This window comes from Streptomyces sp. ISL-87 (assembly GCF_018614095.1).
In the GTDB taxonomy this organism is placed as follows: domain Bacteria; phylum Actinomycetota; class Actinomycetes; order Streptomycetales; family Streptomycetaceae; genus Streptomyces.
Genome location: NZ_JAGGOY010000088.1, coordinates 1 through 54,430, shown reverse-complemented (window position 1 = coordinate 54,430; position 54,430 = coordinate 1). Strand labels below are relative to the sequence as shown.

General features: G+C 71.1%; 51 protein-coding genes, 2 pseudogenes and 2 riboswitches. Of the genes and pseudogenes, 38 read left to right on the top strand and 15 right to left on the bottom strand.

Annotated features, from left to right (window positions below):
* Positions 1 to 187 precede the first annotated feature (187 nt).
* Positions 188 to 1,579, bottom strand: coding sequence for a cysteine desulfurase/sulfurtransferase TusA family protein (locus tag J7I97_RS29720; protein ID WP_214940906.1), 1,392 nt, complete (start codon positions 1,577 to 1,579; stop codon positions 188 to 190).
* A gap of 283 nt (positions 1,580 to 1,862) precedes the next feature.
* On the opposite strand from J7I97_RS29720, the gene coxB reads away from it, so the two are divergent.
* The 4 genes from coxB (at position 1,863) to J7I97_RS29700 (ending at position 6,314) form a co-directional block, all read left to right on the top strand.
* Positions 1,863 to 2,837 (top strand): cytochrome c oxidase subunit II, encoded by a 975-nt coding sequence (gene coxB, locus J7I97_RS29715; RefSeq protein ID WP_214940903.1) that lies wholly within the window; start codon positions 1,863 to 1,865, stop codon positions 2,835 to 2,837.
* Positions 2,834 to 4,570, top strand: coding sequence for a cytochrome c oxidase subunit I (ctaD, locus tag J7I97_RS29710; protein WP_214940901.1), 1,737 nt, complete (start codon positions 2,834 to 2,836; stop codon positions 4,568 to 4,570). Before coxB ends, ctaD begins: the two co-directional genes overlap by 4 nt.
* Entirely contained in the window at positions 4,567 to 4,965 is a 399-nt protein-coding gene (locus J7I97_RS29705; protein WP_214940899.1) for a cytochrome c oxidase subunit 4, read from the top strand. Before ctaD ends, J7I97_RS29705 begins: the two co-directional genes overlap by 4 nt.
* 104 nt (positions 4,966 to 5,069) lie before the next feature.
* Positions 5,070 to 6,314, top strand: coding sequence for an Ig-like domain-containing protein (locus J7I97_RS29700; protein ID WP_214940897.1), 1,245 nt, complete (start codon positions 5,070 to 5,072; stop codon positions 6,312 to 6,314).
* Positions 6,315 to 6,450: 136 nt separating this feature from the next.
* Here the strand turns inward: J7I97_RS29700 and J7I97_RS29695 are convergent, their stop codons facing one another.
* Positions 6,451 to 6,852, bottom strand: a complete 402-nt coding sequence (locus tag J7I97_RS29695) for a hypothetical protein (RefSeq protein WP_214940895.1) — start codon at positions 6,850 to 6,852, stop codon at positions 6,451 to 6,453.
* Positions 6,853 to 7,050: 198 nt separating this feature from the next.
* Between J7I97_RS29695 and J7I97_RS29690 the strand changes: the two genes are divergently transcribed.
* From J7I97_RS29690 to J7I97_RS29645, 10 genes are all read left to right on the top strand, one after another.
* Positions 7,051 to 7,671, top strand: a complete 621-nt coding sequence (locus tag J7I97_RS29690) for a heme-copper oxidase subunit III (protein ID WP_190182179.1) — start codon at positions 7,051 to 7,053, stop codon at positions 7,669 to 7,671.
* Positions 7,672 to 7,747: 76 nt separating this feature from the next.
* Positions 7,748 to 8,557 carry a c-type cytochrome gene (locus tag J7I97_RS29685; protein WP_214940893.1) on the top strand — a complete coding sequence of 270 codons (810 nt, stop codon included), beginning with the start codon at positions 7,748 to 7,750 and terminating at the stop codon, positions 8,555 to 8,557.
* Entirely contained in the window at positions 8,554 to 9,612 is a 1,059-nt protein-coding gene (locus J7I97_RS29680) for a ubiquinol-cytochrome c reductase iron-sulfur subunit (protein WP_214940891.1), read from the top strand. Before J7I97_RS29685 ends, J7I97_RS29680 begins: the two co-directional genes overlap by 4 nt.
* Positions 9,609 to 11,240, top strand: coding sequence for a cytochrome bc complex cytochrome b subunit (locus J7I97_RS29675; protein ID WP_214940889.1), 1,632 nt, complete (start codon positions 9,609 to 9,611; stop codon positions 11,238 to 11,240). The genes J7I97_RS29680 and J7I97_RS29675 overlap by 4 nt, the downstream gene beginning before the upstream one ends.
* A gap of 223 nt (positions 11,241 to 11,463) precedes the next feature.
* Positions 11,464 to 12,513 carry a polyprenyl synthetase family protein gene (locus J7I97_RS29670; RefSeq protein ID WP_214940886.1) on the top strand — a complete coding sequence of 350 codons (1,050 nt, stop codon included), beginning with the start codon at positions 11,464 to 11,466 and terminating at the stop codon, positions 12,511 to 12,513.
* Entirely contained in the window at positions 12,510 to 13,397 is an 888-nt protein-coding gene (locus J7I97_RS29665) for a hypothetical protein (protein WP_214940883.1), read from the top strand. The genes J7I97_RS29670 and J7I97_RS29665 overlap by 4 nt, the downstream gene beginning before the upstream one ends.
* Complete coding sequence (locus J7I97_RS29660) at positions 13,394 to 14,830, top strand: cytochrome P450 (RefSeq protein ID WP_308369299.1); 1,437 nt, start codon at positions 13,394 to 13,396, stop codon at positions 14,828 to 14,830. The genes J7I97_RS29665 and J7I97_RS29660 overlap by 4 nt, the downstream gene beginning before the upstream one ends.
* A complete protein-coding gene (locus J7I97_RS29655) occupies positions 14,827 to 16,188 on the top strand; it encodes a cytochrome P450 (protein ID WP_214940881.1) in 1,362 nt (453 codons plus the stop codon). The genes J7I97_RS29660 and J7I97_RS29655 overlap by 4 nt, the downstream gene beginning before the upstream one ends.
* Positions 16,189 to 16,386: 198 nt before the next feature.
* On the top strand, positions 16,387 to 17,451 hold the full coding sequence (gene trpD, locus J7I97_RS29650) for an anthranilate phosphoribosyltransferase (protein WP_214940879.1): 1,065 nt from the start codon (positions 16,387 to 16,389) through the stop codon (positions 17,449 to 17,451).
* An 86-nt stretch (positions 17,452 to 17,537) separates the two neighbouring features.
* Positions 17,538 to 17,654: riboswitch (SAM riboswitch) on the top strand.
* A gap of 247 nt (positions 17,655 to 17,901) precedes the next feature.
* Positions 17,902 to 19,323 (top strand): aminotransferase class V-fold PLP-dependent enzyme, encoded by a 1,422-nt coding sequence (locus tag J7I97_RS29645; protein ID WP_214940877.1) that lies wholly within the window; start codon positions 17,902 to 17,904, stop codon positions 19,321 to 19,323.
* A 79-nt stretch (positions 19,324 to 19,402) separates the two neighbouring features.
* On the opposite strand, the gene J7I97_RS29640 is transcribed toward J7I97_RS29645, so the two are convergent.
* Positions 19,403 to 19,684: an Lrp/AsnC family transcriptional regulator gene (locus J7I97_RS29640; protein WP_214940875.1), complete on the bottom strand. Its 282-nt coding sequence runs from the start codon at positions 19,682 to 19,684 to the stop codon at positions 19,403 to 19,405.
* Positions 19,681 to 20,403, bottom strand: a complete 723-nt coding sequence (locus J7I97_RS29635) for a rhomboid family intramembrane serine protease (RefSeq protein WP_251059280.1) — start codon at positions 20,401 to 20,403, stop codon at positions 19,681 to 19,683. Before J7I97_RS29635 ends, J7I97_RS29640 begins: the two co-directional genes overlap by 4 nt.
* 144 nt (positions 20,404 to 20,547) lie before the next feature.
* Here J7I97_RS29635 and J7I97_RS29630 point away from each other — a divergent pair, with 144 nt between their 5' ends.
* The 7 genes and pseudogenes from J7I97_RS29630 to J7I97_RS29600 all read left to right on the top strand — a co-directional run.
* A complete protein-coding gene (locus J7I97_RS29630) occupies positions 20,548 to 20,787 on the top strand; it encodes a hypothetical protein (RefSeq protein WP_030291802.1) in 240 nt (79 codons plus the stop codon).
* Between the two features lie 40 nt (positions 20,788 to 20,827).
* The gene (locus J7I97_RS29625; protein WP_214940924.1) at positions 20,828 to 22,192 is read left to right on the top strand and encodes an NYN domain-containing protein; all 1,365 of its coding nucleotides are present in this window, start codon (positions 20,828 to 20,830) and stop codon (positions 22,190 to 22,192) included.
* A 254-nt stretch (positions 22,193 to 22,446) separates the two neighbouring features.
* Positions 22,447 to 23,478 carry a C40 family peptidase gene (locus J7I97_RS29620; RefSeq protein WP_214940871.1) on the top strand — a complete coding sequence of 344 codons (1,032 nt, stop codon included), beginning with the start codon at positions 22,447 to 22,449 and terminating at the stop codon, positions 23,476 to 23,478.
* Between the two features lie 315 nt (positions 23,479 to 23,793).
* Positions 23,794 to 24,864, top strand: coding sequence for an NlpC/P60 family protein (locus J7I97_RS29615; RefSeq protein ID WP_214940869.1), 1,071 nt, complete (start codon positions 23,794 to 23,796; stop codon positions 24,862 to 24,864).
* A 57-nt stretch (positions 24,865 to 24,921) separates the two neighbouring features.
* Positions 24,922 to 26,070: a hypothetical protein gene (locus J7I97_RS29610; protein ID WP_214940865.1), complete on the top strand. Its 1,149-nt coding sequence runs from the start codon at positions 24,922 to 24,924 to the stop codon at positions 26,068 to 26,070.
* Positions 26,071 to 26,094: 24 nt separating this feature from the next.
* Positions 26,095 to 27,237, top strand: coding sequence for a glycosyltransferase family 4 protein (locus tag J7I97_RS29605; protein WP_214940862.1), 1,143 nt, complete (start codon positions 26,095 to 26,097; stop codon positions 27,235 to 27,237).
* Between the two features lie 60 nt (positions 27,238 to 27,297).
* A pseudogene (locus J7I97_RS29600) lies at positions 27,298 to 27,831 on the top strand (GMC oxidoreductase); the annotation flags it as partial.
* Between the two features lie 30 nt (positions 27,832 to 27,861).
* Here J7I97_RS29600 and J7I97_RS29595 read toward each other — a convergent pair.
* Positions 27,862 to 29,658, bottom strand: a complete 1,797-nt coding sequence (locus J7I97_RS29595; RefSeq protein ID WP_214940861.1) for a long-chain fatty acid--CoA ligase — start codon at positions 29,656 to 29,658, stop codon at positions 27,862 to 27,864.
* Between the two features lie 230 nt (positions 29,659 to 29,888).
* Between J7I97_RS29595 and J7I97_RS29590 the strand changes: the two genes are divergently transcribed.
* From J7I97_RS29590 to J7I97_RS29565, 6 genes are all read left to right on the top strand, one after another.
* A complete protein-coding gene (locus tag J7I97_RS29590) occupies positions 29,889 to 30,680 on the top strand; it encodes a metallophosphoesterase (protein ID WP_214940859.1) in 792 nt (263 codons plus the stop codon).
* Positions 30,681 to 30,874: 194 nt separating this feature from the next.
* The gene (locus tag J7I97_RS29585) at positions 30,875 to 31,315 is read left to right on the top strand and encodes an SRPBCC family protein (protein WP_214940857.1); all 441 of its coding nucleotides are present in this window, start codon (positions 30,875 to 30,877) and stop codon (positions 31,313 to 31,315) included.
* A 294-nt stretch (positions 31,316 to 31,609) separates the two neighbouring features.
* Positions 31,610 to 32,830, top strand: coding sequence for an ArsA family ATPase (locus J7I97_RS29580; protein WP_214940855.1), 1,221 nt, complete (start codon positions 31,610 to 31,612; stop codon positions 32,828 to 32,830).
* A 99-nt stretch (positions 32,831 to 32,929) separates the two neighbouring features.
* Positions 32,930 to 33,406 (top strand): DUF5304 domain-containing protein, encoded by a 477-nt coding sequence (locus J7I97_RS29575; RefSeq protein WP_214940853.1) that lies wholly within the window; start codon positions 32,930 to 32,932, stop codon positions 33,404 to 33,406.
* 61 nt (positions 33,407 to 33,467) lie between these two features.
* A complete protein-coding gene (locus tag J7I97_RS29570; protein ID WP_214940851.1) occupies positions 33,468 to 34,409 on the top strand; it encodes an ROK family glucokinase in 942 nt (313 codons plus the stop codon).
* 71 nt (positions 34,410 to 34,480) lie between these two features.
* Positions 34,481 to 35,278: an endonuclease/exonuclease/phosphatase family protein gene (locus J7I97_RS29565; RefSeq protein WP_214940848.1), complete on the top strand. Its 798-nt coding sequence runs from the start codon at positions 34,481 to 34,483 to the stop codon at positions 35,276 to 35,278.
* A 91-nt stretch (positions 35,279 to 35,369) separates the two neighbouring features.
* Here J7I97_RS29565 and J7I97_RS29560 read toward each other — a convergent pair whose 3' ends face one another.
* On the bottom strand, positions 35,370 to 35,951 hold the full coding sequence (locus J7I97_RS29560) for a hypothetical protein (protein WP_214940846.1): 582 nt from the start codon (positions 35,949 to 35,951) through the stop codon (positions 35,370 to 35,372).
* Positions 35,944 to 36,723 carry a carboxylesterase gene (locus J7I97_RS29555; RefSeq protein ID WP_214940844.1) on the bottom strand — a complete coding sequence of 260 codons (780 nt, stop codon included), beginning with the start codon at positions 36,721 to 36,723 and terminating at the stop codon, positions 35,944 to 35,946. Before J7I97_RS29555 ends, J7I97_RS29560 begins: the two co-directional genes overlap by 8 nt.
* Positions 36,724 to 36,882: 159 nt before the next feature.
* Here J7I97_RS29555 and J7I97_RS29550 point away from each other — a divergent pair, with 159 nt between their 5' ends.
* The 7 genes and pseudogenes from J7I97_RS29550 (at position 36,883) to J7I97_RS29525 (ending at position 41,651) form a co-directional block, all read left to right on the top strand.
* The gene (locus J7I97_RS29550; RefSeq protein ID WP_214940921.1) at positions 36,883 to 37,590 is read left to right on the top strand and encodes a 1-acyl-sn-glycerol-3-phosphate acyltransferase; all 708 of its coding nucleotides are present in this window, start codon (positions 36,883 to 36,885) and stop codon (positions 37,588 to 37,590) included.
* A 59-nt stretch (positions 37,591 to 37,649) separates the two neighbouring features.
* A complete protein-coding gene (macS, locus tag J7I97_RS29545; protein ID WP_214940842.1) occupies positions 37,650 to 38,864 on the top strand; it encodes a MacS family sensor histidine kinase in 1,215 nt (404 codons plus the stop codon).
* Positions 38,865 to 38,914: 50 nt separating this feature from the next.
* Positions 38,915 to 39,559 (top strand): response regulator transcription factor, encoded by a 645-nt coding sequence (locus J7I97_RS29540; RefSeq protein WP_214940918.1) that lies wholly within the window; start codon positions 38,915 to 38,917, stop codon positions 39,557 to 39,559.
* 185 nt (positions 39,560 to 39,744) lie between these two features.
* A complete protein-coding gene (locus J7I97_RS29535) occupies positions 39,745 to 40,773 on the top strand; it encodes a 6-phosphofructokinase (protein ID WP_214940840.1) in 1,029 nt (342 codons plus the stop codon).
* Between the two features lie 131 nt (positions 40,774 to 40,904).
* Positions 40,905 to 41,135, top strand: a pseudogene (locus tag J7I97_RS29530) (2-hydroxyacid dehydrogenase); the annotation flags it as partial.
* A 17-nt stretch (positions 41,136 to 41,152) separates the two neighbouring features.
* Positions 41,153 to 41,284: a hypothetical protein gene (locus J7I97_RS39690; protein ID WP_285441124.1), complete on the top strand. Its 132-nt coding sequence runs from the start codon at positions 41,153 to 41,155 to the stop codon at positions 41,282 to 41,284.
* An 85-nt stretch (positions 41,285 to 41,369) separates the two neighbouring features.
* Positions 41,370 to 41,651 (top strand): hypothetical protein, encoded by a 282-nt coding sequence (locus J7I97_RS29525; protein ID WP_214940837.1) that lies wholly within the window; start codon positions 41,370 to 41,372, stop codon positions 41,649 to 41,651.
* A gap of 93 nt (positions 41,652 to 41,744) precedes the next feature.
* Here J7I97_RS29525 and J7I97_RS29520 read toward each other — a convergent pair whose 3' ends face one another.
* Positions 41,745 to 43,625, bottom strand: coding sequence for an anthranilate synthase family protein (locus tag J7I97_RS29520; RefSeq protein ID WP_214940833.1), 1,881 nt, complete (start codon positions 43,623 to 43,625; stop codon positions 41,745 to 41,747).
* Between the two features lie 374 nt (positions 43,626 to 43,999).
* Here J7I97_RS29520 and J7I97_RS29515 point away from each other — a divergent pair, with 374 nt between their 5' ends.
* Both J7I97_RS29515 and J7I97_RS29510 read left to right on the top strand, forming a co-directional pair.
* Entirely contained in the window at positions 44,000 to 45,364 is a 1,365-nt protein-coding gene (locus J7I97_RS29515) for a class II 3-deoxy-7-phosphoheptulonate synthase (RefSeq protein WP_374103543.1), read from the top strand.
* A 157-nt stretch (positions 45,365 to 45,521) separates the two neighbouring features.
* Positions 45,522 to 45,782, top strand: coding sequence for a bacterioferritin-associated ferredoxin (locus J7I97_RS29510; protein WP_214940829.1), 261 nt, complete (start codon positions 45,522 to 45,524; stop codon positions 45,780 to 45,782).
* Positions 45,783 to 45,797: 15 nt separating this feature from the next.
* On the opposite strand, the gene bfr is transcribed toward J7I97_RS29510, so the two are convergent.
* On the bottom strand, positions 45,798 to 46,277 hold the full coding sequence (gene bfr, locus J7I97_RS29505) for a bacterioferritin (protein WP_053676038.1): 480 nt from the start codon (positions 46,275 to 46,277) through the stop codon (positions 45,798 to 45,800).
* A 172-nt stretch (positions 46,278 to 46,449) separates the two neighbouring features.
* On the opposite strand from bfr, the gene J7I97_RS29500 reads away from it, so the two are divergent.
* On the top strand, positions 46,450 to 47,082 hold the full coding sequence (locus J7I97_RS29500; RefSeq protein ID WP_214940826.1) for a sulfite oxidase-like oxidoreductase: 633 nt from the start codon (positions 46,450 to 46,452) through the stop codon (positions 47,080 to 47,082).
* A 13-nt stretch (positions 47,083 to 47,095) separates the two neighbouring features.
* Here J7I97_RS29500 and J7I97_RS29495 read toward each other — a convergent pair whose 3' ends face one another.
* From J7I97_RS29495 to thiO, 6 genes are all read right to left on the bottom strand, one after another.
* Positions 47,096 to 47,650 (bottom strand): DUF4396 domain-containing protein, encoded by a 555-nt coding sequence (locus J7I97_RS29495; protein WP_214940824.1) that lies wholly within the window; start codon positions 47,648 to 47,650, stop codon positions 47,096 to 47,098.
* Positions 47,651 to 47,729: 79 nt separating this feature from the next.
* The gene (locus J7I97_RS29490; RefSeq protein ID WP_214940822.1) at positions 47,730 to 48,599 is read right to left on the bottom strand and encodes a deoxyribonuclease IV; all 870 of its coding nucleotides are present in this window, start codon (positions 48,597 to 48,599) and stop codon (positions 47,730 to 47,732) included.
* 6 nt (positions 48,600 to 48,605) lie between these two features.
* Positions 48,606 to 50,513: a Stk1 family PASTA domain-containing Ser/Thr kinase gene (gene pknB, locus J7I97_RS29485; RefSeq protein ID WP_214940820.1), complete on the bottom strand. Its 1,908-nt coding sequence runs from the start codon at positions 50,511 to 50,513 to the stop codon at positions 48,606 to 48,608.
* A 193-nt stretch (positions 50,514 to 50,706) separates the two neighbouring features.
* Positions 50,707 to 51,501, bottom strand: a complete 795-nt coding sequence (locus J7I97_RS29480; RefSeq protein WP_214940818.1) for a thiazole synthase — start codon at positions 51,499 to 51,501, stop codon at positions 50,707 to 50,709.
* 3 nt (positions 51,502 to 51,504) lie between these two features.
* On the bottom strand, positions 51,505 to 51,705 hold the full coding sequence (gene thiS, locus J7I97_RS29475; RefSeq protein WP_214940816.1) for a sulfur carrier protein ThiS: 201 nt from the start codon (positions 51,703 to 51,705) through the stop codon (positions 51,505 to 51,507).
* Entirely contained in the window at positions 51,702 to 52,874 is a 1,173-nt protein-coding gene (gene thiO, locus J7I97_RS29470) for a glycine oxidase ThiO (protein WP_214940814.1), read from the bottom strand. The genes thiS and thiO overlap by 4 nt, the downstream gene beginning before the upstream one ends.
* Positions 52,872 to 52,984, bottom strand: a riboswitch (TPP riboswitch). It overlaps the preceding gene by 3 nt.
* 115 nt (positions 52,985 to 53,099) lie before the next feature.
* Here thiO and J7I97_RS29465 point away from each other — a divergent pair.
* Positions 53,100 to 54,326, top strand: a complete 1,227-nt coding sequence (locus J7I97_RS29465; RefSeq protein WP_308363320.1) for an FAD-dependent oxidoreductase — start codon at positions 53,100 to 53,102, stop codon at positions 54,324 to 54,326.
* Positions 54,327 to 54,430: the final 104 nt, after the last annotated feature.

Genomic DNA, 54,430 nt, shown 5'->3' with positions numbered 1-54,430 from the left:
CAACGCGGCGAGGTGCCGTGCGGGGCGTCGCGACCCGGTGAACCTTGCCGGTCACGGCACTAGCCGCGGGCCGCGGATTGGTGCGGGGTGCGGGGTGCGGGGTGCCGCTACGGGGAGCCTTCTCCCCGCCCCGCCCTTTCACCGTTTCCGCCTCAAACGCCGGCGGGGCTGAAATCAGGCGCGGCGCTCAGAGCTGGCGGCGGACCGTGTAGGCGACGCCCTCCGGGCGAGGGGATTCGCCCAGGTAGGCGTGGCCCCGCATCGCGCACCACGCCGGGATGTCCAGCCGCGCCACCTCGTCGTCCGACAGGACCGTCACCGTCCCGCCCACCGCGACCCGCCCGATGACCCGCGCCAGCTCGATCACCGGCTGCGGGCACCGCAACCCGAGGGCGTCGACCTCCAGGGAGTCCGGCCCCGGCCCCGACGGCTCCGGCTCAGGCTCCGCCTCCGAAACGCCGAGCTCGGCGCGGACGCCCGCCACCGCCCCCGGTAGCACCTCCAGGAAGCCGTTGACCTCCTCCGCGGTCGTCCCCGCCGGCAGTGACACCCGTACGTTTCCCTCCGACAGCACCCCCATCGCCCGCAGGACATGGGACGGCGTCAGCGTCGAGCTGGTGCAGGACGAGCCGGAGGACACCGAGTACCCCGCCCGGTCCAACTCGTGCAGCAGGGTCTCCCCGTCCACGTACAGGCACGAGAAGGTGACCAGGTGCGGCAGCCTCCGCTCCGGGTCCCCGACCACCTCCACATCAGGCACCAGCCGGGCCACCCGCCGCCGGAGACGGTCCACCAGCACCCGCAGCCGGGCCGCCTCCGCGTCCGCCTCCGCCCGTACGGCCCGCAGCGAGGCCGCCGCCGCGATGATGGCCGGGAGGTTCGCGAAGCCGGGGGAGCGGCCCGACTCCCTTTCGTCCGTGGGGCCTTGGGGCGAGAATCGGACACCCTTGCGCACCGCGAGCAGGCCAACCCCGGGCGGGCCGCCCCATTTGTGCGCGCTGCCCGTCAGGATCGACCAGTCGCCCTCCACCGGGCCCCAGGCCAGCGACTGCGCCGCGTCCACCAGCAGCGGCACCCCGGCCGCCCGGCAGACCTCGGCCACCTCGGCCACCGGCTGTACGGTGCCCACCTCGTGGTTGGCGGACTGGAGACACGCCAGAGCCGTGGTCGAGTCCAGCGCGGCCGCGTACCCGGAGGGCGCGACCGCACCCGTCCGGTCCACCGGGACCTCGGTGACCGACCCTCCGGCCGCCGCGTGCACCTCCGCCGCGTGCAGTACGGAACTGTGTTCAACCGCCGATACGACCAGATGCCCGCCGACCCGCCGCCGCCCCGCCAGTGCCCCCGCGATGCCCGCGTGAACCGCGTGCGTCCCCGAAGGAGTGAACACGAGCTCGTCGGGGCGACAGCCCACCGACTCGGCGGCCGCCTCCCGCGCGGCGTCCAGCAGCAGCCTGGCGCGCCGCCCCTCCCGGTACAGCCGGGCGGGGTCGGCCCAGCCCTCGTCCAGGGCGGCCTGCAACGCCTGGCGGGCCACGGGGTGCAGGGGGGCGGCGGACGCGGTGTCGAAGTACGGCATCCGGTCACGCTAACCGGCGGCCGGGTCCACCCGAGGTCAGGGGCCGTCAGATGTCTTCCGGAGTCGTCCATTCAGGGCTGGTTCGACCGTCCCCCGTACGGCGGATCCATCCCTTCGGGGGCAGTAGCGGCGCGTTGGGCACCCTCCCCGCGCGACCCCAAATAGCGTCCAGTAGGGTTTGGTCCGCATAAACATCCAAACCCCTGCCTGCGTCAGGGCCGGCGACCGACCCGAACACGGCCGCGGCCGGCCGCGCGGGCCGAGACTCTCGGGAAGGCGCTACGTGAGTCCCTACGGCTCCGACCGCTCGCCGCGGCGCCCGATGCGGCGGAAGCTGCTGCAGGCGCTGACTGCGGGCGTGGTCCTGGCGACCGCCACTGGTTGCTCGTACACATGGAAAGACTTCCCCCGCCTCGGAATGCCCACCCCGGTCACGGAGGAGGCGCCTCGCATCCTCTCCCTGTGGCAGGGGTCCTGGGCTGCGGCTCTCATCACGGGCATCCTGGTCTGGGGCCTGATCATGTGGAGCGTCATCTTCCACCGGCGCAGCCGGACGAAGGTGGAGGTCCCCCCGCAGACCCGGTACAACATGCCCATCGAGGCGCTGTACACCGTGGTCCCGCTCATCATCGTCTCGGTGCTCTTCTACTTCACCGCGCGTGACGAGTCCAAGCTTCTGTCCCTCTCCGCCAAGCCGGCGCACACGGTCAACGTGATCGGCTACCAGTGGAGCTGGGGCTTCAACTACGTCGAGAACGTCGACGGCGACGCGGCGACCCCGAAGGCGGGCGAGGTTCCGAAGGAGCTCGCCTCCATCCCGGACCGCTTCGCGAAGGACTTCCCCGCGGGCGCCGAGGGCGTCTACACGCAGGGTGTCCCCGGTGAGCGGAACCCGGACACGAACAACCCGGGTCCGACCCTCTACCTGCCCAAGGGTGAGAAGGTCCGCTTCATCCTGTCGTCGAACGACGTCATCCACTCCTTCTGGGTGGTCCCCTTCCTGTTCAAGCAGGACGTCATCCCGGGTCACACCAACGTCTTCGAGGTCACGCCCACGCAAGAGGGCACCTTCGTCGGCAAGTGCGCCGAGCTCTGCGGCGTGGACCACTCCCGGATGCTCTTCAACGTGAAGGTCGTCTCGCCGGAGGAGTACCGGGCGCACCTCAAGGAACTGGCCGAGAAGGGGCAGACCGGCTTCCTCCCGGCCGGCATCAAGCTGACTGACCCGGCCCGGAATGCGGAGACGAACAAACTGTGAGCATCCTCAACGAATCTCAGGGTGCCGCCGCAGCTGACTCGTACGAGAACGAGCTGCCGGTACGGCGCAAGCAGCCGGGCAATGTCGTCGTGAAGTGGATGACCACCACCGACCACAAGACCATCGGCACGATGTACCTGGTCACCTCGTTCATCTTCTTCATCATCGGCGGCGTCATGGCGCTGTTCATGCGCGCCGAGCTGGCCCGTCCGGGCTCGCAGATCATGTCGAACGAGCAGTTCAACCAGGCGTTCACGATGCACGGCACGATCATGCTGCTGATGTTCGCGACGCCGCTGTTCGCCGGGTTCGCGAACTGGATCATGCCGCTGCAGATCGGCGCGCCCGACGTGGCGTTCCCGCGGCTGAACATGTTCGCGTACTGGCTGTACCTCTTCGGCTCGACCATCGCGGTGGCCGGCTTCGTCACCCCCTCGGGTGCCGCCGACTTCGGCTGGTTCGCCTACTCCCCGCTCACCGACGCGGTCCGTTCGCCGGGCATCGGCGGCGACATGTGGATCATGGGTCTGGCCTTCTCCGGCTTCGGCACGATCCTCGGCTCGGTCAACTTCATCACCACGATCATCTGCATGCGCGCTCCCGGCATGACGATGTTCCGCATGCCGATCTTCACCTGGAACGTGCTGCTGACCGGTGTTCTGGTCCTGCTCGCCTTCCCGGTGCTGGCCGCCGCGCTGTTCGCGCTGGAGGCCGACCGCAAGTTCGGTGCGCACGTGTTCGACGCGGCCAACGGCGGCGCATTGCTGTGGCAACACCTCTTCTGGTTCTTCGGACACCCAGAGGTGTACATCATCGCGCTGCCGTTCTTCGGAATCGTCTCGGAAGTCATCCCGGTCTTCTCCCGCAAGCCGATGTTCGGTTACATCGGTCTGATCGCCGCGACGATCGCGATCGCCGGCCTCTCGGTGACCGTGTGGGCCCACCACATGTACGTCACCGGCGGTGTGCTGCTGCCGTTCTTCTCCTTCATGACCTTCCTGATCGCGGTACCGACCGGTGTGAAGTTCTTCAACTGGATCGGCACCATGTGGAAGGGCTCGCTGTCCTTCGAGACCCCGATGCTGTGGACGATCGGCTTCCTGGTCACCTTCACCTTCGGTGGTCTGACCGGCGTCATCCTGGCCTCGCCCCCGATGGACTTCCACGTCTCGGACTCGTACTTCGTGGTGGCGCACTTCCACTACGTGGTGTTCGGCACCGTCGTCTTCGCGATGTTCGCGGGCTTCCACTTCTGGTGGCCCAAGTTCACCGGCAAGATGCTCGACGAGCGTCTGGGCAAGATCACCTTCTGGACCCTGTTCATCGGCTTCCACGGCACGTTCCTCGTGCAGCACTGGCTGGGTGCCGAGGGCATGCCGCGTCGTTACGCGGACTACCTCGCGGCCGATGGCTTCACCCTGCTGAACACGATCTCCACGATCAGCTCGTTCCTGCTCGGCCTGTCGATGCTTCCCTTCATGTACAACGTGTGGAAGACCGCCAAGTACGGCAAGAAGATCGAGGTCGACGATCCGTGGGGCTACGGCCGTTCGCTGGAGTGGGCGACGTCCTGCCCGCCGCCGCGGCACAACTTCCTCACCCTGCCGCGGATCCGTTCCGAATCCCCGGCGTTCGACCTGCACCACCCGGAGATCGCGGCCCTCGACCACCTCGAGGACCACATGGCCGGCGGGACCCAGGCCCTGACCGGCGACAAGGAGGCCGGCAAGTGAAGATCCAGGGCAAGCTGTTCCTCTGGCTCTCCTTCTTCATCCTGATTATGGCCGTCGTGTACGGCGTGTGGTCGAAGGAGCCCGTCGGCACCACCGCGCTCTTCCTGGCCTTCGGCCTGAGCGTCATGATCGGCTACTACCTGGCCTTCACGGCCAAGCGCGTGGACGAGATGGCCCAGGACAACCTGGAGGCCGACGTCGCCGACGAGGCGGGCGAGCTGGGGTTCTTCTCCCCGCACAGCTGGCAGCCGCTCTCGCTGGCCATCGGCGGTGCGCTCGCCTTCATGGGCGTCATCTTCGGATGGTGGCTCATGTACTTCTCGGCCCCGATCATCGTGATCGGCCTGTGGGGCTGGGTGTACGAGTACTACCGCGGCGAGAACGCCAACCAGTAATCGCATGAACCTGGGGCCCGGACACCTCGAACAGAGGAGTCCGGGCCCCTCGTTTGCAGTCATCCCGCGCGCCGTAATTGTCATATCTTCATAGCGTTGCTTCCATGAAGCACTCACCGCGTCTTTGGACCGTACTCAGCTGCTCGATGCTGGTCGCGTCCCTCGGAGCCGGCGTCACCGCATGCGGGTCCGGCGACAACCCGCTGTCCGCCCGCCCGTACGACGCGGGCGATCAGGTCGCCTTCAACCAGGCCGCCGGCAGCCGTCCCGTAGACCCCAACCGGCCCCTCGAAGTCACCGCCAAGGGCGGCGACGGCCGGATCACCGACGTGACCGCCGTCGACACCCACGGCCGCCGCCTGGCGGGCGAGCTGTCCGCCGCGGGCGACCGCTGGCACAGCACCGTCCCGATGGCCGCAGGCGTCCGCTACACCGTCATCGTGAGCACGGAGGACGAACGCGGCGCTCCAGGGCAGCGCACGCTGTCTTTCGACACCACCCCGGCCAAGGGCGTCCTCAAGGTCGAATTCGGCCCGGACGCGGGCAAATACGGCGTCGGACAGCCCATCACCGCCGAGCTCAGCGAACCCGTCAAGGACAAGGCCGCCCGTGCCATCGTCGAACGGGGGCTGGTGGTCGACACTCCGCCCGGGGTCGAGGGCGCCTGGTACTGGGTCGACGACAAGAAACTCCACTACCGGCCCAAGGAGTACTGGCCCGCCAACACGGTCGTCTCCGCACGGAGCAATCTTGAGGGCATCAAAATCACCGACGAGCTCTACGGCACCGCGGCCAAGCCGCTGAAGCTGGAGATCGGCGACCGCGTCGAGGTCACCACCGACGCCTCCTCGCACTACCTCACGTTCAAGCGCAACGGAGAAGTGATCAACACCATTCCGGTGACCACCGGAAAGCCCGGCTTCTCCACCCGCAACGGGGTCAAGGTGGTACTCGGCAAGCAGTACTTCGTCCAGATGCGCGGCGACACCGTCGGCATCGGCGGCGACGAGTACTACAACCTGCCCGTCTACTACGCCACTCGCGTCACCTGGAGTGGTGAATACGTTCACGCCGCGCCGTGGTCCGTGGGCTCCCAGGGCTACGAGAACGTCAGCCACGGGTGCACCGGCATGAGCACCGGCAACGCCGCCTGGTTCTACGAGAACATCACCGAGGGCGACATCGTCCGGGTGATCAACAGCATCGGCGACGACATGGACAACTTCGGCAACGGCTACGGCGACTGGAACCTGGACTGGAAGGACTGGCGCCAGGGAAGCGCCCTGCTCAAGGGCACCCAGGAAGGCCGCAATCCCATCGACCAGGCGCGCCTGCGCCCGCAGGTCTGAGCCTCAACAGCCCCTGCACCGGCCTGCACCGGCCTGCACCGGCCTGCACCGGCCTGCACCGGCCCGCGGGGGCCCGTACAGCCCCAAAACGGTGCACGGGGCCCACAGGGGCCTCCGTGCACCGCGTTGACCTGCTCTAGGCCGCCGGCGACAGCCGGGCCCGCAGAAGGCCCGCCAGGGCCCCCGCGAACTCCACCGGGTCCACCGGAAGGGTCACCGCGGCGTCCGCGCGGCTCCAGGTGGCCAGCCAGGCGTCCTGCGGGCGCCCCATGAGCAGCAGCACCGGCGGACAGCGGAAGATCTCGTCCTTGATCTGCCGGCACACCCCCATGCCCCCGGCCGGAACCGCCTCGCCGTCCAGCACGCAGACGTCGATGCCGCCCTCGTCCAACTGCTTCAGGACCGCCGGAAGCGTGGCGCACTCGACGAACTCCACCGGCGGCAGGTCCGCGGCCGGCCTGCGCCCGGCCGCCAGCAGCACCTGCTCCCGGGTGCCCGCGTCGTCGCTGTAGACCAGAACCCGCGCAGTCGCCCGCATTTCGTTCCTCCACGTGGACGTGAATCACGTTGATGTTGCGCGGGATGCTACTCCGTCCGACCCCGGCTCAACATCGGTTCGCACAGGCTCGCGCGGACACACCGCGGGCCGATCTGATGGGCCGTTCGGGCCTTGCACACGCCCCGGACACTCCGAACGGCACCCCCCGGGGTGAGGGCGGGATAAGCGACCGACATAATGTCGGTCGTGGCGACAGCAACGACAGTAGATACCGGGCACGCGCACCCGACGGTCAACCGGCCGAACCTCGTCAGCGTCGGAACCATCATCTGGTTGAGTTCCGAGCTGATGTTCTTCGCGGCCCTCTTCGCGATGTACTTCACCCTGCGATCCGTGACAGGCGCCGAGTACTGGACAGAGCAGGCTTCGGCCTTGAATCTGCCCTTCTCGGCGACGAACACAACGATCCTGGTGCTCTCCTCGCTCACCTGCCAGCTCGGCGTATTCGCCGCCGAGCGCGGTGATGTGAAGAAGCTCCGGACGTGGTTCATCATCACGTTCGTCATGGGTGCGATCTTCATTGGCGGCCAGGTGTTCGAGTACACCGAGCTGGTCAAGCACGAGGGCATGTCCCTCAAGTCCGGACCGTACGGCTCGGTGTTCTACCTGACCACCGGCTTCCACGGTCTGCACGTGACGGGCGGTCTCATCGCCTTCCTGCTGGTCCTCGGCCGGACGTACGCGGCCAAGAGGTTCACCCACGAACAGGCCACGTCGGCCATCGTCGTGTCCTACTACTGGCACTTCGTCGATGTCGTCTGGATCGGCCTCTTCGCGACGATCTACCTGATCAAGTAGCGAATACGTCACCGGGTCCGACCCGGCACTCCATCCAGAAACACCGACGCAGAAGATCCTGACACCGGGGTAATCCGTGAAAAAGCTCTCCGCACGACGACGCCATCCGCTGGCGGCGGTCGTCGTTCTACTCCTCGCGCTGGCGGCCACTGGGGGGCTGTACGCCGCCTTCGCGCCGGCAGGCAAGGCGCAGGCCGAAGAAACCGCCCAGTCCCTCGCCATCGAGGAGGGCAAGAAGCTCTACGCCGTGGGTTGCGCAAGCTGCCACGGAACCGGCGGTCAGGGTTCCTCTGACGGCCCGAGCCTGGTCGGCGTCGGCTCCGCGGCCGTCGACTTCCAGGTGAGCACGGGCCGCATGCCCGCCCAGCAGCCCGGCGCCCAGGTGCCGAAGAAGCCCGTCATCTACACGCAGGCCCAGACGGACCAGCTGGCCGCGTACATCGCCTCCCTCGGCGCGGGCCCCATCGTGCCGACCGAGAAGCAGTACGACCCGGCGGGCGCCGACCCGGCCAAGGGTGGCGAGCTGTTCCGCAACAACTGCGCGCAGTGCCACAACTTCACCGGTGAGGGCGGCGCGCTGACGAACGGCAAGTACGCCCCCAACCTCGAGGGTGTCGAGCCGAAGCACATCTACGAGGCCATGCTCACCGGCCCGCAGAACATGCCCTCCTTCCCCGACAGCACCATGCCGGAGAAGCAGAAGAAGGACATCATCGCGTACCTCCAGAAGGTGAACGGCGAGCAGTCGACCAGCCCCGGTGGCCTCAAGCTCGGTGGCCTCGGCCCCGTGTCCGAGGGCCTGTTCGGCTGGATCTTCGCCCTGGGTGCGCTGATCGCTGTCGCCGTCTGGGTCGCGGCCCACACCGCTAAGGCCAAGAAGTCATGAGTAGCCAAGACATTCCCGAAGAGAAGCACCTGCCGAGCGAGCAGGGCGACGCCCACCACGGCGGTGTAGCGGTCGCGGACGACCCGTTCGCCGACCCGGGCCTGCCGGCCCACAGGCCGCGCATCCAGGACATCGACGAGCGGGCCGCCAAGCGGTCCGAGCGCACGGTCGCGATGCTGTTCACGCTGTCGATGCTGGCCACGATCGGCTTCATCGCCGCCTTCGTGACCATCCCGATCGACAAGATCGTGTACATCTTCCCCATCGGGAAGGTGAGCGCCCTGAACTTCACCCTGGGTCTGACCCTGGGCGCGGCCCTGTTCTGCATCGGCGCGGGCGCGGTCCACTGGGCCCGCACCCTGATGTCCGACGTGGAGATCGCCGACGAGCGCCACGAGATGGCCGCTTCGCCGGAGGTCAAGGCCAAGGTCATGGAGGACTGGGCCGCCGGTGCCGGCGAGTCCGGCATCGGCCGCCGTCCGCTGATCCGCAACACGATGTTCGGCGCGCTGGCCCTGCTGCCGCTGTCGGCCGTCGTGATCCTGCGCGACCTGGGCCCGCTGCCCGAGGACTCCCTGCGCAAGACGCTGTGGGCCAAGGGCAAGCTGCTCATCAACCAGAACACGATGGAGCCGCTGCGTCCCGAGGACGTCCAGGTCGGTTCGCTGACCTTCGCCATGCCGGAAGGCCTGGAGGAGGAGCAGCACGACTTCCAAGTCCAGATCGCCAAGGCCGCCCTGATGATCGTCCGCATTCAGCCGGAGGACATCAAGGACAAGCAGGAGCTGGAGTGGTCCCACGACGGCATCGTGGCCTACTCCAAGATCTGCACCCACGTCGGCTGTCCGATCAGCCTGTACGAGCAGCAGACGCACCACGTGCTCTGCCCGTGCCACCAGTCCACCTTCGACCTTTCCGACGGCGCCCGTGTCATCTTCGGCCCGGCTGGTCACGCGCTTCCGCAGCTGCGGATCGGCGTGAATGACGAAGGCTTCCTCGAGGCGCTCGGCGACTTCGAAGAGCCCGTCGGCCCTGCATTCTGGGAGCGCGGATGAGCACTGCCACTTCTTCCGACAGTCAGCGCAAAGCGCCCGCCGGTGAGCGGGTGGCGGACTGGGCCGACGGCCGTCTGGGCATCTACAGCATGGCCAAGTCGAGCATGCGCAAGATCTTCCCGGACCACTGGTCCTTCATGCTGGGTGAGATCTGCCTCTACAGCTTCATCGTCATCATCCTCACCGGTTGTTACCTGACGATGTTCTTCCACCCGAGCATGAACGAGGTCGTCTACGACGGCTCGTACGTGCCGTTGCAGGGCGTCACGATGTCCGAGGCCTACGCCTCGACGGTGGACATCAGCTTCGAGGTCCGCGGTGGTCTGCTGATCCGCCAGATCCACCACTGGGCGGCGCTGATCTTCGTCGCGGCCATGGTCGTGCACATGATGCGCGTCTTCTTCACCGGTGCGTTCCGCAAGCCGCGTGAGGTCAACTGGCTCTTCGGCTTCACCCTGCTGGTCTGCGGCATGTTCACCGGCTTCACCGGTTACTCGCTGCCGGACGACCTGCTCTCGGGTACCGGTATCCGCTTCCTCGAGGGTGCGATCCTGTCCGTGCCGATCGTCGGCACGTACCTGTCGTTCTTCATCTACGGCGGCGAGTTCCCGGGCGGCGACTTCGTCTCGCGCTTCTACTCGGTCCACATCCTGCTGCTTCCGGGCATCATGATCGGCCTGGTCGTCGCTCACCTGACGCTGGTCTGGGTCCACAAGCACACCCAGTTCGCGGGCCCCGGCAAGACGAACAACAACGTCGTCGGCACGCCGCTGCTCCCGGTCTACACGGCCAAGGCCGGCGGGTTCTTCTTCCTGGTCTTCGGTGTCATCGCGGCCATCGCCGCGGTCGCCTCGATCAACCCGATCTGGGCGCTCGGCCCGTACCGCCCGGACCACGTGTCCACCGGTGCGCAGCCCGACTGGTACATGGGTATGCCCGAGGGCCTGATCCGTGCCATGCCCGGCTGGGAGATCAACCTGTGGGGCCACACGCTCGTCCTGGGCGTGTTCATCCCGCTGATGATCTTCCCGGTGGTGCTGGGCGCGATCGCCGTCTGGCCCTTCATCGAGTCCTGGGTCACCGGGGACAAGCGCGAGCACCACATCCTGGACCGCCCGCGCAACGTCCCGACCCGCACGGGCATCGGTGTCGCCTGGATCGCGGAGTACATCGTGCTCCTGATCGGCGGTGGAAACGACATGTTCGCGCAGTACTTCCACCTCTCGATCAACGCGATCACCTGGTTCGTCCGGATCGGCTTCTTCGTCGTCCCGGTCCTCGCCTTCATCGTCACCAAGCGGATCTGCCTCGGCCTCCAGCGCCGGGACCGGGACAAGGTGCTGCACGGTCGCGAGACCGGCATCATCAAGCGCCTGCCGCACGGTGAGTTCGTCGAGGTCCACGAGCCGCTCGCGCAGGGCCAGTTGCACACGCTCACCTCGCACGAGCAGTACAAGCCGATCGAACTCGGCCCGACGGTCGACGAGAACGGTGTCGAGCGCAAGGTCAAGCGCACGGAGAAGTGGCGCGCGTCCCTGAGCAAGGGCCTCTACTCCGACGACAACCAGATTCCGAAGCCCACGGTGGAGGAATACAAGGAGATCCAGAGCGGCCACGGCCACCACTGATCCCTCACTGTCGCCACAGACACGCCCGTGCCCCGCTGGTCACCCAGCGGGGCACGGGCGTTTTCGCGTCGTCGTTCCCCCGCCCCTCACAAGTGAGTCTCAACCAGGGCCCGACCCCATCAGGTTGAGATCAATTGTCCTTTTCGAATCAATCACAGTCGTGATTGGCCTGAAATTGAGAGGGGGCAGTCCCATCACTGCACCGACAGCGATCGACACGCCCATGACCGCGGGCGCGGTCCGCTCGGCAGTGGACTCCGTACTCGACGACTTCCTGACGGCCAAAGACATCGCCACGAACCGGACGGAGCTGAGCGGACTCACCGAGCTGCTCCGGGATTTCATGTCCGAGGGCAAGCGCCTGCGCCCGCTGTTCTGCGCGATCGGCTGGCAGGCCGTCGGAGGCGGAGACGACACGGACTCGCTGTTCCGCGTCGCCGCCTGTCTGGAGATGTTCCACGCCTTCGCCCTGATCCACGACGACGTGATGGACCAGAGCGACACCCGCAGAGGCCGCCCCACCATCCACCGCGCCCTCGCCTCCCGCCACGCGTCCGGCCGGGACCGCACCCGGCGCGACCGGCTCGGCGAGAACGCGGCGATCCTGCTCGGCGACCTCGCGCTGATCTGGTCCGACGAGCTGCTGCTCACCGGGGCTCTGACCGCTGACCAGCTCCTGGCCGCGCTGCCGATCGTCGCCGAGATGCGCACCGAGGTGATGCTGGGCCAGTACCTCGATCTCCAGGCCACCGGTGAACTGAGCGACGACGTCGACGCGACGCTGCTGGTCAACCGCTTCAAGACGGCCAAGTACACCATCGAGCGCCCCCTGCACATCGGCGCCGCCCTGGCCGGCGCGGACGCGGGCGCCATGGACGCCTTCACGCGCTACGCCCTGCCGCTCGGCGAGGCGTTCCAGCTCCGCGACGACCTCCTCGGCGTGTACGGCGATCCGAGCGTGACCGGAAAGTCCCGGCTCGACGATCTCCGCGAGGCCAAGCGCACGACCCTCGTCGCCCTGGCGCTGCGCGCCGCCGACGACGAGCAGGCGGCCCGGCTGCGCGAGCTCATCGGCAACCCGCTGCTCGACGAGCGGGACGCGGCGGCGATCCGCGAGGTGTTCGCCGCGACCGGTGCCCGCGATGCCGTGGAGCGGATGATCGACGACCGCCGCGAACAGGCGGTCAGAGCCCTTGAAGAGTCCCCGTTCACCCAGCAGGCGATCCGCACCCTGACGGACATCGCCGTTACGGCCACCGCGAGGAAGTCATGACGACCGCCAGCATGATGCAGTACTGGGAAGAGAGCACCCGGCGCTTCCGCGAGCTCTTCACCCGCGAGTTCCCCCACGAGCCCACCATGTGCGAGCTCGACGACGGCGAGCTGCGCGAGGTCATCGACGCCTGCAACCGTGCGGTGGAGCCGCTCGGGAAGAGCATCTCGGACGAGCGCTGGATCTCGTACATGGACGTGGTCCGCTGGGGCCAGAGCGCACGCCACTTGAAGGACATCGAGGCCTTCAAGGCGGTCTGCATCCTCAACTGCGTGACCTTCGTGTGGGACGACATGGACCCGGCACTGCACGACTTCGACGCGTTCCTGCCGCAGATCCGGGCGGTCTGCGAGAAGTACTACGAGCCGGAGGACGCCGCCTTCGCCTACGAGGCGGCCCGCGCCTTCGTCGTGAGCGACCACATGTTCCGGGACTCGGACATCAAGAGGGCGCTCTGCACGACGTCGCCGGAGCAGTACTTCCGGTACAGGGTGACCGACGTCGGCGTGGACTTCTGGATGAAGATGTCCTACCAGATCTACATACACCCGGAGTTCACGGAGCACGCCAAGAGCGGACTCGCGGCGCGGATGACCACACGCGGACTGGCCATAGTCAACGACTTCTACTCGTACGACCGGGAGATCGCGCTCGGGCAGATCACCAACTGCTTCCGGCTCTGCGACGTGTCCGACGAGCGGGAGTTCAGGCGATTCTTCGACGCGCGGCTCGCGGACATCGAGGAAGACGCCCGCGTCATCAAGGCGTTCGACCCGCTGTCGCGGGACGTCATGCTGGACCTCATCTACGGGAACTTCATCTGGACGACCAGCAACAAGAGGTACAAGGCGGCCGTCAACAACGTCAACTCCTTCATCCAGTGAAGGGCGCGGAGACGGCGACCTCGGCCCCCGCGCCCGAAGCGCCCGAAGCGCCCGAAGCACCCGAAGTGCCCGCGCACACCTGGACCGTGGGCCGGGCGCCGGGAGGCGTGCCCCTGCTCGGGCACACCCTCGCGCTCTGGAAGAACCCGCTGGCCTTCCTCGCGTCCCTGCCGGCCCACGGAGATCTGGTGGAACTGCGGCTCGGGCCGAAGCGGGCCTACCTCGCCTGCCATCCGGACCTGGTCCGCCACGTCCTGCTCAACCCGCGCAGGTTCGACAAGGGCGGTGTGTTCGACAAGGCGAAGCAGCTGCTGGGGAACAGCCTCTCGGTCTCCCGGGGCGAGGAACACCGCCGGCAGCGCCGGCTGATCCAGCCGGCGTTCCACCAGACGAGGATCGCCGCATACACCAGCGCGGTGGCGGCGGACACCGCCCGGGTCCTCGGCTCTTGGCGGTCCGGACAGGTGCTGGACGTCTCCGACGCGATGCACGTCCTGCTCATGCGGGTCGCCGCCCGGACCCTGTTCTCCGCGGGGCTGGACGACCGCACCGCCGACGAGGCCCGGGAGTGCCTGCGCACGGTGTCCCAGGGCATCTACAAGCGCACGGTCGCGCCCGTGGGCATCATGGAGAAGCTCCCCACGCCCGGAAACCGTCGCTACGACGAGTCCAACCGCAGGCTCCGGGAGATCGTCGAACAGATGATCGACGAGCGGCGCGGGCAAGGCGCCGACGGCGACACGGACCTGCTCTCCATCCTGCTGAGCGTCGAGCACCCGCAGACCGGAGTGCGCCTGAGCGCCGGAGAGATCCTCGACCAGGTGGTGACCTTCCTCGTCGCGGGCAGCGAGACGACCGCCTCCACGCTCGCCTTCGTCTTCCACCTGCTGGGCCGCCACCCCGAAGCCGAGCGGCGGATGCACGCCGAGATCGACGAGGTGCTCGCAGGCCGCCCGGCCGCCTTCGAGGACCTGCCGCGCCTGGCGTACACCCGGGGTGTCATCAGCGAGGCCCTGCGGCTGTATCCGCCGTCCTGGCTGTCTATGCGCGTCGCCGCGGAGGACACCGAGATCGGCGGCACGCGGATCGCCGCCGGAACGATGATCATGTACAGCCCCTACGCGCTGCACCACCATGCGTGGCTGTTCCCCGACCCGGAGCGCTTCGACCCGGAGCGCTGGCTCCCGCCCCGGGCGGCGGAGGTCCCGCGGGGGGCCCTCCTGCCGTTCGGCGCGGGCGCCCACAAGTGCATCGGGGACGTCCTGGCCCTGGCCGAGACCGCCCTGATCGTCAGCACGATCGCGAGCCGCTGGCGGCTGCGGCCCGTACCCGGAACGGAGCTGCGCCCGCAGCCCAAGGCCACGCTGGAACCCGGACCACTGCCCATGGTGTGCGAATCACGCCAGCCGATACGTAAGGAAACCGACGGATGAGCACTGTGGCGGACACACGGGCGACCCGGGAGTGGCGGGTGGCCCAGGCGCCCGGCGCGCTCCCGCTGCTGGGCCATGCCCTGAACATGGGCAGGAACCCCCTTCGCTTCCTGTCGTCGCTGTCGCGGCACGCGGACCTGGTCGAACTGCGGATCGGCCGCAACCGGGCCTTCCTGCCCTGCCATCCCGAGCTCGTCCAGCAGGTGCTGGTCAACGCCCGCGTCTTCGACACGGGCGGGCCGGTGAAGGAGAAGGCCCGGCCCATCCTGGGCAACGGCCTGATCACCTCGGACTGGGCCGACCACCGGCGCCAGCGCCGGCTGGTCCAGCCCGCCTTCCACCCGGCCCGGATCGCCACGTACGCCCAGGTGATGCACGAGGAGGTGGAGGCGCAGGCCGCCCGGTGGAGCGCCGGGCAGGTCGTCGACGTCAGCGAGGTGACCCAGGCACTGACCGCCCGGATCACCGCACGGGCCCTGTTCTCCCTCGACATCGCCCCGCACGCGGTCGCGGTGATCCAGCACAGCCTGCCCGTCATCGTCCGCGGGGCCTACCGCAACGCGGTCGACCCGACGGGCCTGCTGGCGAAGCTGCCGACCGCGGCCAACCGGGAGTTCACCCAGGCACTGGCCCGGCTGCACGAGGTGATCGACGGGATCGTCGAGGACTACCGCGTGTCCGAGGGCGACCGGGGCGACCTCCTCTCGGCCCTTCTCGCGGCCGAGGACCCGGAAAGCGGTGAGAGGCTCTCCGACCAGGAGATCCACGACCAGGTCATGACCCTGCTCCTCGCGGGCATCGAGACCACGGCCAGCGCACTGACGTGGGCGTTCCACCTGCTCGCGAGGAATCCGGAGGCGGAGTCGCGGCTGCACGAGGAGGTGGACCGGGTCCTGGGGTCGCGTTCCCCGGTGTACGCGGACCTGCCCGAGCTGGCCTACACGCAGCGGGTGTTCACCGAGACGCTGCGGCTCTTCCCGCCCGCCTGGCTCTACACCCGGACCACCACCGCGGCGACCGAGCTCGGGGGCCGCCGGCTCCAGCCCGGTGACGACATCCTCATCAGCCCGTACGTGATCCACCGGATCCCCGAGCTGTTCGCCCGCCCGGAGCACTTCGACCCGGACCGCTGGCTCCCCGCCCGGGCCAAGGAGGTGACCCGCGGGTCCTACCTGCCCTTCGGCGGGGGCAGCCGCAAGTGCATCGGCGATGTCTTCGGCATGACCGAGGCGACCCTCGCCCTGGCCGCCATCGCCTCCCGGTGGCGGCTGCGCCCCGTACCCGGCACCCGGATCACCCCGCGGCCGCAGATGAGCCTGACCGCCGGACCGCTGCCCATGACGGTCCAGCCGCGCTGAACGGGACGTGGCCCGGGGGAACGGCTGCGGTGAACGGCCCGGCCGCTCCCCGGACCCCGTCCGGCCTACCGTCCGTGGCCGCCCTCTGACCTGGTGTGTCCGGTCCTCGGGACGGGTCTCTCCACCTCCCGGCGGGCTGGATAGGCTGAGGGCCTTCCCATTCGACGTGGAATCCCCCACTAGCAGCAGGAGCGGACCATGAACGTTGTGACCCCGGCGGGCGGCGACAGCGTGGCGGCCCGCAGCTGGCCGGGAGTCCTCGAGGCGCTGCTGACCGGCCAGGACCTGCACGCCGACGACACGGCCTGGGCCATGGACCGCATCATGCGCGGGGAGGCCAGCGACGCCCAGATCGCCGGCTTCATGGTCGCGCTGCGGGCCAAGGGTGAGACCGTCGCGGAGATCGACGGCCTTGTGCGCACCATGTACGAGCACGCCAACCTGATCGAGGTACCGGGCCGGACGGTGGACATCGTCGGCACGGGCGGCGACGGGGCCAAGACGGTGAACATCTCGACGATGTCGTCGATCGTGGTGGCCGGTGCGGGCGCCAAGGTGGTCAAGCACGGCAACCGGGCGGCGTCCTCCGCGAGCGGTTCCTCGGACGTGCTGGAGAAGCTCGGCGTCAACCTGGACCTCACCCCGGCGCGGGTGGTCGAGGTCGCGGAGGAGGCCGGCATCACCTTCTGCTTCGCGGTGAAGTTCCACCCGGCGCTGCGGCACGTGGCCGCGGCCCGCAAGGAGCTGGGCATCAGGACCACCTTCAACTTCCTCGGCCCGCTGACCAACCCGGCGCGGGTACGGGCGCAGGCCACGGGCGTGGCGGATCCCCGGGTGGCCCCCATCGTGGCGGGCGTCCTGGCGGCGCGCGGCTCCTCGGCGCTGGTGTTCCGCGGCGACGACGGCCTGGACGAGCTGACGACCACCGCCACCTCCCGGGTGTGGTGGGTGCGCGACGGCGCGGTGGAGGAGCGGGCGTTCGACCCGCGCGACGTCGGCATCGCGCTGGTCGACGTCTCTGAGCTGCGCGGCGCGGACGCCTCGTACAACGCGGACGTCGCGCGCCGCCTGCTGGCCGGCGAGACGGGCCCGGTGCGGGACGCGGTGCTGCTGAACTCGGCGGCCGCGCTGGTGGCCCTGGACCCGGGCACCGGCTCGCTGGAGGAGCAGATCGCCGCCGGGATCGCCCGGGCGGCCGAAGCCATCGACTCGGGTTCGGCTCGGGCCGCGCTGGAGCGGTGGGTGGCAGCAAGCAACGCGTAGCGGGCGTGGTGTGATGATAGAGACCCCGGTCCACCATGCGGACCGGGGTCTTGCGCGTGAGAGATCTTGTGGCAGGATGCAGACCAGGTCACGAGTGACAGCGTTTAGGCCCCGGCTTGCTGTCCGGCAACCCTCCTTCCGTGGCGGGGTGCCCCGGGTGATGACCAGGTCGTAGGCAGCGAGGTCTACGGCAAGCGCGGATCCCTCGACACCAGGGGTCCTGGTTTCTCGAGGAGCGTTTTCCGTGAGCAAGCGAATGCGATAGGGCGGCTCCGCCCCTTCTTCAACCCTCGGATCAGGGTCACTTCGGCGTACCTGCGTCTAACCGTGGCCCCGCGTACGCAACCCCCGTACTCCGAGGCTTTTCCCGTACCCCGGACGGCCGCCGAGCCGAGACCGCGTACGGGCGACTCAGAAGCCATTCAGCCCTGCCTGCCGGGAGATACCGCCATGTCCGCATCCCTGAACGCCGCCACCGCCGCCGCCGCCACCGCCGCCGCCACCGCAGTCGCCACCGACGGCCCGGCCTGCGCCGAGCCGCTGCCGGTCCTCGGCCGGGACGTCACCGTCCCGCTCGTCACCGGCGGCGAGGTCACCTACGCGGCCCTCGACTACGCGGCCAGCGCCCCCGCGCTCCAACGGGTCTGGGACGACGTGGCCGCGTACGCCCCGTACTACGGCAGCGTGCACCGCGGCGCCGGCTACCTCTCCCAGCTCTCCACCGACCTCTTCGAGCAGAGCCGGGCCACGGTCGCCGAGTTCCTGGACTGCCGCCCCGCCGACCAGGTCGTCTTCACCCGGTCCACCACCGACTCCCTGAACCTGCTCGCCGCCGTACTCCCGGCCGACTGCCAGGTGTTCGTGTTCGAGACCGAGCACCACGCCTCGCTGCTGCCGTGGGTGAACGCGCGGGTCACCTACCTCAACGCGCCGCGGACCCCGGCCCAGGCCGTCGAGACGCTGGAGCGGGCGCTGGCCGACCGCACTGCACCGATTGAAGGGGGCTACGGCCCGGCGCTGGTCTGCGTCACCGGGGCGTCCAATGTCACCGGTGAGCTGTGGCCGGTGAAGGAGCTCGCCGCCGCCGCCCACGCCCACGGCGCGCGGATCGTGCTGGACGCCGCCCAGCTGGCGCCGCACCATCCGGTCTCGGTGCGGGAGCTGGACGTGGACTGGGTCGCCTTCTCGGGGCACAAGCTGTACGCGCCGTTCGGCTCGGGCGTGCTGGCCGGCCGGGCGGACTGGCTCCAGGCGGCGCAGCCGTACCTGGCGGGCGGCGGCGCCTCCCGCAAGGTGGCCCGGCGCGAGGACGGCGGCGTGGACGTCGACTGGCACACCACGGCCGCCCGTCACGAGGCCGGCTCCCCGAACGTGATCGGCGTCTACTCCATCGCGTCGGCCTGCCGGGCGCTGGCGGATGCGGGCTTCGAGAACCTGGTGGCCCGTGAGCGGCGGCTCATCGCGAAGGTCCGCGAGGGTCTGGCCTCGGTGCCGGAGGTCCGCGTCCTGTCCCTCTTCGGCGACGACGCGCCGCGGGTCGGGGTCATCTCGTTCGTGGTGGACGGCTGGAACAGCTCCCACTTCGCGGCGGCGCTGTCGGCGGAGTACGGCATCGGGGTCCGGGACGGCCTGTTCTGCGCGCACCCGCTGGTCCGCACCCTGCTGGGCAGCGAGCCGCAGGAGCCGGGCGAGTGCGGGGCGCCCGAGGCCGTGCCGGGGGAGCGCTCGCTGAACGCGATCCGCGTCAGCTTCGGGGCCGGTACCCCTGACGAGCACGTCGAGCGCTTCGTACGGGCGGTGCGGGAGCTGGTCGCGGACGGCGCCAAGTGGCAGTACCGCACGGAGGAAGGCCGCTGCGTCCCCGCCGTGTAGCGTCCGGCGGGACCCTCAGCGCCTCGAACGCCGGCGCGGCTGGATCGTGCCCGGCCGGCCCGCCGGCCGGCCCGAGCGGCTACGCGTCGAGGCCGATGGCGAAGGCGGCTTCCAGGTCGTGCTGGGAGTAGGTACGGAACGCGACGTGCGTGTCCGTCGCCTCGACGCCGGGGATCTTGCTGATGCGGCCCGGGATGATGTCCGCCAGGTTCTCGTGGCGGGCCACGCGGACCAGGGCGATCAGGTCGTACGTCCCCGTGACGGAGTAGACCTCACTGACACTTTCCAGCGCGGCGATGGACTCGGCGATCTCGGGGATGCGGTCCACGCTGGTCTTGATGAGCACGATCGCGGTGATCACGGTTGGCTGTCTCCCTCGCTGGCCGTCGCTGGTCGCCTCACTCTAGTCGCACGGCGATACCGCACCCAGGCGTAGAGGAAGCCGAGCGAGAACCCCACCAGGTGGGCGAGGTACGCCACCCCGGGGCCGCTTTCCGCGCGGTGCGCCGCCAGCCACTGGAGGGCGAACCAGAACAGCAGCACGATCCACGCCGGGAACCGCAGCGGCAGGAAGAACAGGAACGGGAACAGGCTCGTCACCCGCGCCCGCGGGAACAGGCACAGGAACGCCCCCAGGACCGCCGAGATCGCCCCCGAGGCACCGACCAGGGTCTGGGCGGAGGTGGCGTGGGCCGAGGCGTACGCCGCCAGCGCCAGGTAGCCCGTACAGACGTAGAAGCACAGGAACTCCAGCCGGCCCATCCGCTCCTCCGCCATCGCGCCGAAGACGTAGAGGAAGAGCATGTTGCCCAGCAGGTGCAGCCAGCTGCCGTGGACGAACAGCGCCGTCAGCGGGGTGAGGAGGGCGCGTGCGGATCCCGAGAAGAGGACGTCCGGGACCACGCCCCAGCGCCGGAAGTACGCCGTCCCGGAGGTCAGCAGCTGCTCGCCCGTCCCGTAGGACGGGTTCATGCCCGAAGCCGGGCCGAGCAGGAACACCACGCAGCAGCCGGCGATCAGCGCATGGGTGACCACCGGGCCCCGGGCGGCCTCGCGTACGGCCCGCCACCTTACGATCATGCGACCGAGCATGACGCAAGCCGCCCCACCGGCGGCGGTGGCAGGCCGTAGGGTTACGTGCCTGCGTCCGTGGAGGCTGCGGAAGGCGTGCGCGGACGGCTTTAATTGAATGAGCTACGAAGGTACGAAGGAGAGAGCGGCCTGATGACGGTTCCCCTGCCGACCGACACGACCCGGTGGCGCTGCACCCTGTGCGGCAACCTCACGCGGTTCGACGTCACCCGTTCGTCGAAGGTCGTGGAGTACGTCCACCTGGACCTCGCCGGGGAGCCCAAGGTCGAGGAGCGCGAGGTGGTCAATGAGACCATCGAGTCGGTCCGCTGCCGCTGGTGCAACGCGGTGGACCAGATCGAGCTGGTGGACAGGCCGGGCACGGACTCCTGACGGAGCCGTGCCCATTCGGAGATCACGGTAGGGGTGACGGATTGTGGAGCCAGCAAGCGGCGCTGAGCCGGCCGACGTGGCCGGCGACGCCGCCGAGGTGCTCGACCGCCCGCTGCCCGAAGGCGTGCGGCGCCGGGTCGTCGCGCTCGTCTCGGACGCCTTCGGCGGACTGACGGTCGCGGACCTCCCGGGGCAGCTGCGCCAGTACGCCCGGTTCACCCCGACCCGGCGCGCCAAGTTCGCGGGCAACGCCATGGCCTCGGCCGTGGAGAGTGACGCCGTCTTCCGGGGCCGGGTCGCCGAGAAGCTCCGCGAGGCGCAGGCAGAACTGGCCGCGGCGCTGGAATCCGGTGCCCCGCCCGCCGCCGCCGATCCGCTGGACGTGGCGGCCGCCGCGTACATCCTGCGGCCGGCCGGCTGGGTCAAGCTCGTGGCCGCGGCCGGCGAGGAGGCGCAGCGCGCCGACGCCGAACGGGTCGGCGAGGAGACCCGGCGCGAGCTGGACCGGCTCCGCGAGGAACTGGCCCACGTACGGGAACTCCAGCGCACCGGTGGCGAGCAGGTGCGGGGCGAGCTGGAGGCGGCGCGCAAGGAAGCGGAATCGCTTCAGCGCAAGCTGCGCAGCGCCCTCAGCGACGTGAAGAGGGGCGAGGCCGCCTTCCGCAAGCTCAACGCCGAGGTCGACGGGATCCGCGGCGAGGCGGCCGCGCAGGTGACCGCCGCCGAGAGCGAGAACCGGCGGCTCAAGTCCCGGCTGGCGGAGGTGGAGTCGGCGCTGGAGACCTCCCGCCGGGCCACCCGTGAGGGGCGCAGCATCGAGGACATGCGGCTCCGGCTGCTGCTGGACACCGTGCTGGACGCGGCCCAGGGGCTGCGCCGCGAGCTGGCGCTGCCGCCGGTCTCGACCCGCCCGGCGGACACGGTGGACGCGGTGGAGCCGGGCCGGATGACGCCGAAGGACATCGCGGCGCGGGCGCTGTCGGAGACCGATCCGGCGCTGCTGGACCAGCTGTTGGCGCTGCCTCAGGCGCATCTGGTGGTCGACGGCTACAACGTGACGAAGACCGGCTATCCGACGATGCCGCTGGAGAAGCAGCGGCTGCGGCTGCTGGGCGGGCTGTCGATGCTGGCCGCGCAGACGGGGGCGGAGATGACCTGTGTCTTCGACGGGGCGGAGCTGGCGGCCCCGGTGCTGCTCGCGCCGCCGCGCGGGGTGCGGGTGCTGTTCTCCAAGGCCGGGGTGACGGCGGACGAGCTGATCCGCCAGCTGGTGCGCGCCGAGCCGCCCGGCAGGCCCGTGGTCGTGGTCTCCACGGACCGCGAGGTGGCCGACGGGGTGGCCAAGGCCGGGGCCCGGCCCGTGACGTCCGCTTTGCTACTGAAGCGGCTTTCGCGCGTTTCGTAACTACCAGGCCGAATGCCGGAATTGGGCATGGCCGCAGGGAACGTACCGTCAAGTGCTCGGCACAGAGCGTGCGCTGTAGGTAAAGAAGCTGGTAGGGCAAGCGGTTTTTTTCCGCCAGGATTTGAACTGATCACAGGAGGGTCACTAGGGTCTGCTCAAACCTTCGTGCGGTAGGTCACTCATTCGGGGTGACGGGCGGGGGTGCTGCCGAGTGTGCGCTCTTCGGCGGCTCTAGGAAGAAGGAGCTCGCCTTCGTGGCGTCCCACCGTCGACCCAAGCAGCCGAACCGTGCTCGTGTGACCGTGCTCACCGCCACCGCGGCCGCAGCCGTCGTCCTCTCCGCCCACGGCGCCTCCGCCGCTCCGGCGAAGCCGAGCAAGGACGAGGTCAAGACCAAGGTCGACGCTCTCTACGAAGAGGCGGAGCAGGCCACCGAGAAGTTCAACGGGGCCAAGGAACGCCAGGAGAAGCTCGAAAAGGAGATCGGGCAGCTCCAGGACCAGGTCGCCCGCGGCCAGGACGAGCTCAACGAGCTGCGCAACGCGCTCGGTTCGATGGCCAGCGCCCAGTACCGCAACGGCGGCGTCGACCAGTCCCTCGCCCTCTTCCTCTCCGCCGACCCGGACGACTACCTCGACAAGGCCTCCACGCTGGAGCAGTTGAGCGGCAAGCAGGTCGAAGCGGTTTCCAAGATCCAGGCCAAGCAGCGCAGCCTCGCGCAGCAGCGCCAGGAGGCCTCCGGCAAGCTCGCCGACCTCGACGCCACCCGCAAGGAGCTCGGCGAGAAGAAGAAGGCCTCGCAGGAGAAGCTCGCCGAGGCCCAGGCCCTCCTCAACTCCCTGACGGCGCAGGAGCGCGCGCAGATCAAGGACGAGGACAGCCGCGCCAGCCGCAGCGAGACCGACCGCGCCGACCTCGGCAACGTCAAGCCCTCCGGCCGCGCCGGCGCCGCCCTCGAGGCCGCCAAGACCAAGCTCGGCATGGCCTACGTGTCCGGTGCCACGGGTCCGAGCGCCTTCGACTGCTCGGGGCTGACCCAGTGGGCCTACAAGCAGGCCGGCGTCAGCATCACGCGCACCACGTACACCCAGGCCAACGACGGCACGCGGATCGGCAAGAGCCAGCTCCAGCCGGGCGACCTGGTGCTGTTCTACAGCGACCTCCACCACGTCGGCCTGTACGCGGGCAACGGCATGGTGCTGCACGCCTCCAACCCGCGCGGCGGCGTCAAGTACGAGTCGATCAACAACATGCCGTTCCAGTTCGGCGTCCGCGTCGGAAGCTAGGGCCGCCCCGAGGCGCCCCTGGCGCCGCGAAGTTGAGGGACGCCTCTGGCGCCGCCGAGGACGGGATGCCCCTGGCGCCGCGGAGTTGACGGGACTCGCCGTACACCGCCCATCCGGGGGAATTCCGAGCCCCCGCTGTGACCGCACGCCCCGCCGGTGACCTGCGTCTCCGGCGGGGCGTCGCTGTGTGCGCCCTCCGGCGGTCGTTGGCCGGTGCCCGCCGCCGCGGTTACTGTCTGCCAGCGCGGAACCCGGCACACGGCCGTCCACGGGGGGCGGACCCGGGCCCCGCGCAGCGGAAGGGAGCGGTTTCACGTGGCGTCCCATCGCCGGCCCGGCCCCACCGGGCTCACCGGCCTCACGGGCTTCGCCGGCCTCGACCGGAACACGAAGGTCACCGTCCTCACCGCAGCCGCGGCCACCGCCGCGGTCGCCATGACCGGCGCACCCGCGACCGCGGCCCCCGGGCTGCCGCACGATCCCCCGGCCGGTACCCGGGCCCAGGTCGACCGGCTCTTCGAGGAGGCCGAGCAGGCCACCGAGCGCTTCAACGAGGCGGACGACCGGGCCGGGAAGCTCCGCGGCGAGGTCGACCGGGCCCAGGACGCGGTGGCCCGCGGCCAGGACCGGATCAACACCATGCGGGGCGTCCTCGGCACCTTCGCCGGGGCCCAGTACCGGTCCGGCGGAATCGACCCCTCCGTCGAGCTGATGCTGTCCGAGGACCCGGACGACTACCTCGAGAAGGCCGCCGCGCTGGACCGGCTGACCGGCAGTCAGGCCCGGCAGCTCGACGACCTGCGCGAGGAGCAGCGCCGGCTCGGCCAGCAGCGCCACGAGGCCTCCCGCAAACTCGCCGAACTCGACGCCCTCCGCTCCGACGTGGCCCGGCACAAGAGGTCCGTCACGGCCAAGCTCGCCCTCGCCCGCCGGCTGCTCAACACGATGTCCTCGCAGGAGCGCGCCGACTTCGAGCGTGCCTCGCGCTCCGGCGGGCGGCCCGAGGGGCTGCCCGACCTGCCCTCCCTCGGCCCCTCCTCGGGGCGCGCCGCGGCCGCGGTGATGGCCGCCCGGGCCGCCGTCGGGCGCCCCTACGTGTGGGGCTCCACCGGCCCCTCCGGCTTCGACTGCTCCGGGCTGATGGTGTGGTCGTACCGTCAGGCGGGCGTCTCCCTGCCGCGCACCTCGCAGGCCCAGCGGCACGCGGGCCGGCAGGTTCCGCTCTCGCAGGCGCAGCCGGGGGACCTGGTGACGTACCGCTCGGACGCCAGCCATGTCGGCATGTACGTCGGCAACGGCCAGGTGGTGCACGCCCCGTACCCGGGGGCGCGGGTGCGGTACGACCCGGTCGGGATGATGCCGGTGTCGTCGGTGACCCGCCCCTGAGATGCCCCTGAGATGCCGCTGAGATGCCGCTGAGCCGGTGGTGCGTACGATCGGCTGATGTCCCCGGGTCGCCGTGCCGTTCTCCGCACACTGCTTCTGCCGCTGCTCCTGATGTGCCTCCTGCCGGCCACCGGGTGCGCGGCGCGGCCGGCCGATACCGCCCGACAGGACATCCGGCGGGCGGTGGCCGAGTGGTCCGCCGCGCCGCCCGGGCGGCTCGCCGGGATCCCGCTGGAGGGCTGGGCCTACGAGGTCACCTCGGTCCGGCGGGACGGCGTACGGGCGGCCTCCGCCCGGGCGGAGCTGCGCTACCGGCTCGCCGGCTACGACACCGCCGCGGCGGTGTCGGCGCGCGAGGTGGAGCTGACGCGGGACGGCGAGGGTGCCGGCGGGGCCTGGCGGGTCACCGGGGACCGGCCCGCGCCGGGTGCGCCGCCGCAGCTGTGGGACCAGGGCCCGGTGGCGGTGGTCCGGGGGGAGCGCTCTCTGGTGCTGGGCGTCGGGCAGAGCCCCGGGACCCTGTCCCGGATCGCGGCCGAGGCCGACCGGGCGGTGCCCGCGGTGAACGCGGCCTGGCCGCGGCCGTGGGCGCGGCGGGCGGTCGTGCTGGTCCCCGGCACGCTGGACGCCATGGCAGCGCTGCTCGGCCGGCCGGCCTCCGCGTACCGGGGCATGGCCGCCGTCACGACCGGCACGGCCGGGGCCGGGCCCGCGCCGGCCGACCGGGTGGTGATCAACCCGGAGGGGTACCGGGAGCTGGGGGAGGACGGCCGGCGGATCATCCTGACCCACGAGATCACCCACGTCGCGACCCGGTCCGCCACCTCCGCGACGACCCCGCTGTGGCTGTCGGAGGGCTTCGCCGACTGGGCGGCGTACCGGGGCACCGGGCGTACGGCGGCGGAGGCCGCGCCGGAGCTGGCGCGGGCGGTGCGGCAGGGCGACCTCCCGGGCGCGCTCCCCGCCGACGGGGACTTCGCCTTCGGCGGTGATCCGCCGGCGCTGGCGCGGGCGTACGAGGGCGCCTGGCTGGCCTGCCGGCTGATCGCGGACAAGTGGGGGGACTCGGCGCTGGTCCTGCTGTACGAGAAGGCCGGGCGGGAGCCGTTGCAGGCGGCGCTGGACGAGGCGGTGGGGGTGGACGTCGCCGGGCTGACGAAGGCCTGGCAGGAGGCCCTGCGGAGGGAGCTGCGGCAGGCTCCGTGAGGCCGTCCGGTACTTTGGCAGGCGATGCACAAGACGCTGATCGTGACCAATGACTTCCCCCCGCGCCCGGGGGGCATCCAGGCCTTCCTGCACAACATGGCCCTGCGCCTGGACCCCGACCGGGTCGTCGTCTACGCCTCCACGTGGAAGAACAGCGAGGAGGGTCGCGAAGCCACCGCGGCCTTCGACGCCGAGCAGCCGTTCCAGGTGGTGCGCGACCGTACGACGATGCTGCTGCCGACGCCGAGGGTGACGCGGCGGGCGGTGGGGCTGCTGCGCGAACACGGATGCGAGTCGGTGTGGTTCGGGGCGGCGGCCCCGCTGGGGCTGATGGGCCCGGCGCTGCGGAAGGCGGGGGCGCGGCGGCTGGTCGCCACCACCCACGGGCACGAGGCGGGCTGGGCCCAGCTGCCTGCTGCGCGGCAGTTGCTGCGCCGGATCGGCGAGGGCACGGACACGCTGACGTACCTGGGCGAGTACACCCGCTCTCGGATCGCCTCGGCGGTGACGGAGCGGGCGGCGGCGCGGATGGTGCAGCTCCCGCCGGGGGTGGACGAGAAGACCTTCCACCCGGAGTCGGGCGGTGCGGAGGTCCGCGCGGGCCTCGGGCTCTCGGACCGGCCGGTGGTCGTGTGCGTCTCCCGGCTGGTGCCCCGCAAGGGCCAGGACACGCTGATCCAGGCCATGCCGCGGATCCTGGCGACGGTGCCGGACGCGGTGCTGCTGATCGTCGGTGGCGGGCCGTACGAGGCGGACCTGCGGGCGCTGGCGGTGTCCACGGGTGTGGCGGACTCCGTCGTCTTCACGGGGGCGGTCCCGTGGTCCGAACTTCCGGCGCACTACGGGGCGGGGGACGTCTTCGCGATGCCGTGCCGGACCCGGCGGGGCGGGCTGGACGTGGAGGGCCTCGGCATCGTCTACCTCGAAGCCTCAGCGACGGGCCTGCCGGTGGTCGCGGGGGACTCGGGCGGGGCGCCGGACGCGGTGCTGGACGGCGAGACGGGCTGGGTGGTCCGTGGCGGTGCCCCGGAGGCCGCGGCGGACCGCATCACCACCCTCCTGCTGGACCCGGAGCTCCGGCAGCGCATGGGCGAGCGGGGCCGGGCCTGGGTCGAGGAGAAGTGGCGCTGGGACCTCCTGGCGGACCGCCTGCGCGAGCTGCTGTAGCCGAGCCGAGGCTATTTTTTTTGGCCCCTCCGGCGTTTGAGGAGCGGGGTTCGGGGCGGCGCCAACCACCTCTGGGACACCGTCGGCGCCAACCAGGCCACCATGCCCGCCCTCGGCATCGACGACTGGGACAACGCCGCCAACCCGGTCTTCGCCGAGATCGCCCCGCTCCCCATGGGCTTCGAGCACTGGATCTCGATGTACCTGGCCATCACCAGGAACCCAGAGCGCGGGCACTTCACCTACGACGCCGCCAGCGACTCCGCACGGCTCCAGTGGCGCCGGGACCAGAACACCCCGTCCGTCCAGGCCGCCAAGTGTCTCTTCGGCCGCGTCAACCGGGCCAACTTCACGATCTACCGGTACGACCTCTTCGGCGACAACAAGGCCTTCGCCGACAACTTCACGTACCACCCGCTCGGCGGCTGCGTACTCGGCGAGGCGACCGACGTGTACGGCCGCGCCAAGGGGTACCAGGGGCTGTACGTGGTCGACAGCTCCCTGATCCCCGGCTCGCTCGGCGTGAACCCGTTCGTGACGATCACGGCCCTCGCCGAGCGGAACATGTCCCGGATCCTCACCGATCCGCGCTGATCCTCACCGATCTTCGCTGATCCTGGCTGATCAGCCCCGGTACAGCGCCTCGATCTCGTCCGCGAAGTCCTTGGCCACCACATTCCGCTTCAGCTTCAGCGACGGCGTGATGTGACCCGACTCCTCCGTGAACTGGGAGGCGAGAATGCGGAATTTCCGCACCGATTCCGCCTTGGAAACCGCCGCGTTGCCGTCGTCCACGGCCTTCTGGACGGCGGCGATGAGGTCCGCGTCCTCGCGCAGCTCCGCCGCGGTCACCCCGGCCGGCTTGCCGTTCTCCGCGGCCCAGCGGCCGAGGAACTCCTCGTCGATGGTGACCAGCGCGGCCACGAACGGCCTCGCGTCGCCGACCACCATGCACTCCGCGACCAGCGCGTGCGCCCGGATCCGGTCCTCGATCACCGCGGGCGCCACGTTCTTGCCGCCCGCCGTGACGATGAGCTCCTTCTTGCGCCCGGTGATCGCGAGGTAGCCGTCCTCGTCGAGGGTGCCGACGTCACCGGTGTGGAACCAGCCGTCGGTCAGCGCCTCGGCGGTCGCCGTCTCGTTGTTCCAGTACCCCTGGAAGATGTGCTCGCCGTGCAGCAGCACCTCGCCGTCGTCCGCGATCCGCACCACGGAGCCGGGCAGCGGCTGGCCGACCGTACCGATCTTCGTACGGTCCCAGGGATTGAAGGCGGTGGCCGCGCAGGACTCCGTCAGGCCGTAGCCCTCCAGCACCGTGAAGCCGATGCCGCGGAAGAAGTGGCCGAGCCGCTCGCCCAGCGGAGCGCCGCCGGAGATCGCGTACTCGCCGCGCCCGCCGAGGACCGTGTGGAGCTTGCTGTAGACCAGCTTCGAGAAGATCTTGTGCTTGAGCTTCAGCCCGAAGGACGGACCGCCCGGGGCGTCCAGCGCGCGGCTGTACGCGATCGCCGTCTCGGCCGCCGCGTCGAAGATCTTGCCCTTGCCGTCGGCCTGGGCCTTGGCGCGCGCCGAGTTGTAGACCTTCTCGAAGACGCGCGGCACACCGAGGATCAGCGTCGGCTTGAAGGACGCCAGCTCGTCGGTCAGGTTCTTGATGTCCGGTACGCAGCCCAGGCGGATCGGCGCCAGCACGGACGCCACCTCCACCAGGCGCCCGAACACGTGCGCCGCCGGGAGGAAGAGCAGCACGGAGCACTCGCCCGTGCGGAAGAGCGGGCTGAGCCGCTCCACGACATTGCCGCACTCGGCGAAGAAGTTGCGGTGGGTCAGCACACAGCCCTTGGGGCGGCCGGTGGTGCCCGAGGTGTAGACGATGGTGGCCGGGTCGTCCGCGTTGGCCAGGCTGCTGCGCTCGTCGACCTCGGCGTCGGTGACGTCCGCGCCGGCGGCGTTGAGCGCGGCCAGCGCGCCCTGCTCGATCTCCCAGACCTCACGCAGGTCCGGCAGACGGTCGCGCAGGCCGGCCACGGCCGCGCTGTGGGCGGGGCTCTCGACGATGACGGCCGTCGCGCCCGAGTCGCCCAGGATCCACTGGATCTGCTCGGGCGAGCTGGTCTCGTACACCGGGACGGTGATGGCGCCCGCGCTCCAGATCGCGAAGTCGATCAGCACCCACTCGTAGCGGGTGCGGGAGATCAGGGCGACCCGGTCGCCGGGCTGGATGCCGGCCGCTATCAGGCCCTTGGCCGCGGACCGGACCTCGGCGAGGAACTCGGTCGCCGTCACGTCCAGCCACCGGCCGTCGACCTTGCGGCCCATGACGGCGGTGTCTGGGTGCTGAGCGGCGTTGCGGCGGATGAGATCCGTCAGGTTCCCGTCCGACGGGACCTCGTACAGGGCCGGAAGGCTGAACTCGCGCAAGACTGCTGCTCCTCTGGGCGCCATCGCCACCATGTGGACCGACCGGACGTTACCCACCGGTAGTGGGTTCCGGATAGAGGGAACCGGCCAGATGTTCCGTGCGTCACATGACGCGGGCGTGCCATGCCGACACTAGTCGACCTCGCTTGCGACTAGGAAGTAACCGCAGGTCCGGCCGCCTGTACGACCCCCACTACCCGCAGGTCCCAGGCGCCCCTAGGGTGGCGGGCATGGGTGGCAGGAAATCCGGCCCCGCCGGCACGCGGGTCCACGTCGTCAGTGACGTCCACGGCAACACCGAAGCGCTCGCGCGGGCCGGCGACGGCGCCGACGCGCTGATCTGCCTCGGTGACCTCATTCTCTTCCTCGACTACGCCGACCACTCGCGCGGGATCTTCCCCGACCTGTTCGGCGTCGAGAACGCCGACCGGATCGTGGAGCTGCGGACGGCGCGGCGGTACGCGGAGGCCCGGGACTTCGGGCGGGAGCTGTGGGCCGGGCTGGACCGGGAACAGCTGATCGAGGGCGCGGTGCGCCGCCAGTACGCGGAGATGTTCGCGGCGCTGCCCAGCCCGACGTACGCCACCTACGGCAATGTCGACATCCCCGGGCTGTGGCGGGAGTACGCCTGCCCCGGTACGACCGTGCTCGACGGCGAGCGGGTGGAGATCGGCGGACGCGTCTTCGGCTTCGTCGGCGGCGGGCTCCCGTCCCCGATGCGCACGCCGTACGAGGTGGACGTGGAGGAGTACGCGGCCAAGGTGGAGGCGCTCGGGGAGGTCGACGTGCTGTGCTCGCACATCCCGCCCGAGGTGCCGGAGCTCTGCTACGACACGGTCGCGCGGCGGTTCGAGCGGGGGAGCGAGGCCCTGCTGGCGGCGATCAAGCGGACCCGGCCGCGGTACGCGCTGTTCGGGCACGTGCACCAGCCGATGGCGCGGCGGATGCGGATCGGGGGGACGGAGTGCGTGAACGTCGGCCACTTCGCGGCGACGGGCCGGCCGTGGGTGCTGGAGTGGTGAGCCCTGCCTTGCCCTCCCCGGCTCTGCTTGCCTCTCTGGTTCTGCCTGCCCTGCCCTGCCCTGCCCTGCCCGGCCCGGCCTCCGGCTGCGGGGTCCGCTGCGGTGGCGGGGTCCACACGCGCGGTAGCCTTCACGCGGCGGCGGCCGGAGGTCGTCCGCACACTTCTCGAACACTCCCCGGAGGAGCGACCGCGATGGCGGAACACACCAGCTCGAGCATCACGATCGAGGCGGCGCCGGCCGACGTCATGGCCGTGATCGCCGACTTCGCCCGCTACCCCGAGTGGACGGGCGAGGTGAAGGAGGCCGAGGTCCTGGCCACCGACGCCGAGGGCCGCGCCTCGATGGTCCGGCTGCTGCTGGACGCGGGCGCGATCAAGGACGACCACACCCTGGCCTACACCTGGACGGGCGCGAACGAGGTCAGCTGGACCCTGGACAAGTCGCAGATGCTGCGCCAGCTGGACGGCTCGTACCGGCTGGCCCCGGTGGACGACGGCAAGCGCACGGAGGTCACGTACCAGCTGACGGTGGACGTCAAGATCCCGATGCTGGGCATGATCAAGCGCAAGGCGGAGAAGGTCATCATCGACCGGGCCCTGGCGGGCCTGAAGAAGCGCGTCGAGTCCACCTGACCGGTCGCCTCCGGCGGTCGAACGGGTCCGGGGCAAGGTGCGGCGCCGCTGCCGGGGGCCAGCCCCCGGACCCTCCCCCAGACTCCGTCCGGGGGGACCCCCAGCGCCTCAAACGCCGGCGAGGCTGAAAATAGCCCCGCCGGCGTTTGAGGCGCGGGTCCGGGCGGAGCCCGGGTGGGGGTCCCCCCGGACGGAGTCTGGGGGAGGAGAAGGGGCGGGGCGGGGAGAGGCTCCGCGCAGCGGCACATTTTCGAGGCGGCAGGGCCCGATACACCGATCCGGAGCAGGCACACCATGCACATGCAGCTGATCACCGGCCCCGGCGGAGCCGGGCGGACCACCGTCGCCGCGGCGACCGCCACCGCCGCCGCGCGGACGGGCCGACGCGTGCTCCTGCTGTCCGGCGACCCGGGCAACCCCGGGGATCCGATGGCCGGGCCGGCCGCGCCGGCTGGGCCGGTGACGGGACAGACCGTCGAAGCCGCCCCCGGGCTGTACGCCCAACCCGTCGGCGGGGTTCTCGTGGCCCGCGTCGACTCCGGCGAGGAGTTCCGCGCAGAGCTGGTCGCCCTCCAGGAGCGCGGCGCCACCTTGCTCGGGATGCTCGGCGGCCGGCCACTGGGCGCCGAGGAGCTCACCGAACTGCCCGGTGCCGAAGAGTTCGCGCTGCTCCGCGCCCTTCGCCGGGCCGCCACCGCGCCCGGGATCGACCTCGTCGTCGTGGACATGCCCCCGCTGCACCGGACCGTGGCCACCCTCGCCCTCCCCGCCCAGCTGCGCCGCTACCTGGCCCGGCTGCTCCCCGCGGAGCGCCAGGCCGCCCGCGCCCTGCGTCCCGTACTCGCCCAGCTGGCCGGCGTACCCATGCCCGCGCAGTGGCTGTACGAGACCGCCGCGCGGTGGGACGAGGAGCTGGCCGCCGTCCAGGCCGTGGTCGAGGCCGACACCACCGAGCTGCGCCTGGTCGCCGAGCCGGGACCCGCCTCCGACGCCGCCCTGCGGACCGGCCGGCTCGGGCTCGCCCTGCACCAGCTGCGCGTCGCCGACCTCGTGTGCAACCGGCTCCTGCCCCAGGACTCCGCCGACCCGTGGCTCGCCGGGCTCGCCGCCCAGCAGGAGAAGTACGCCGCCCAGTGGGCCGACGGGCTGCCCGTGGTCCCGCTCCGGCATCTCGGGCGGGATCCGCAGGGGCCCGAGGACCTGGCCCTGCTGGCCGCGGCCGACGGGCTCGCCCCGACCGCGCCCGGGACCACCCGGACCGCGTGGGCCGTCGAGGACCGGCTCGCCGAGGACGGGGTACTCGTATGGGCGGTTCCGCTGCCCCGGGCGGACAAGCGCGACCTCGACCTGATCCGGCGCGGCGACGAGCTGCTGCTCACCGTGGGCCCGTATCGCAGGATCGTTCCGCTGCCCGCCGCGCTTCGCCGCTGCACGGTCTCCGGCGCCGCCCTGGCCGACGACGTCCTCCGCATCCGCTTCACCCCCGACCCGGGACTGTGGCCCCGCGCGCGCTGAGGTCCGTACCGCCATTCGGGTACCGTCGAAGGTAGCCCGTACAACCAGCACGACCAGCCCGAAACCGCACGCCCCGCAGCTGCCGCAGGAGAGTCCGCCATGAGCGAGGCCACCGACCGCCCCAACGACGATGACGCCTGGGCCAAGGCCTGCGCCGAGGACCTCGCCGCCGAGCAGGCCCGCCACCGCGCGGAGCAGGGCGTGGGCGGCGGGGCCACCGGGACCGCCGCCGAGGAGCTGTTCAAGCTCTTCGAGGCCGTCGCCGACAAGGTCTCCGCGCTGAACAACCCGCTGCTGGGCGAGGCCGCCCAGGGCGCCGTACGGCAGTTCGTCAACCAGGCGAAGACCGCCGCCAAGCCCGTGATAGAGCGCAACCCCGAGGTCTTCGACCACCTCGCGGCCGCCGGCTCCGAGCTGCTCGCCGCCTACCGCTCGGCCGTCGAGGGACACGAGCGCCGCTGGACCCGCGACGAGCCGCCGGCGCCCCGCCAGGCCCCCCGCGAGGAGAACGACCCCCGCGACCCGCGCGACGACGGACCCGGCACGGGCCCGAACGAGCGGATCGATCTCGACTGATGGGCTGCCGCCCTCGGGTACCGTTGGCCGTGGCGGGGTTTGACCGGAAACCGAGGGACTAATGGGACTCACCATCGGCGTCGACATCGGCGGCACGAAGATCGCGGCCGGCGTGGTCGACGAAGAGGGCACCATCCTTGAGACGTACAAGGTGCCCACCCCGCCGACCGCGGACGGCGTGACGGATGCGATCTGCGCCGCCGTGTCCGAAGTCAGCAGCAACCACACCATCGACGCCGTCGGCATCGGCGCCGCCGGATACGTGGACGACAAGCGCGCGACCGTACTCTTCGCGCCGAACATCAACTGGCGGCACGAGCCGCTGAAGGACAAGGTCGAGCAGCGCATCGGCCTGCCGGTCGTCGTCGAGAACGACGCGAACTGCGCGGCCTGGGGCGAATACCGCTTCGGCGCCGGCCAGGGCCACGAGGACGTCATCTGCATCACCCTCGGCACCGGCCTCGGCGGCGGCATCATCATCGGCAACAAGCTGCGGCGCGGGCGGTTCGGCGTGGCCGCCGAGTTCGGGCACATCCGGGTGGTCCCGGACGGCCTGCTGTGCGGGTGCGGCAGCCAGGGCTGCTGGGAGCAGTACGCCTCCGGGCGCGCGCTCGTCCGGTACGCGAAGCAGCGCGCCAAGGCCACCCCCGAGAACGCGACGGTCCTCCTCGCGCTCGGCGACGGCACCCCCGACGGCATCGAGGGCAAGCACATCAGCCAGGCGGCCCGGCAGGGCGACCTGGTGGCCATCGACGCCTTCCGCGAGCTGGCCCGCTGGGCCGGCGCGGGCCTGGCGGACCTGGCCTCGCTGTTCGACCCGTCGGCGTTCATCGTCGGCGGCGGGGTCTCGGACGAGGGCGACCTGGTCCTCGACCCCATCCGCAAGTCCTTCAAGCGCTGGCTGGTCGGCGGCGCGTGGCGTCCGCACGCGCAGGTGCTCGCCGCGCAGCTCGGCGGCAAGGCCGGCCTGGTCGGCGCGGCGGACCTGGCGCGCCAGGGCTGAGCCTCCCGTTGTCCTCCGACCGCCCGCCGCGCCCCCTGGGGGCGCGGCGGGCGGCTGCGTATCTTGCCGCCATGGACCTGAAACAGCCCCAGCCCCAGTCAGAGCCGTTGCCACTGCCGCTGCTGCCCCCGCTGCCGAAGTCCCGTACGGAGCCGGACGGTTCCGCCGTGGTCCGGGTGCTCAGCTACAACATCCGCTCGCTGCGCGACGACGAGGACGCGCTGGTCCGGGTGATCCGGGCGTGCGAGCCGGACCTGGTCTTCGTACAGGAGGCCCCGCGCTTCTTCCGCTGGCGCAAACATGCGGCGAGGCTGGCGGCGCGGTGTGACCTCGTGCTCCTGTCGGGCGGCGCGACCGCCGCGGGCCCGCTGCTGCTGTGCTCCCTACGGGCCTTCGTGGAACGCACCGAAGACGTCCTCCTGCCGTTGACGCCCGGGCTGCACCGGCGGGGCTTCGCCACGGCGGTGGTACGTCTGGGGGCAGCGCGAGTGGCTGTCATGAGCGCGCACCTCTCCCTGGACGCGGGGGAGCGGTTCGCCCAGGCGGGCCTGCTGCTGGACCGGCTCTCGGGCATGGACACCCCGTACGCGATCGCCGCGGGCGACTTCAACGAGACCCCGGACGGGCCGGCCTTCCGCCTGCTGGCCGGACGGCTCCAGGACTGCCGGACGGTGTCCCCCTGGGGCGGGGAGCACACCTTCGTACGGTCCGGCACACCGCGCCGGATCGACGCGGTGTTCGCCTCGGCGGGTGTCGAGGTCCTGGCCTGCGGTGTCCCCGCGGGCCTGCCGGGTGTCGCGGACGCCGACCTCCACGCCGCGACGGACCACCTCCCGGTCCTGGCCGCCCTCCGGCTACCAGCCCTGTAGCACCGGCGGGCCGCCGGGCAGGGCCCCCTGACTGGCCCCCGCGCCGAGCCGAACGCGCGGCGCGGGAAGAAGGTCAGACGCGGGAAGAAGGTCAGACGACCGCGCCGCGGCCCGGGTCGTCGTCATCGTCGTCGTCGCCCTGCGACATCCGGGCCACCAGCGTGGCAAACCCGCCCAGGAAGCCACCGATGCCCAGCGTGGTGAGCCACCACGTCATCTCCCACTGGAGCAGCACCGCCAGCAGAAGCAGCACCGGGCCGCCCACCACCGCCAGCCACGCGAACTTGGACGTGGTGTCCGCCGGCGGAAGGTCCGGCTCCGGGGGGATGAAGTGGCCCTCGTCCGCCGGGGTCGCGTCGTCGTCCTTCGGCTCCGCCAGGGAGTGGTCCCTCGGGCCGGAGCCGGCACCGGGGCCGGTCACGCCCACCCCCGGGGCGAAGATCACCGAGCTGCCCAGCGCGGGCTCCGGCGGAGTGTCCTTCTCCGGCGGCTTGGCCGCGTCGGGCTCCGGCTGGACGTCCTCCTCCGGCAGCATCAAATTCTTGATCGGCTTGAACGGTCTCGCGCCCGGCGGGTCCGGCGGTTCCTGCCCGTACCCGGCGACGATCGCCGCCCACGCCGCCTCCTCGTCCAGCGGGGGAACGCCCCCTGACGACTCCTCGTGCTCAGCCACCGCTGGCCGCCCCCTCCCTGCCGACGCTCTCCGCGAGCCGCCCGACGAACGCAAAACTGTCCGCGAAGATCCGCTCCGCGTCATGGTCCAACGTCGCGACGTGGTAGCTCTGTTCCAGCAGGGTCTCGGTGACATCCGTGGACGACACCCGCGAGAGGATCCGCGCCGAGTCCGCCGGCGGTACGACATGGTCCTGCGGGCTGTGCAGCACCAGCAGCGGCTGCGTCACCTGCGGCAGCTCGGTGTCCAGCATCTGGAAGAACTTCCGCAGCGAGTGCGCGGCGCGGGTCGGCACCCGGTCGTACCCGACCTCGACCGACCCCGGCTTCGCGATGTCGCTGGCGATGCCCGGCGCGGTGCGGATGAAGTGCTTGGCCACCGGAAGGGCGAAGGCCAGCGGGTCGTGCACCTTGTTGGCCGGGTTGACCAGCACGATGCCGCTGATCGCGTCCCCGTGCTTGGCCGCCAGCCGCAGGGACAGCGCACCGCCCATCGACAGCCCGAAGACGAACACCTGCGTGCACCGCTCCAGCAGCTCGCGCAGCGCGCGGTCCACCTCCGCGTACCAGTCCTGCCAGCCCGTGAGCTGCATGTCCTGCCAGCGCGTCCCGTGCCCGGGCAGCAGCGGCAGCGACACCGTCAGCCCGCGCTCGGCCAGATACTCGGCCCAGGGGCGCAGCGACTGCGGGGAACCGGTGAAGCCGTGGCAGAGAAGCACGCCGACCTCTCCGCCCTCGTGGCGGAACGGCTCTGCTCCAGGGAGGACGGGCACCAGGGTCTCCTTCGGGGGGCGGGGGTACGTAGCGCTGTGTGACTTCACCGTACGCGACCGGGGTGACACCGACCAGGGTCGTCGGGCCTTCCAGGCGGACCCAGGGGATAAGGTCTGTTCGACAGACACAGGAAGGCTTTCGAGTTGATCTACGGCGCAATGAAGTTCTCCATCGGGGGGTCCCTGAAGCTCGCCTTCAGGCCGTGGGTGGAGGGCCTCGAGAACATTCCCGCGGAGGGGCCGGCGATCCTCGCGAGCAACCACCTGTCCTTCTCGGACTCCTTCTTCCTCCCGGCCGTACTGGACCGGAAGGTCACCTTCATCGCGAAGGCGGAGTACTTCACCTCCCCCGGCGTCAAGGGCAAGCTGACCGCCGCCTTCTTCAAGGGTGTGGGCCAGCTCCCGGTGGACCGCTCCGGCGCCCGCGGAGCCGGCGAGGCCGCCATCAAGAGCGGTATCGACGTCATCGAGCGCGGAGAGCTGTTCGGTATCTACCCCGAGGGGACGCGTTCACCCGACGGCCGCCTCTACCGCGGTAAGCCCGGCGGCCTGGCCCGCGTGGCCCTGGCCACCGGCGCGCCCGTGATCCCCGTCGCGATGATCGACACCGAGAAGATCCAGCCGCCCGGCAAGGTGGTCCCGAAGCTGATGCGCCCGGGCATCCGGATCGGCAAGCCGCTGGACTTCAGCCGCTACCAGGGCATGGACAGCGACCGCTTCATCCTGCGCTCGGTGACCGACGAGGTCATGTACGAGATCATGAAGCTTTCCGGCCAGGAGTACGTCGACATCTACGCGACGGCCGCCAAGCGCCAGATCGCCGACGCCGAGAAGGCGGCCAAGGCCGCCGACAAGAGCGCGGAGTAGCGGAGCAGCGGAGCAGCGGAGCAGGTGACGGGGCGGTACCGCCCGCAGGGGTGGGGGAGATGGCGAAACGCGAGCGCGTCGTACGCATGTCGGTCGAGCAGCCGCTGTGGCGGGCCCTGACCGGCTACCGGCTGCTCACCATGGTCTACGCGGTGCTGCTGTTCGGCTCCACGTACAAGAAGTTCGACCGCCCCGGGATCGCGGTCGGCTACCTCGCCGTCCTCGCCGTCTGGACCCTGGCCACCCACCGCAAGGTGGCGAACGCCGCGAGCTGTACCAAGCGGTTCCTCGGCGCCGACCTCACCGTCGCGATCGTCGGCATACTGCTCACTTCGCTCGCCGACACCCACGAGCGGATCGCGGCCGGCGGCCCCACCCTCCCCAGCATCTGGACGGCCGGCTCGGTCCTCGCCTTCGCCATCAAGGGTGGCTGGCGCTGGGCCGGCTTCGCCTCCACCTTCGTGGCCGTCGCCAACATCGTCGTCCACGGCGGCGACCCCACCCGGGACACCCTCCACAACGTCCTGCTGGTCTGGGTCGCATCCATAGCCATCGGCTACGTCGTCGAGGTCGCCCGGGCCAGCGAGGCAACCCTCGCCCGCGCCCTGGAGATCGAGGCCGCCACCCGCGAGCGCGAGCGCCTCGCCCGCGACATCCACGACGGGGTCCTCCAGGTCCTCGCCATGGTCCAGCGGCGCGGCACCGAGCTGGGCGGGGAGGCCGCCGAGCTCGGCCGGATGGCCGGGGAGCAGGAGGTGGCGCTGCGCACCCTGGTCTCCAGCGGGCTGGTGCACACCTCCCGGGTCTCCCGCGACGAGTCGCTCGGAGCGCTGGTGCACGCGTACGAGGTGGAGGAGCCGGGCGGCGACGAGGGCGAGCTCGATCTGCGGACGCTGCTCGCCCCGCACGCGGGGTCGAAGGTGAGCTTCGCCGAGCCGGGCACCCCGGTGCCGCTGCCGGTGCCCGCGGCGAAGGAGCTGGCCGCAGCGGTCTGGGCCGCCCTCGACAATGTGCGCAAGCACGCGGGGGAGGGGGCCCGGGCCTGGATCCTGGTCGAGGACTGGGGCGACGAGGTGATCGTGACCGTACGGGACGACGGGCCCGGCATCCCGGCCGGCCGGCTCGACCAGGCGGAGGGCGAAGGGCGGATGGGCGTGGCCCTGTCCATCCGGGGCCGGCTGCGTGATCTCGGCGGCACGGCCGAGCTGGTGTCCGTCCCCGGACAGGGCACCGAAGTGGAACTGAAAGTACCGAGGGGGAGGACAACCCAGTGAACGAGCCGACCGGGCAGAGCGGGCAGAGCGTGCTGAGCGAGATCAAGGTGATGGTCGTCGACGACCATCCGATGTGGCGGGACGCGGTCGCCCGCGACCTGGCCGCCGCCGGATTCGATGTCGTGGCCACCGCCGGAGACGGCCCCGAGGCGGTACGCCGGGCCCACGCGGCCGCCCCGCACGTCCTGGTCCTCGACCTCAACCTGCCGGGCATGCCCGGGGTCCAGGTCTGCAAGGAGCTGGTCGGCGCCGACCCGGCGCTGCGGGTCCTCGTCCTGTCGGCCAGCGGCGAGCACGCCGATGTCCTGGAGGCGGTCAAGTCCGGCGCCACCGGGTACCTGCTGAAGTCCGCGGGAGCCCAGGAGCTGATCGACGCGGTCCGCCGCACCGCGGCCGGCGACCCGGTCTTCACCCCGGGCCTGGCGGGCCTCGTCCTCGGCGAGTACCGGCGCCTGGCCACCGACCCGGCCCCGGCCACATCCGACGAGCCGAAGGCCCCGCAGCTGACCGACCGGGAGACCGAGGTGCTGCGGCTGGTGGCCAAGGGGCTCTCGTACAAGCAGATCGCGGAGCGGCTGGTCATCTCCCACCGCACGGTGCAGAACCACGTCCAGAACACCCTGGGCAAGCTCCAGTTGCACAACCGGGTGGAGCTCGTCCGCTACGCCATAGAGCGCGGACTCGACGACGCGTAAGGCCGTTCCCCGTGCGTACACCCGCGCCCACTTCCCCGTACGAGTGAACGGGGCGTACGCAACGCCTCGTAATTTCACCGGAATTGACCCTTCCAAGCGCCTTGATGTGACCTGAGTCACCGTTAGCGTGGCCGTCATGCGGGCTCCGCGGGCTCAGCGGGCCCTGTGGCGAAGGGAGAAATTCCATGAAGGTCGGAGTGCTGACGGGCGGCGGCGACTGCCCCGGGCTCAACGCGGTCATCCGGGCCGTCGTGCGCAAGGGTGTGCAGGAGTACGCGTACGAGTTCATCGGCTTCAAGGACGGCTGGCGCGGTGCGATCGAGGGGGACACCGTCCCCCTCGGCATCCCCGCCGTCCGCGGGATCCTGCCGCGCGGCGGGACCATCCTCGGCTCCTCGCGCACCAACCCGCTCAAGCAGGAGAACGGGGTCCGGCAGATCAAGGAGAACCTCGCCAAGTACGAGGTGGAGGCCCTCGTCGCGATCGGCGGTGAGGACACCCTGGGGGTGGCGGCCAAGCTCTACGAGGAGTACGGCATCCCGTGCGTGGGCGTGCCGAAGACCATCGACAACGACCTGTCGGCCACGGACTACACCTTCGGTTTCGACACGGCCGTCGGGATCGCCACGGAGGCCATCGACCGGCTGCACACCACGGCCGAGTCGCACATGCGGGTGCTGGTCGTCGAGGTGATGGGCCGCCACGCCGGCTGGATCGCCCTGCACTCGGGGCTGGCGGGGGGCGCCAACGTCATCCTCATCCCGGAGCAGCGCTTCGACATGGACAAGGTGTGCGCCTGGGTGACCTCCCGGTTCAAGGCGAGCTATGCGCCGATCGTGGTGGTCGCGGAGGGGGCGATGCCGACGGACGGGGAGATGGTGCTGAAGGACGCGACCCAGGACTCCTTCGGGCATGTCCGGCTGTCGGGCGTGGGCGAGTGGCTGGCGAAGGAGATCGAGGCGCGGACCGGCAAGGAAGCCCGCACGACGGTGCTCGGGCACATCCAGCGGGGCGGTACGCCGAGCGCGTTCGACCGGTGGCTGGCGACGCGGTTCGGGCTGCACGCCATCGACGCGGTGCGGGACGGGGACTTCGGCAAGATGGTCGCGCTGAAGGGGACGGACATCGTCCGGGTGTCGATCTCGGAGGCGACGGCCAGGCTGAAGACGGTGGACCCGGCGCTGTACGAGGAGGTCGGGGTCTTCTTCGGCTGATCCCGGCGATGCCCGGCGGTGCCCGGTTGCCCGGTGACGCCCGGTGACGCCCTGGGCGTATACGCGGACCATGGGTCGTATCGTGACAAGCGACCCATGGTCCGACGATTGCGCGCAGGACGGGAGTGCACGTGGAAATCCTGGCATTCGGGGTGCAGGCGGACGAGAAGCCGCTCATGGAGAGGGCGTTCGCGGGCCACCACGACGTGCGCTCCCTGGACGTCTTCCTCAACGAGGACACCGCACCGGTCGCCGCCGGGTACGAGATCGTCTCCTCCAGCGTCAACTCCGACCTGAGCGGGCGGGTGCTGCGGATCCTGGCCGCGGGCGGGACCAGGATGATCGCCCAGCGTTCCACCGGCTGATCACCTTCCCGAACGTGGTGGTGACCTCGCACCAGGCGTACTACACGCATGAGGCGGTGGGGCAGATCATCGACGCCACGGTCCGGAACGCGGCCGATTACCTGGCCGGTCGGAGGTCGGAGAACACGCTGTCCCCGGCGGGGTAGGGGACGGCGGCGGGCGCCGGGAGTTCACCTCGTTGTCGATCACCAGCCATATCGGCGGGGCCGGGCAGGGGCTAAATTCGGCCGTGTGGAGATACCTGCTGCGTTTCGCTGGATCATGCTGGCCTTTGCCGCCGTTCAGCTGCTGCTCGCCGTACGGGCCCTGCGGCCCGCGCTCCGGGCCGAAGCCGGGCAGCGCATCGACCGGTGGCTGGCCTTCGCCGACCAGTTCCTGGGGGCGCCGGTCTCGCTGGCGCTCGCGTTCGGCGCGTTCGACGTGCTCTTCCCCCTGCTGGTGCTGCTGGGACCGGTGCTGACCTGGCAGCTCGTACGCAGCTTCCAGTCGGGCCGCAAGCCGAAGCCCGTCTAGTCGTCCCGCTGCGCCGAGCCCTCCCCGCCACGCCCTTTCACCGTTTCCGCCTCCAACGCCGGCGGGGCTGATTTCAGCCCCGCCGGACACCGCCTACGCCGGGGTGGTCGACCGGACCTGGGTCAGGAGGTCGTGGAGGAGTTCCGCGCCGCGGAGGGTGAGGACCGACTCCGGGTGGAACTGGACCCCCGCGAAGCCGCCGTCGGCCGACCGCAGGGCGTGGACCTCGCCCGTGGCCCGGTCCCGGGAGACCTCGACGCCGGTCAGGCCGAGCCGGTCCGCCGCCGCGTCGTCACACCGCGCCGTGTACGTGTTGTAGAACCCGACGACCTCCTCGGCCCCGAAGAGGTCGATCCGGGTCTGCGCCCCCTGCGCCGGCTCCGCCTTGCGGATCAGCGGCAGGCCCAGCTCGGCGGCGAGCAGCTCGTGCCCGAGGCAGACCCCCAGGACGCCGCCCCGGTGCGAGGCCAGGAGGTCCGCCGCCAGGGCGCGCAGCAGCCGCATCCTGGGATCGGCCGCGTCCGCCGGGTTGCCCGGGCCCGGACCCAGCACGATCGGGCCGTCCCAGGCCATGGCCGCCGCCCGCAGCCCCGGATCGTCGTAGCGGCGTACGGTCACCTCCAGCCCGGTCACCCGCAGGACGTGGGCCAGCATCGCCGTGAAGGTGTCCTCCGCGTCCACCACCAGGGCGTGGCCCGCCGCCGACGCCGGCCGATCCTGCATCCGGAGCCAGAACGGGGCCAGGTCCTGGCGCCGGGAGGCCAGGGCCGCCTGGACCCGGGGGTCGTCCGCCAGCCGCGCCCCGTCGAAGGCCGGCCGCGGGGCCGCCGGCCGGACCCCGAGCGCCGCCAGCACGCCCGCGGCCTTCGCGTGGGTCTCCGCCACCTCGCCCGCCGGGTCGGAGTGACGCACCAGCGTGGCGCCGACCGGGACGCGCAGGGTGCCGTCCGGTGCGATGTCGGCGGTGCGGATCAGGATGGGGGAATCCAGGGTCTGCGCCCCGGCGGAGTCGTGCCCCAGCAGGGCCAGCGCGCCCGCGTAGTAGCCGCGGCCCCCGGCCTCGTACCGCTCGATGACCCGGCAGGCGTTCTGCACCGGTGAGCCCGTAACCGTTGCCGCGAACATGGTCTCCCGCAGCACCTCCCGCACGTCCAGCGAGGACCGGCCGCGCAGCTCGTACTCGGTGTGCGCGAGGTGCGCCATCTCCTTCAGCCGCGGTCCGACGACGACCCCGCCCATGTCGCCGACGGTGCACATCATCTTGAGCTCCTCGTCCACCACCATGGACAGCTCCTCGGTCTCCTTGCGGTCACCGAGGAAGGCGAGGAGGGACTCGGCCGTGGGGCCCTCGGACGGGTAGCGGTACGTTCCGCTGATCGGGTTCATCACGACCGTGCCGCCGGACATCCGCACGTGCACCTCCGGGCTCGCGCCGATCAGGGTGCGCTCGCCGGTGTGGACGACATACGTCCAGTACGCGCCCCGCTCGCCCAGCAGCAACCGCCGGAACAGCGCGAGCGCGTCGGCCCGGCCGAAGCCCTCGATCCGGCCCTCGTACGTACGCCGGATGACGAAGTTCGCACCCTCCCCGCGGCCGATCTCGTCCCGGATGACCCGCTCGACCGTGGCCGCGTACTCCTCGTCCGGCACGTCGAAGCCGCCGCTCTCCACCCGTACCGCGTGGTCCGGCAGCGCCTCCAGCGCCCGCGCGAGCGGGATCTCGTACGCCTCCTCGGCCACCAGCACGCTCAGCGGCGTGCCGTCGTCGCGTACGTCGAATCCGCGCTCCCGGATCTGCCGGAACGGTACGAGCGCCAGGGTCGGCAGCTCCCCGACGGGCAGGTCGGCGAGGCGCCCGGCCTCGTGGACGGCGCCGATCAGCACCTCGACGGTGTCGTGGTCGCGGCCGGGCGTCCGGCGGCGCAGAAGGGCGAACGGCGGGCAGGAGTCGTCGAGCAGACGGCTGAGTTCCATGGGGCGGGCGTCCTTCTCGGTGAGGTGAGGCGAGACGAGTCGAGACGAGACGAGGCGAGAGAGAGGGGGACGGCCCGGGCCCGGAAACGCCGAAGGCCGCCCCTCGGGCGGCCTTCGCGTCGCGTCGTTCGTGTCAGTGGGTACGCGCGAGGGGTGGGCCGCCGGAAGCGGGCCACCACCAGTTCTGGTTCGAGTGCGCGTACATGCCGCCGACCATAGCCCACCCGTTGCCGGAGGCGAAGCATCCGAATACGCCCGGCGTATGCCCGCCGCATGACCGCCGCGGCGGTCCGAAACAGGGCCTCGGTGCGCTCTGAGAGACTTCTGTCTCACGTTGTGGGCGTCGGGCTGGACGGGGCGCGTAACGCCGTAATGTGTACGAGGTGACCGTGAACGCTGAAACCCAAGCCCCCGCCGCCAAGGCGACCTGGCGAGACCTTCCCGCGGCGCAGCAGCCTTCGTACCCCGATGCCGAGGCTCTGCGCGCTGTCGTCGCGGACCTCGAGTCGTATCCTCCCCTCGTTTTCGCGGGTGAGTGCGACCAGCTGCGCGCCCGTCTGGGAGCCGTCGCCAAGGGCGAGGCGTTCCTGCTCCAGGGCGGCGACTGCGCCGAGGCCTTCGACGCCGTGTCCGCCGAACACATCCGCGCCAAGCTGAAGACGCTGCTCCAGATGAGCGCCGTCCTGACCTACGCGGCCTCCGTGCCCGTCGTCAAGGTCGGCCGGATCGCGGGCCAGTACTCCAAGCCGCGTTCCAAGGACACCGAGACCCGCGACGGCATCACCCTGCCGACCTACCGCGGCGACTCCGTCAACGGCTTCGCCTTCACCGAAGAGGCCCGGATCCCGGACCCCGAGCGGCTGAAGCAGATGTACCACGCGTCCGCGTCGACGCTGAACCTGGTGCGCGCCTTCACCACCGGTGGCTACGCCGACCTGCGCCAGGTGCACGCCTGGAACCAGGACTTCGTGAGGTCCTCCCCGTCCGGGCAGCGCTACGAGCAGCTCGCGCGGGAGATCGACAACGCGCTGAACTTCATGAAGGCCTGCGGCACCGACCCGGCCGAGTTCAAGGCCGTCGAGTTCTACGCCTCCCACGAGGCGCTGCTGCTCGACTACGAGGGTGCGCTGACCCGCACCGACTCGCGGACCGGCAAGCTGTACGACACCTCCGGCCACATGGTCTGGATCGGTGAGCGCACCCGCCAGCTGGACCACGCGCACATCGAGTTCTGCTCGCAGATCGCCAACCCGATCGGCATCAAGCTCGGCCCGACCACCACGGTGGACGAGGCGCTGACGTACATCGACCGCCTGGACCCCGAGCGCGAGCCGGGCCGGCTCACCTTCGTCGTCCGCATGGGCGCCGACAAGGTCCGCGACAAGCTCCCCGAACTGGTCGAGAAGGTCACCGCCTCCGGCGCGACCGTCGCCTGGGTGACCGACCCGATGCACGGCAACACCTTCGAGGCCGCCTCCGGCCACAAGACGCGCCGTTTCGACGACGTGCTCGACGAGGTCAAGGGCTTCTTCGAGGTCCACAAGGGCCTCGGCACCCACCCGGGCGGCATCCACGTCGAGCTCACCGGTGACGACGTCACCGAGTGCGTGGGCGGCGGCGACGAGATCTTCGTCGACGACCTGCACCAGCGCTACGAGACGGCCTGCGACCCGCGGCTCAACCGCAGCCAGTCCCTGGACCTGGCGTTCCTGGTCGCAGAGATGTACCGGGACCAGTAAGTAAGCAGCTCGTGACAGTGGGGCGCGGATCGATGTGATCCGCGCCCCACTGTCGTTCCCAGGGCTTTTAGGCGACCCTAACTTTGGGTACGGTTAGGTAAGCCTCACCGAATAGGGGTGGCTCGCAGAACCATTCCTTACCTGGGAGGTGAACCGCGTGTACGTCTGCTCTTGCTTCGGGATCACCGACGAGCAGGTCAAGGACCACGCGGCTGCCGGGGCCTGCACGCCGCGCCAGATCGCCTCGGCCACCAAGGCCGGAACCGACTGCGGTTCTTGCGTGCGCACCATCCAGGGCCTCCTCGGCCGCGGGGCCTGCCCGCGCCGCGAACTGCTCGAAACGGGCAACGCGGCCGCCGTGCTCGCCGCGGACCCGGCGTTCTCCACTGCCGGACCCCGGCTCGCCGAAGCCGCGTAGCTCGGCTCGTGTGGCTCAGCTTTCGGGCTGCTCGATCAGCTGCGCGATGTAGAGCGGCTCGCCGATGCTCTCGATGAGCTCCAGCTGGGTGTCGAGGTAGTCGATGTGGTGCTCCTCGTCCTCCAGGATCTCCTCGAACAGCCGCGCCGAGGTGATGTCACCCTTGCCGCGCATGACCTCGATCCCGCGCTTGAGGCGGTCGATCGCCTCGACCTCCACCTGCCGGTCCGCCTGGAACATCTCCGTCAGGGTCTGGCCGACGCGGACGTGGAAGAGGCGCTGGTAGTTCGGGAGGCCGTCGAGCATCAGGATGCGCTCGGTGATCTTGTCCGCGTGCTTCATCTCGTCGATGGACTCGGCACGGGTGTAGTTCGCGAGCTTGGTCCAACCCTTGTTGTCCTGGATCCGGTAGTGAAGCCAGTACTGGTTGATCGCCGTGAGCTCGCCGGTCAGCTGCTCGTTCAGAAACTCAAGGACCTCGGGGTCGCCCTGCATCGCAGAGGCTCCTTCCAAGCAATGTCAGCTACGTGACTGGGCAGTGCGCGCATCCTTGCACCGCCGCAGGAGGCCGTCCAGTAAGTGCCTCCTTAGTGGGAGTTGCCGTGACTTGCCCGAATCGGCCCGGAGCTGGTCACGACCACCCCGCGACGTCTGTCACCATGGAGTCATGGGTCAGCCGGAAAGCCGGGAATCTCCGGGAGCAGAGCAGCTTGAGCTCCCACCGGGACAGCGGTTGCAGCGCGGCTGGCCGGTCACCCATTACGGGCCCGTCCCCAAGTTCAAGCCGGACCGCTGGGAGTTCCGCGTCTTCGGTGCGACGGCCGACGGTGAGAAGCACTGCTGGAACCACGAGGAGTTCACGGCCCTGCCGTTCGACTCGGTGGTGGCGGATCTGCACTGCGTGACGAAGTTCAGCATGCCGGGAGCCGAATGGGGCGGGGTGCTCGCGCGCACCGTCCTCGAACTGGCCCCGCCCGCCCCGCAGGCCACGCATGTGATGGTGTGGGCCGAGTACGGCTTCAGCTCGAACCTGCGGATGGCCGATTTCGCCTCCGAGCGGACCGTTTTCGCCACCCACCAGGGCGGTGAACTGCTGACCGCCGAGCACGGGTTCCCCGTGCGGCTGGTCGTCCCGCACCTGTACGCCTGGAAGGGCCCCAAGTGGGTGCGCGGCGTCGAGTACATGACCGCCGACCGCCGCGGCTTCTGGGAGGAGCGCGGCTACCACAACATCGGCGACCCCTGGCGCGAGCAGCGCTACTCGTACCAGGAGGAGCCGGGGGACGGCCCCGAGCTGTAGTCGTCGGCGGGCGTCAGTGGTGGTACTGGTGGACGACCGCGTGACCCTTGCCGCGGCCGATCATCCACTTGTTGACCGGCGTCGTCACGACGAACGCAAGGGCGAGCGAGATCGCCAGGGCGATCCAGAACAGCGCCTCCGAGAGGTGGGCGTCCATGGCGCCGGGCCACACGAGGATCACCCCGTTGTCGATCAGCTCCATGACGGCGATCGAAAGAGTGTCCGCCGCCAGCGCCACCCGGACGGCCGTACGGAAGTCAACGCCGGCGGTGAGGATCCCGCGCAGGGTGAGCGCGTAGCCGAAGAAGAACGCGAGGACGATCGCGAGGGCCATCGTCGGGAGGTTTCCCCAGCCCAGCGCCGTCCCGACGATCATGCCGAGCACTTCGCCGATGGCGCATCCGGTGAGGCAGTGGAGGGTGGCCCGGGCGGCCATGGCCCAGCTGACCTGGCCGTGCTCGTGGCCGTGCTCGTGGCCGTGCTCGTGCCCGTGCCCGTGCTCCTGGCCGTGGTGCGCTTCGTGCGCGTCGTGCTGATGGTGGTTCGCGTGAGCGTGCTCGCGGTCCATCGGAAACCCCCTGGGGACGCCGGATAACGGTCCTGCGGATAGCACAACCGTATACCCCCCAGGGGTATTCCTCAACGGGTCAGTGAAGCTCGCGGAGCTCCTTCAGCAGGGCCACGTCCGCCGCGTGCCCCTCCTTGCCGCCCGGCGTCTCGATGATGAGCGGAACGCCGTCCGTCGCGGGGTGCGAGAACAGCTCCGCGAAGGCGTCCCGGCCGATGTGGCCCTGGCCGATGTTGGCGTGCCGGTCCTTGTGGGCGCCGACGCCCTCCTTGGAGTCGTTGGCGTGGATCAGCTTCAGCCGGCCCTCGCCGACCGTGTCCACCAGCAGGTCCAGCGTCTGCTTGGTGCCGCCGGGCTCCGCGAGGTCGTGCCCGGCCGCGAAGATGTGGCAGGTGTCCAGGCAGATGCCGAGCTTCGGATGGTGGTCGAGCGCCTCGAAGTACGGGCCGAAGTCCCAGGTCCGCGAGCAGAGCGAGAACCCCTGCCCGGCGGTGGACTCCAGCAGCAGGAACGGGTCGTCGTCGTGCGTCAGCTCATCGAGCAACGGCAGCATGTGCTCCCTGACCTGCGCGTACGCCTCCTCGCGCGGGCGGCCTCCGGTCGCCGAGCCGGTGTGGACCACCACACCCAGCGCGCCGATCTCCCGGCCGCGGCGCAGCGAGTGCCGCAGCGACTCCACCGACTTCTCCACCGTCGCCTCGGTGTGGGAGCCGAAGTTGATCAGGTAGGGCGCGTGCACGTACGCCGGGATGCCCTCGGCGGCGCACTGGGCGCGGAACAGCTCGTCCTGCGCCGGATTGCCGACCGGGGTGGCCCAGCCGCGCGGATTGGCCACGAAGACCTGGACGGCCTCGGCGCCCATCTCCCGCGCGTAGGTCAGCCCGACCGAGGCGAGCCCGCCGGCGACGGGGACGTGTCCGCCCACGGGATTGCGTATGGCCTGTTCCATGTACCGCTACAGCCCCTTGGTCCGGAGGGTGATCGTGCTGCCCTCGGGGGCGTTCTGGCCGCCCGCGACCGACTGGGCGTCCACCGTGTTGCTGAAGGAGAGGAACGGGCGCTCCACCTTCACCTTGAACCCGGCCGCCTCCAGGGTCTTTCGAGCCGCGTCCACCTCCTGGCCGACCACGTTCGGCACCTGGACCGGGCGCGGGCCCTTGGAGAGCGTGAGGGTCACCGTGTCGCCCGCCGCGGCCTGGGTGCCGGCGCCGACCGACTGGTTGGCGACCGTACCGGCGGCGAAGGGGGAATTGACCTGCTCGGCGGCCGTCTCCACCTTGAGGCCGAGGTCCTGCAGAGCGGCGCGGGCCTGGTCCACGGGCCGGCCGGCCACGTTCGGGACCTGGACCGGACGGCCCTTGCTGACCACGAGGGCGATCGCCGTGTCGGGCGCCCGCTTCTGGCCGCCCGCCGGGGAGGTGCTGATCACCGAGCCCTGGGCGACGTCCTGGCTGAAAACCTGCGTGACGATGCCGGGTGCGAGGCCCGTCCTCGTCAGCTCGGCCTTGGCCTCCTCCAGCGGCTTGCCCGTGAGGTCGGGCACCGCGACGACCTCCGGGCCGCGGGAGACGGTGATCGTCACCGAGCCGTTGCCGCGGATCCGCTTGCCGCCCGCGGGATCGGTGTCCATGACGGTCCCGCGGTCGAAGACCCCGCTGAACCTCCGCTCGACCCGCTTCACACCGATTCCGGCCTCCGTGAGTTCGGACCTGGCCTGCGCCTCGGACTTGCCGAGCAGGTTGGGGACCTGGGTGAACTGGCCGGAGTTGATGTACCAGACACCGGTGCCGAGGCCGAGCGCGAGGAGGACACCGGCGATCACGAGGAGCGTGCCGCGGCGGGGCCGGCGGTCCCGCGACCGCGCGGCCGGGGCCGGCGGCGTGGGCATCTGCAGGCGGGAGGTGTGGTGCACGGGCTGCTGTCCCTCGGCCACCGGCCGCGGGATCACGCTGGTGCGGTCCTCGGTCGAGCTCCGCTCCTCGGCGCGCGCCTGCGGCGGTACGGAGTCCAGCTCGGCCTCGCTGAGCTGCGCACGGGCGTCGAGGGTCAGGCCCAGCAGGGCGGCCGCGTCGTAGGGGCGCAGGTCGGGGTTGCGGGCGGCGGCGTGCGCGACGAGCTCGTCGAGGGCGACGGGCAGTCCCGGGACGGTGGCCGACGGGGGCGGGACATCCTCGTTGAGGTGCTGGTAGAGCACCTGGGCGGCGGTGCCGCCGGTGTGCGGTTTGGCCCCGGTGAGCATCTCGTAGAGGACGACACCGCAGGCGTAGACGTCCACGCGGGTGTCGGTGACGCCGTTCTCGATCTGCTCGGGGGCGAGGTACGACACGGTGCCGAGCACGGAGCCGGTGGTGTTGGTGACGGAGTCGACGGACCGGACCAGCCCGAAGTCGGCCACCTTGACCCGGCCGTCGTCGCCGATCAGCACGTTCTCGGGCTTCATGTCGCGGTGGACGAAACCGGCCCGGTGGGCCGCGCCGAGGGCGGCGAGGACGGGTTCGAGGATGTCGAGGGCGGCGCGGGGCTGGAGCGCGCCGCGCTCGCGGAGCACGTCGCGCAGGGTGCAGCCGGAGACGTACTCCATGGCGAGGTACGTGTACGGGCCGTCGGTGCCCTGGTCGAAGACGGCCACCACATTGGGGTGGGCGAGCCGGGCGACGGACTTGGCCTCGCGGATGAAGCGGTCGACGAAGGCGGCATCGGCGGCGAGGGCCGGATGCATCACCTTCAGTGCGAGGACGCGGTCGAGGCGGGTGTCGAGGGCGCGGTAGACCGTGGCCATGCCGCCTGCCGCGATGCGGGCGTCGACGCGGTAGCGGCCGTCGAGCACGCGCCCGACGAGGGGGTCATCCAGGGTCGTATCCACCCGGCGATTCTACGAGTGCGCGGCGTCGCCCCGACCAGGGCGGCCCGCGTTGCAGCGCACCTGTGACGTCCCCGCCACCCGTGACCCCGCTGCGCGGCGCCTCTCCCGCCCCGCCCTTTCTCCGTTTCCGCCTCGAACGCCGACGGAGCTGAAAACAGCCCCGCCGGCGTTCGACTCCGCGCTGCGGACGCCGTCAGAAGGCCGGGCGTTCCGGGTCGAGGGTGGCGCGGCCCGCCGCGGGCGAGGAGGCTTCAGCGAAGCGCCGTTGCGGGATGCGGCCCGCCCGGAAGGCCAGGCGGCCCGCCGAGACGGCGTCCCGCATGGCCGCGGCCATGAGGACGGGGGACTGGGCCCGGGTGACCGCCGAGGCCAGCATGACCCCGGCACACCCCAGTTCCATCGCCAGCGCCGCGTCCGACGCGGTCCCCGCCCCCGCGTCCAGGATCACCGGCACCCCGGCCCGCTCCGCGATCAGCTCGAAGTTGTGCGGGTTCCTGATGCCCATCCCGGAGCCGATCGGGGAACCCAGCGGCATGATCGCCGCACACCCCACATCCTCCAGCTTCCGCGCCAGCACCGGATCGTCGTTCGTGTAAGGCAGCACGGTGAAGCCCTCGTCCACCAGAGTCTCCGCCGCGTCCAGCAGCTCGACACCGTCCGGCAGCAGGGTCCGCTCGTCCGCGACGACCTCCAGCTTGATCCAGTCCGTGCCCAGCGCCTCACGCGCGAGGCGCGCCGTTAGCACCGCCTCGCCCGCCGTGAAGCAGCCCGCCGTGTTCGGCAGGACCGCGATCCCGAGCCGGGCCAGGACCGACAGGACCGAGCCCTGCACCGTCGGGTCCAGGCGGCGCATCGCCACCGTGGTGAGCTCGGTGCCGGAGGCGACCAGGGCGCGTTCCAGGATGTCGAGGCTCGGCGCCCCGCCCGTACCCATGATCAGGCGGGAGGAGAAGGTCCGGCCGCCCAGTTCGAAGACGTCGTCAGCCATGGCTCAGCCCCCCTGGACCGCGGTGAGGACCTCGACCCGGTCGCCCTCGCCCACCGGCGTGAGCGACCACTGCCCGCGCGGGACCACGGTCTCGTTGAGCGCGGCGGCGACCCCGGACGGGGCCGCGGTCAGCGTGGCGACCACCGCGTCGAGCGTGGTGCCGGCCGCGACCTCGCGCGGCTCGCCGTTGACGGAGATGGTCATGCGTACGACTCCTGACGTGCCTGGGCGAAGCGGCGGGGGGTGAACGGGCGGGCGGCCTCCGGCAGTTCGCCGGTGGTCAGCAGCTCCGCCATCACATCGCCGGTGACCGGGGTCAGCAGTACCCCGTTGCGGTAGTGCCCGGTGGCCAGGTGCAGCCCGGGCAGGTCGGTCGGGCCGAGCAGCGGCGCGTTGTCCGGCGAGCCGGGGCGCAGTCCCGCCCGGGTCTCGGTCAGCGGGAGTTCGGTGATGCCGGGTACCAGTTCGTGGGCGTCGCGCAGCAGCTCGTACACCCCGCCCGCGGTGACGGTGGTGTCCCAGCCGAGTTCCTCGCTGGTGGCGCCGACGACGAGTTCGCCGTTCTCGCGCGGGACGAGGTAGACGTGGCTTCCGCGCACCACGGCCCGTACGGTCCGGGACAGGAACGGCGCGTAGGCCGGCGGCACGGTGAGCCGGAGTACCTGGCCCTTCACCGGCCGCACGGGGGCCGCCACCTCGGGCGGTACGCCGGCCAGCCGGCCGCTGAGCGAGCCCGCGGCCAGGACGACCTGGTCGGCGCGCAGCTCCGTACCGTCGTCGAGCCGCGCGCCGGCGGCCCGGTCGGCGGTGACGAGCAGCCGCTCCGCGCTCGCCCGGTGGATGGCGACGCCGGCCCGTTCGCAGGCGGCCAGCAGCGCTGCCGCGAGCCGGCGCGGATCCACCTGGTGGTCGCCGTCCACGCGCAGGCCGCCCCGTACGCCCGGGGCCAGCAGCGGCTCCAGGCGGCGGCACTCGCGGCCGGTCAGCCATTCGGAATCCAGGCCGCATCGGCGCTGGAGGGCGTGCAGCTCGCGCAGGTGCAGCCGGTCGTCGGCGTCGAGGGCCACGGCGAGGGTGCCGCAGGCGCGGTAGCCGATGTCCAGGCCGCCGCTGGCCTCGGCGAGCTCGGCGGCGAACTCCGGATAGCGGGCGGCGGAGGCGAGATTGAGACCGAGGAGGGTCTCCTCGCCGTAGTGCAGTTCGGTGACGGCGGCGAGCATGCCGGCCGCGACCTGGGCGGCGCCGCCGCCGGGGGACGGGTCGGCGAGTACGGTCCGCAGCCCGCGCCGGGCGGCCCGCCAGGCGGTGACCAGGCCGATGATCCCACCCCCGATGACGAGGACGTCGGACCCGGCTTTCTTCAATGAGTGCATGGGCGTCCAGCCCCTCCCTTCGCCGGCATGACCCGGATCAGGTTCGTACGGTCGGAGGCCGGCCAGCCTCCCTCTCAGCCCGGTGCGCCCGGACTCCCGCGATAGGTACGGTGGCCAGACTATCCCCGGCGCCGATGCGGGGTAAGGCTGCCTCCCCGGGGCCGTTCCCCGGCCTTTCCCCCATCCCTGTTCCTGACGGGTCGTCAGATGATTAGGGTGGGCCGGGTGAGCGAGCAGACGGAACAGACGGAACAGAGTCAGAGCGGCATCGTCATCGTCGGCGCCGGAATGGCCGGGGTGCAGACCGCGGTCGCCCTCCGGGAACAGGGCTTCACCGGCCCTGTGACCTTGCTGGGCGCCGAACCCCACCAGCCCTACGACCGGCCCCCGCTGTCCAAGGCGGTGCTGCTCGGCAAGGCCGAGGGATCCGCGTTCGACGTGGACTTCGAAGGGCTCGGCATCGAGCTCCGGCTCGGTACGGAGGTCACCGGGCTGCGGGCCGCCGAGCGCGAGCTGGACACGGAGGCGGGCCCCGTCCCGTACGAGGTGCTCGTGCTGGCGACCGGCGCCGAACCGCTGACCCTGCCGGGGTCCGAGGGCGTCCCGGGCGTGCATCTGCTGCGCACCCTGGACGATGCGGAGCGGCTGCGGCCGGTGCTGGCGGCGGCGCCGGCGACGGTGGTCGTCGGGGCGGGGTGGATCGGCGCGGAGTTCGCCACCGCCGCGCGGGAGGCGGGCTGCGAGGTGACCGTGGTCGAGGCGGCGGACCGGGTCCTGGCGGGGGCCCTGCCGGCGGAGGTCGCGGCGCCGATGGCGCGGTGGTACGCGGAGGCGGGGGCGGGCCTGCTGACCGGCGTCCGGGTGGCCTCTGTGGAGTCCGGGCGGATCCTGCTGGCGGACGGGCGTGAGCTGGCGGCGGACGCGGTGGTCGTGGGCATCGGGGCCCGGCCGGCGACGGGGTGGCTGGCGGGGTCGGGGGTGCAGCTGGGGCCGGACGGCTCGGTCACGGCGGACGCCCACCTGCGGACTTCCCTGCCGGGGGTGTACGCGGTGGGGGACTGCGCGTCCTTCCCGTCGGCGCGGTATGCGGCGCGGCTGCTGGTGCACCACTGGGACAACGCCTTGCAGGGGCCGAGGGTGGTCGCGGCGAACATCCTGGGGGGCGGGGGTGAGGTCTACGACCCGGTGCCGTACTTCTGGTCGGAGCAGTTCGGCCGCTTCGTCCAGTACGCGGGCCACCACGGCGGCGCGGACACGCTCCTGTGGCGGGGCGACCCCGCCGACCCCACCTGGTCGGTGTGCTGGCTCCGCGACGGGGCGCTGGTCGCGGTCCTCGCGGTGGGCCGCCCCCGCGACCTGGCGCAGGGCCGCAAGCTGATCGAGGCCGCCACCCCCATGGACCCGTCCAAGGTCTCCGACCCCGCGACCCCCTTGAAATCGGCCACGTCCTGAAAGACCCGTTGCCCCAGGCCGCACCGTCCAGTCGACGCGGGCCAAATCAAGCCCCGCCGGCGTTTGAGGCGCGGGGTCTGGGGCGGACCCCCAGAGGGCCCGGG

Excerpts from the sequence above, each read along its gene's own strand:
- J7I97_RS29605 (WP_214940862.1), top strand. The coding sequence starts at position 26,095 with ATGCACAAGACGCTGATCGTGACCAATGACTTCCCCCCGCGCCCGGGG.
- J7I97_RS29570 (WP_214940851.1), top strand. The coding sequence starts at position 33,468 with ATGGGACTCACCATCGGCGTCGACATCGGCGGCACGAAGATCGCGGCC.
- J7I97_RS29690 (WP_190182179.1), top strand. The coding sequence starts at position 7,051 with ATGTCGGTCGTGGCGACAGCAACGACAGTAGATACCGGGCACGCGCAC.
- J7I97_RS29635 (WP_251059280.1), bottom strand. The coding sequence starts at position 20,403 with ATGATCGTAAGGTGGCGGGCCGTACGCGAGGCCGCCCGGGGCCCGGTG.
- J7I97_RS29575 (WP_214940853.1), top strand. The coding sequence starts at position 32,930 with ATGAGCGAGGCCACCGACCGCCCCAACGACGATGACGCCTGGGCCAAG.
- J7I97_RS29695 (WP_214940895.1), bottom strand. The coding sequence starts at position 6,852 with ATGCGGGCGACTGCGCGGGTTCTGGTCTACAGCGACGACGCGGGCACC.
- J7I97_RS29550 (WP_214940921.1), top strand. The coding sequence starts at position 36,883 with ATGAAGTTCTCCATCGGGGGGTCCCTGAAGCTCGCCTTCAGGCCGTGG.
- J7I97_RS29490 (WP_214940822.1), bottom strand. The coding sequence starts at position 48,599 with ATGGAACAGGCCATACGCAATCCCGTGGGCGGACACGTCCCCGTCGCC.
- J7I97_RS29720 (WP_214940906.1), bottom strand. The coding sequence starts at position 1,579 with ATGCCGTACTTCGACACCGCGTCCGCCGCCCCCCTGCACCCCGTGGCC.
- thiS (WP_214940816.1), bottom strand. The coding sequence starts at position 51,705 with ATGACCATCTCCGTCAACGGCGAGCCGCGCGAGGTCGCGGCCGGCACC.
- J7I97_RS29670 (WP_214940886.1), top strand. The coding sequence starts at position 11,464 with ATGACCGCGGGCGCGGTCCGCTCGGCAGTGGACTCCGTACTCGACGAC.
- J7I97_RS29590 (WP_214940859.1), top strand. The coding sequence starts at position 29,889 with ATGGGTGGCAGGAAATCCGGCCCCGCCGGCACGCGGGTCCACGTCGTC.
- J7I97_RS29665 (WP_214940883.1), top strand. The coding sequence starts at position 12,510 with ATGACGACCGCCAGCATGATGCAGTACTGGGAAGAGAGCACCCGGCGC.
- J7I97_RS29630 (WP_030291802.1), top strand. The coding sequence starts at position 20,548 with ATGACGGTTCCCCTGCCGACCGACACGACCCGGTGGCGCTGCACCCTG.
- J7I97_RS29520 (WP_214940833.1), bottom strand. The coding sequence starts at position 43,625 with ATGGAACTCAGCCGTCTGCTCGACGACTCCTGCCCGCCGTTCGCCCTT.
- trpD (WP_214940879.1), top strand. The coding sequence starts at position 16,387 with ATGAACGTTGTGACCCCGGCGGGCGGCGACAGCGTGGCGGCCCGCAGC.
- J7I97_RS29500 (WP_214940826.1), top strand. The coding sequence starts at position 46,450 with ATGGGTCAGCCGGAAAGCCGGGAATCTCCGGGAGCAGAGCAGCTTGAG.
- J7I97_RS29580 (WP_214940855.1), top strand. The coding sequence starts at position 31,610 with ATGCACATGCAGCTGATCACCGGCCCCGGCGGAGCCGGGCGGACCACC.
- J7I97_RS29540 (WP_214940918.1), top strand. The coding sequence starts at position 38,915 with ATGGTCGTCGACGACCATCCGATGTGGCGGGACGCGGTCGCCCGCGAC.
- J7I97_RS29565 (WP_214940848.1), top strand. The coding sequence starts at position 34,481 with ATGGACCTGAAACAGCCCCAGCCCCAGTCAGAGCCGTTGCCACTGCCG.
- J7I97_RS29495 (WP_214940824.1), bottom strand. The coding sequence starts at position 47,650 with ATGGACCGCGAGCACGCTCACGCGAACCACCATCAGCACGACGCGCAC.
- J7I97_RS29645 (WP_214940877.1), top strand. The coding sequence starts at position 17,902 with ATGTCCGCATCCCTGAACGCCGCCACCGCCGCCGCCGCCACCGCCGCC.
- J7I97_RS29480 (WP_214940818.1), bottom strand. The coding sequence starts at position 51,501 with ATGGCTGACGACGTCTTCGAACTGGGCGGCCGGACCTTCTCCTCCCGC.
- J7I97_RS29700 (WP_214940897.1), top strand. The coding sequence starts at position 5,070 with ATGAAGCACTCACCGCGTCTTTGGACCGTACTCAGCTGCTCGATGCTG.
- bfr (WP_053676038.1), bottom strand. The coding sequence starts at position 46,277 with ATGCAGGGCGACCCCGAGGTCCTTGAGTTTCTGAACGAGCAGCTGACC.
- macS (WP_214940842.1), top strand. The coding sequence starts at position 37,650 with ATGGCGAAACGCGAGCGCGTCGTACGCATGTCGGTCGAGCAGCCGCTG.
- J7I97_RS29610 (WP_214940865.1), top strand. The coding sequence starts at position 24,922 with ATGTCCCCGGGTCGCCGTGCCGTTCTCCGCACACTGCTTCTGCCGCTG.
- J7I97_RS29535 (WP_214940840.1), top strand. The coding sequence starts at position 39,745 with ATGAAGGTCGGAGTGCTGACGGGCGGCGGCGACTGCCCCGGGCTCAAC.
- J7I97_RS29655 (WP_214940881.1), top strand. The coding sequence starts at position 14,827 with ATGAGCACTGTGGCGGACACACGGGCGACCCGGGAGTGGCGGGTGGCC.
- J7I97_RS29585 (WP_214940857.1), top strand. The coding sequence starts at position 30,875 with ATGGCGGAACACACCAGCTCGAGCATCACGATCGAGGCGGCGCCGGCC.
- thiO (WP_214940814.1), bottom strand. The coding sequence starts at position 52,874 with ATGCACTCATTGAAGAAAGCCGGGTCCGACGTCCTCGTCATCGGGGGT.
- J7I97_RS29680 (WP_214940891.1), top strand. The coding sequence starts at position 8,554 with ATGAGTAGCCAAGACATTCCCGAAGAGAAGCACCTGCCGAGCGAGCAG.
- J7I97_RS29675 (WP_214940889.1), top strand. The coding sequence starts at position 9,609 with ATGAGCACTGCCACTTCTTCCGACAGTCAGCGCAAAGCGCCCGCCGGT.